The organism is Oleomonas cavernae, from assembly GCF_003590945.1.
Lineage (GTDB): Bacteria > Pseudomonadota > Alphaproteobacteria > Zavarziniales > Zavarziniaceae > Zavarzinia > Zavarzinia cavernae.
Genome location: NZ_QYUK01000011.1, coordinates 3013201 through 3067731, shown reverse-complemented (window position 1 = coordinate 3067731; position 54531 = coordinate 3013201). Strand labels below are relative to the sequence as shown.

The 54531-nt window shown below is 67.5% G+C and carries 58 protein-coding genes (2 of these 58 cut by a window edge); 33 read left to right on the top strand and 25 right to left on the bottom strand.

What is annotated here, in order from left to right; translation table 11 throughout:
• The 5 genes from D3874_RS18705 to D3874_RS18685 form a co-directional block, all read right to left on the bottom strand.
• Positions 1 to 2318, bottom strand: partial view of a cation-translocating P-type ATPase gene (locus tag D3874_RS18705; protein ID WP_233560023.1) — the 5' portion only. The gene continues 283 nt to the left of window position 1, outside the view; the window shows 2318 of its 2601 coding nt (coding positions 1–2318); its start codon is at positions 2316 to 2318; the stop codon falls past the left edge of the window.
• On the bottom strand, positions 2311 to 2745 hold the full coding sequence (locus D3874_RS18700; protein WP_199699140.1) for a cation-transporting P-type ATPase: 435 nt from the start codon (positions 2743 to 2745) through the stop codon (positions 2311 to 2313). The genes D3874_RS18705 and D3874_RS18700 overlap by 8 nt, the downstream gene beginning before the upstream one ends.
• Positions 2746 to 2867: 122 nt before the next feature.
• Positions 2868 to 3173, bottom strand: coding sequence for a hypothetical protein (locus D3874_RS18695; RefSeq protein WP_119779581.1), 306 nt, complete (start codon positions 3171 to 3173; stop codon positions 2868 to 2870).
• Positions 3174 to 3185: 12 nt separating this feature from the next.
• Positions 3186 to 3950, bottom strand: coding sequence for a DUF2189 domain-containing protein (locus tag D3874_RS18690; protein ID WP_158596104.1), 765 nt, complete (start codon positions 3948 to 3950; stop codon positions 3186 to 3188).
• Between the two features lie 36 nt (positions 3951 to 3986).
• Positions 3987 to 4220: a hypothetical protein gene (locus tag D3874_RS18685; RefSeq protein ID WP_119779577.1), complete on the bottom strand. Its 234-nt coding sequence runs from the start codon at positions 4218 to 4220 to the stop codon at positions 3987 to 3989.
• Positions 4221 to 4373: 153 nt separating this feature from the next.
• Here D3874_RS18685 and ccoN point away from each other — a divergent pair, with 153 nt between their 5' ends.
• Genes ccoN through ccoS form a run of 8 tightly spaced genes read left to right on the top strand, consistent with a single transcriptional unit; the run spans position 4374 to position 12011 of the window.
• Positions 4374 to 5852, top strand: coding sequence for a cytochrome-c oxidase, cbb3-type subunit I (ccoN, locus tag D3874_RS18680; RefSeq protein WP_119779575.1), 1479 nt, complete (start codon positions 4374 to 4376; stop codon positions 5850 to 5852).
• A gap of 17 nt (positions 5853 to 5869) precedes the next feature.
• Positions 5870 to 6607 carry a cytochrome-c oxidase, cbb3-type subunit II gene (gene ccoO, locus D3874_RS18675; RefSeq protein ID WP_119779573.1) on the top strand — a complete coding sequence of 246 codons (738 nt, stop codon included), beginning with the start codon at positions 5870 to 5872 and terminating at the stop codon, positions 6605 to 6607.
• Between the two features lie 18 nt (positions 6608 to 6625).
• Positions 6626 to 6784 carry a cbb3-type cytochrome oxidase subunit 3 gene (locus tag D3874_RS29450; RefSeq protein ID WP_199699139.1) on the top strand — a complete coding sequence of 53 codons (159 nt, stop codon included), beginning with the start codon at positions 6626 to 6628 and terminating at the stop codon, positions 6782 to 6784.
• Between the two features lie 2 nt (positions 6785 to 6786).
• A complete protein-coding gene (ccoP, locus tag D3874_RS18665; protein WP_119779571.1) occupies positions 6787 to 7665 on the top strand; it encodes a cytochrome-c oxidase, cbb3-type subunit III in 879 nt (292 codons plus the stop codon).
• Between the two features lie 29 nt (positions 7666 to 7694).
• Positions 7695 to 9137, top strand: coding sequence for a cytochrome c oxidase accessory protein CcoG (gene ccoG / locus D3874_RS18660; protein ID WP_119779569.1), 1443 nt, complete (start codon positions 7695 to 7697; stop codon positions 9135 to 9137).
• Positions 9134 to 9622 carry a FixH family protein gene (locus tag D3874_RS18655; protein WP_119779567.1) on the top strand — a complete coding sequence of 163 codons (489 nt, stop codon included), beginning with the start codon at positions 9134 to 9136 and terminating at the stop codon, positions 9620 to 9622. The genes ccoG and D3874_RS18655 overlap by 4 nt, the downstream gene beginning before the upstream one ends.
• Positions 9619 to 11850, top strand: a complete 2232-nt coding sequence (locus D3874_RS18650; protein ID WP_119779564.1) for a heavy metal translocating P-type ATPase — start codon at positions 9619 to 9621, stop codon at positions 11848 to 11850. Before D3874_RS18655 ends, D3874_RS18650 begins: the two co-directional genes overlap by 4 nt.
• Positions 11851 to 11855: 5 nt before the next feature.
• A complete protein-coding gene (ccoS, locus tag D3874_RS18645) occupies positions 11856 to 12011 on the top strand; it encodes a cbb3-type cytochrome oxidase assembly protein CcoS (protein WP_338016762.1) in 156 nt (51 codons plus the stop codon).
• Between the two features lie 221 nt (positions 12012 to 12232).
• On the opposite strand, the gene D3874_RS18640 is transcribed toward ccoS, so the two are convergent.
• Positions 12233 to 12904 (bottom strand): OmpW/AlkL family protein, encoded by a 672-nt coding sequence (locus D3874_RS18640; RefSeq protein ID WP_233560021.1) that lies wholly within the window; start codon positions 12902 to 12904, stop codon positions 12233 to 12235.
• Positions 12905 to 13093: 189 nt separating this feature from the next.
• On the opposite strand from D3874_RS18640, the gene D3874_RS18635 reads away from it, so the two are divergent.
• Complete coding sequence (locus D3874_RS18635) at positions 13094 to 15859, top strand: ATP-dependent DNA helicase (protein WP_119779557.1); 2766 nt, start codon at positions 13094 to 13096, stop codon at positions 15857 to 15859.
• 153 nt (positions 15860 to 16012) lie between these two features.
• On the opposite strand, the gene D3874_RS18630 is transcribed toward D3874_RS18635, so the two are convergent.
• From D3874_RS18630 to D3874_RS18620, 3 genes are read right to left on the bottom strand one after another with little or no spacing between them, the layout of a single operon-like run.
• Entirely contained in the window at positions 16013 to 17197 is a 1185-nt protein-coding gene (locus D3874_RS18630) for a nitroreductase family protein (RefSeq protein ID WP_147385721.1), read from the bottom strand.
• A gap of 17 nt (positions 17198 to 17214) precedes the next feature.
• Positions 17215 to 17556: a hypothetical protein gene (locus D3874_RS18625; RefSeq protein ID WP_119779551.1), complete on the bottom strand. Its 342-nt coding sequence runs from the start codon at positions 17554 to 17556 to the stop codon at positions 17215 to 17217.
• A gap of 20 nt (positions 17557 to 17576) precedes the next feature.
• A complete protein-coding gene (locus D3874_RS18620) occupies positions 17577 to 17846 on the bottom strand; it encodes a TetR/AcrR family transcriptional regulator (protein ID WP_119779548.1) in 270 nt (89 codons plus the stop codon).
• 113 nt (positions 17847 to 17959) lie between these two features.
• On the opposite strand from D3874_RS18620, the gene D3874_RS18615 reads away from it, so the two are divergent.
• A complete protein-coding gene (locus D3874_RS18615) occupies positions 17960 to 18373 on the top strand; it encodes a tellurite resistance TerB family protein (RefSeq protein ID WP_119779545.1) in 414 nt (137 codons plus the stop codon).
• Between the two features lie 181 nt (positions 18374 to 18554).
• On the opposite strand, the gene D3874_RS18610 is transcribed toward D3874_RS18615, so the two are convergent.
• Positions 18555 to 19193 carry a peroxiredoxin gene (locus D3874_RS18610; protein ID WP_119779542.1) on the bottom strand — a complete coding sequence of 213 codons (639 nt, stop codon included), beginning with the start codon at positions 19191 to 19193 and terminating at the stop codon, positions 18555 to 18557.
• A 213-nt stretch (positions 19194 to 19406) separates the two neighbouring features.
• Here D3874_RS18610 and D3874_RS18605 point away from each other — a divergent pair, with 213 nt between their 5' ends.
• Both D3874_RS18605 and D3874_RS18600 read left to right on the top strand, forming a co-directional pair.
• Entirely contained in the window at positions 19407 to 19922 is a 516-nt protein-coding gene (locus tag D3874_RS18605) for a SixA phosphatase family protein (protein ID WP_158596103.1), read from the top strand.
• Positions 19922 to 21454 (top strand): CYTH and CHAD domain-containing protein, encoded by a 1533-nt coding sequence (locus D3874_RS18600; protein ID WP_119779536.1) that lies wholly within the window; start codon positions 19922 to 19924, stop codon positions 21452 to 21454. Before D3874_RS18605 ends, D3874_RS18600 begins: the two co-directional genes overlap by 1 nt.
• 3 nt (positions 21455 to 21457) lie before the next feature.
• On the opposite strand, the gene D3874_RS18595 is transcribed toward D3874_RS18600, so the two are convergent.
• The 4 genes from D3874_RS18595 to D3874_RS18580 form a co-directional block, all read right to left on the bottom strand.
• Positions 21458 to 22399, bottom strand: coding sequence for an ABC transporter permease (locus D3874_RS18595; protein WP_119779533.1), 942 nt, complete (start codon positions 22397 to 22399; stop codon positions 21458 to 21460).
• Between the two features lie 9 nt (positions 22400 to 22408).
• Complete coding sequence (locus tag D3874_RS18590; protein ID WP_233560020.1) at positions 22409 to 23470, bottom strand: ABC transporter permease; 1062 nt, start codon at positions 23468 to 23470, stop codon at positions 22409 to 22411.
• A gap of 21 nt (positions 23471 to 23491) precedes the next feature.
• Positions 23492 to 24259 (bottom strand): ABC transporter ATP-binding protein, encoded by a 768-nt coding sequence (locus D3874_RS18585; protein ID WP_119779530.1) that lies wholly within the window; start codon positions 24257 to 24259, stop codon positions 23492 to 23494.
• A gap of 146 nt (positions 24260 to 24405) precedes the next feature.
• Positions 24406 to 24825 (bottom strand): DNA-binding transcriptional response regulator, encoded by a 420-nt coding sequence (locus tag D3874_RS18580; RefSeq protein WP_158596102.1) that lies wholly within the window; start codon positions 24823 to 24825, stop codon positions 24406 to 24408.
• 365 nt (positions 24826 to 25190) lie between these two features.
• Here D3874_RS18580 and D3874_RS18575 point away from each other — a divergent pair, with 365 nt between their 5' ends.
• From D3874_RS18575 to D3874_RS18530, 12 genes are all read left to right on the top strand, one after another.
• Positions 25191 to 26786, top strand: a complete 1596-nt coding sequence (locus tag D3874_RS18575) for a hypothetical protein (RefSeq protein ID WP_119779524.1) — start codon at positions 25191 to 25193, stop codon at positions 26784 to 26786.
• 109 nt (positions 26787 to 26895) lie between these two features.
• Positions 26896 to 27078, top strand: a complete 183-nt coding sequence (locus D3874_RS18570) for a hypothetical protein (protein WP_119779522.1) — start codon at positions 26896 to 26898, stop codon at positions 27076 to 27078.
• 469 nt (positions 27079 to 27547) lie between these two features.
• Positions 27548 to 28390 (top strand): Flp pilus assembly protein CpaB, encoded by an 843-nt coding sequence (gene cpaB / locus D3874_RS18565; protein WP_233560251.1) that lies wholly within the window; start codon positions 27548 to 27550, stop codon positions 28388 to 28390.
• Positions 28387 to 29811, top strand: coding sequence for a type II and III secretion system protein family protein (locus D3874_RS18560; protein WP_119779518.1), 1425 nt, complete (start codon positions 28387 to 28389; stop codon positions 29809 to 29811). Before cpaB ends, D3874_RS18560 begins: the two co-directional genes overlap by 4 nt.
• Positions 29808 to 31061 (top strand): AAA family ATPase, encoded by a 1254-nt coding sequence (locus D3874_RS18555; protein WP_119779515.1) that lies wholly within the window; start codon positions 29808 to 29810, stop codon positions 31059 to 31061. The genes D3874_RS18560 and D3874_RS18555 overlap by 4 nt, the downstream gene beginning before the upstream one ends.
• 17 nt (positions 31062 to 31078) lie before the next feature.
• Positions 31079 to 31543 (top strand): hypothetical protein, encoded by a 465-nt coding sequence (locus D3874_RS30590; protein WP_233560018.1) that lies wholly within the window; start codon positions 31079 to 31081, stop codon positions 31541 to 31543.
• Complete coding sequence (locus tag D3874_RS18550) at positions 31426 to 32463, top strand: CpaF family protein (protein WP_233560249.1); 1038 nt, start codon at positions 31426 to 31428, stop codon at positions 32461 to 32463. Before D3874_RS30590 ends, D3874_RS18550 begins: the two co-directional genes overlap by 118 nt.
• A gap of 25 nt (positions 32464 to 32488) precedes the next feature.
• Positions 32489 to 33292 (top strand): type II secretion system F family protein, encoded by an 804-nt coding sequence (locus D3874_RS18545; protein ID WP_119779509.1) that lies wholly within the window; start codon positions 32489 to 32491, stop codon positions 33290 to 33292.
• Entirely contained in the window at positions 33289 to 33411 is a 123-nt protein-coding gene (locus D3874_RS31290; RefSeq protein WP_274380594.1) for a hypothetical protein, read from the top strand. The genes D3874_RS18545 and D3874_RS31290 overlap by 4 nt, the downstream gene beginning before the upstream one ends.
• Positions 33412 to 33426: 15 nt before the next feature.
• On the top strand, positions 33427 to 34353 hold the full coding sequence (locus D3874_RS18540; protein ID WP_119779506.1) for a type II secretion system F family protein: 927 nt from the start codon (positions 33427 to 33429) through the stop codon (positions 34351 to 34353).
• Positions 34346 to 35050: a tetratricopeptide repeat protein gene (locus D3874_RS18535; RefSeq protein WP_119779503.1), complete on the top strand. Its 705-nt coding sequence runs from the start codon at positions 34346 to 34348 to the stop codon at positions 35048 to 35050. The genes D3874_RS18540 and D3874_RS18535 overlap by 8 nt, the downstream gene beginning before the upstream one ends.
• Before the next feature lie 14 nt (positions 35051 to 35064).
• Positions 35065 to 35394, top strand: a complete 330-nt coding sequence (locus D3874_RS18530) for a hypothetical protein (protein WP_147385720.1) — start codon at positions 35065 to 35067, stop codon at positions 35392 to 35394.
• 4 nt (positions 35395 to 35398) lie between these two features.
• Here D3874_RS18530 and D3874_RS18525 read toward each other — a convergent pair whose 3' ends face one another.
• Together D3874_RS18525 and D3874_RS18520 are read right to left on the bottom strand one after the other, a co-directional pair.
• Entirely contained in the window at positions 35399 to 35773 is a 375-nt protein-coding gene (locus tag D3874_RS18525; RefSeq protein ID WP_158596100.1) for a response regulator, read from the bottom strand.
• A gap of 29 nt (positions 35774 to 35802) precedes the next feature.
• Positions 35803 to 37494 (bottom strand): sensor histidine kinase, encoded by a 1692-nt coding sequence (locus D3874_RS18520; RefSeq protein ID WP_119779495.1) that lies wholly within the window; start codon positions 37492 to 37494, stop codon positions 35803 to 35805.
• A gap of 452 nt (positions 37495 to 37946) precedes the next feature.
• Here D3874_RS18520 and D3874_RS18515 point away from each other — a divergent pair, with 452 nt between their 5' ends.
• On the top strand, positions 37947 to 38981 hold the full coding sequence (locus tag D3874_RS18515) for a response regulator (protein WP_119779492.1): 1035 nt from the start codon (positions 37947 to 37949) through the stop codon (positions 38979 to 38981).
• 3 nt (positions 38982 to 38984) lie between these two features.
• Here the strand turns inward: D3874_RS18515 and D3874_RS18510 are convergent, their stop codons facing one another.
• The gene (locus D3874_RS18510; protein ID WP_119779490.1) at positions 38985 to 39788 is read right to left on the bottom strand and encodes an esterase/lipase family protein; all 804 of its coding nucleotides are present in this window, start codon (positions 39786 to 39788) and stop codon (positions 38985 to 38987) included.
• Between the two features lie 329 nt (positions 39789 to 40117).
• On the opposite strand from D3874_RS18510, the gene D3874_RS18505 reads away from it, so the two are divergent.
• From D3874_RS18505 to D3874_RS18490, 4 genes are all read left to right on the top strand, one after another.
• Positions 40118 to 40501 (top strand): glutathione peroxidase, encoded by a 384-nt coding sequence (locus D3874_RS18505; RefSeq protein ID WP_233560016.1) that lies wholly within the window; start codon positions 40118 to 40120, stop codon positions 40499 to 40501.
• A gap of 113 nt (positions 40502 to 40614) precedes the next feature.
• Positions 40615 to 41412, top strand: coding sequence for a lipase family alpha/beta hydrolase (locus D3874_RS18500; RefSeq protein WP_119779487.1), 798 nt, complete (start codon positions 40615 to 40617; stop codon positions 41410 to 41412).
• A 39-nt stretch (positions 41413 to 41451) separates the two neighbouring features.
• Positions 41452 to 42735, top strand: a complete 1284-nt coding sequence (locus D3874_RS18495) for a DUF445 domain-containing protein (protein ID WP_119779484.1) — start codon at positions 41452 to 41454, stop codon at positions 42733 to 42735.
• 22 nt (positions 42736 to 42757) lie between these two features.
• Positions 42758 to 43567 (top strand): SDR family NAD(P)-dependent oxidoreductase, encoded by an 810-nt coding sequence (locus D3874_RS18490; protein ID WP_119779482.1) that lies wholly within the window; start codon positions 42758 to 42760, stop codon positions 43565 to 43567.
• Here the strand turns inward: D3874_RS18490 and D3874_RS18485 are convergent.
• Entirely contained in the window at positions 43564 to 44724 is a 1161-nt protein-coding gene (locus D3874_RS18485; RefSeq protein ID WP_119779480.1) for a DUF3089 domain-containing protein, read from the bottom strand. The genes D3874_RS18490 and D3874_RS18485 overlap by 4 nt on opposite strands.
• Before the next feature lie 115 nt (positions 44725 to 44839).
• On the opposite strand from D3874_RS18485, the gene D3874_RS18480 reads away from it, so the two are divergent.
• Positions 44840 to 45418 carry a hypothetical protein gene (locus tag D3874_RS18480; RefSeq protein WP_119779478.1) on the top strand — a complete coding sequence of 193 codons (579 nt, stop codon included), beginning with the start codon at positions 44840 to 44842 and terminating at the stop codon, positions 45416 to 45418.
• 132 nt (positions 45419 to 45550) lie between these two features.
• Here the strand turns inward: D3874_RS18480 and D3874_RS28635 are convergent, their stop codons facing one another.
• Positions 45551 to 47380: a hypothetical protein gene (locus D3874_RS28635; RefSeq protein ID WP_158596099.1), complete on the bottom strand. Its 1830-nt coding sequence runs from the start codon at positions 47378 to 47380 to the stop codon at positions 45551 to 45553.
• A 223-nt stretch (positions 47381 to 47603) separates the two neighbouring features.
• Between D3874_RS28635 and D3874_RS18470 the strand changes: the two genes are divergently transcribed.
• From D3874_RS18470 to D3874_RS18460, 3 genes are all read left to right on the top strand, one after another.
• Entirely contained in the window at positions 47604 to 49244 is a 1641-nt protein-coding gene (locus tag D3874_RS18470; protein ID WP_158596098.1) for a serine protease, read from the top strand.
• Between the two features lie 94 nt (positions 49245 to 49338).
• Entirely contained in the window at positions 49339 to 49599 is a 261-nt protein-coding gene (locus tag D3874_RS18465) for an AbrB/MazE/SpoVT family DNA-binding domain-containing protein (protein ID WP_119779470.1), read from the top strand.
• Positions 49596 to 49991 carry a PIN domain-containing protein gene (locus D3874_RS18460; RefSeq protein WP_119779468.1) on the top strand — a complete coding sequence of 132 codons (396 nt, stop codon included), beginning with the start codon at positions 49596 to 49598 and terminating at the stop codon, positions 49989 to 49991. The genes D3874_RS18465 and D3874_RS18460 overlap by 4 nt, the downstream gene beginning before the upstream one ends.
• Before the next feature lie 5 nt (positions 49992 to 49996).
• Here the strand turns inward: D3874_RS18460 and msrA are convergent, their stop codons facing one another.
• From msrA to D3874_RS18435, 6 genes are all read right to left on the bottom strand, one after another.
• Entirely contained in the window at positions 49997 to 50620 is a 624-nt protein-coding gene (gene msrA / locus D3874_RS18455) for a peptide-methionine (S)-S-oxide reductase MsrA (protein ID WP_119779466.1), read from the bottom strand.
• A 156-nt stretch (positions 50621 to 50776) separates the two neighbouring features.
• Positions 50777 to 52105, bottom strand: a complete 1329-nt coding sequence (locus D3874_RS18450; RefSeq protein ID WP_119779463.1) for a TRAP transporter large permease — start codon at positions 52103 to 52105, stop codon at positions 50777 to 50779.
• Between the two features lie 3 nt (positions 52106 to 52108).
• Positions 52109 to 52690, bottom strand: a complete 582-nt coding sequence (locus D3874_RS18445) for a TRAP transporter small permease subunit (RefSeq protein WP_119779460.1) — start codon at positions 52688 to 52690, stop codon at positions 52109 to 52111.
• Between the two features lie 85 nt (positions 52691 to 52775).
• Positions 52776 to 53120, bottom strand: coding sequence for a hypothetical protein (locus tag D3874_RS31285; RefSeq protein WP_274380629.1), 345 nt, complete (start codon positions 53118 to 53120; stop codon positions 52776 to 52778).
• On the bottom strand, positions 53066 to 53905 hold the full coding sequence (locus D3874_RS18440) for a TRAP transporter substrate-binding protein (protein WP_274380593.1): 840 nt from the start codon (positions 53903 to 53905) through the stop codon (positions 53066 to 53068). The genes D3874_RS31285 and D3874_RS18440 overlap by 55 nt, the downstream gene beginning before the upstream one ends.
• 157 nt (positions 53906 to 54062) lie before the next feature.
• On the bottom strand, positions 54063 to 54531 hold the 3' portion of the coding sequence (locus D3874_RS18435) for a LysR family transcriptional regulator (RefSeq protein WP_119779457.1). 461 nt of this gene lie beyond the right edge of the window; 469 of the gene's 930 nt are visible here — the last part of the coding sequence; its start codon lies off the right edge, out of view; the stop codon is at positions 54063 to 54065.

The window sequence follows — 54531 nt, the reverse complement described above, 5'->3', positions numbered from 1 at the left end:
AGGAACGTCCGGCTGCGCATCTCGTCGAGGGACAGTCCGGCCTCGAGCGACAGCAGATAGACCGCGGCCGTGGCCAGCAGCGCCGTCGCCCCCTGGACCAGGCTCCAGATCATCAAGGTGCCGGTGAGCAGGGCATCAGTCGCCTTGCGCGGCGGGCGGCGCATCAGGTCGGGTTCCGCCGGCTCCGCCTCGAAGGCGATCGAACACACCGGGTCGATGACCATCTCGAGGAAGGCGATGTGCAGCGGCCCCAGCAGGGGCGGCAGGCCCAGCAGCAGCGGCAGGAAGGCGAGGCCCGCGATCGGCACATGGATCGACATGACGAAGCCCATGGCCTTGCGCAGGTTGTCGAAGGTCCGGCGGCCCAGGCGAATGGTGCGGACGATGGAGCCGAAATCATCGTCGAGCAGCACCATGGCCGCCGCCTCGCGGGCGACATCGGTGCCGCGCCCGCCCATGGCGATGCCGATATGGGCGGCCTTCAGGGCCGGCGCATCGTTCACGCCGTCGCCGGTCATGGCGACGATGGCGCCCTTTTCCTTGAGCACCTCGACCAGGCGCAGCTTCTGTTCCGGGCGGATGCGGGCAAACACCGCGGCATCGGCCGCGCAGGCGGCGAAGGCCGCTGGGCCGAGATCGGCCAGTTCGCCGCCGGTAACCACCGGCGTTGCCGCCAGGCCGGCCTCGCCGGCGATGGCGGCGGCGGTGGCGGGATGATCGCCCGTGACCATGACGATGCGAATCCCCGCCGCGCGGCACTCGGCGACGGCGGCGCGCACACCCGGCCGCAGCGGATCGGCGAGGCCGACCAGGCCGCGGAAGTGCAGTGGCTGATCCTCCAGGCGATCGCCGGCGCCCGCTTCGAGCAGGCCGTCGGCCAGCCCCAGCACGCGCAGGCCGCGGCCGGCCATCTCATTTGCCGCCGCGAGGACCTGCCCGGCTTCCGGCGGCGGCAGCCGGCACAGGCGAACGATGGCCTCGGGCGCGCCCTTTGCCGCCAGCCGCTGGCGCTCGGCGGTGCCATTGCCCCAGGCCCGCGCCATGGCCGGCAGGTCGTCCCGCAAGCCGAATTCCCGGGCCGGGGCCGGTGGCCAGCCGGCGTCGGTCTGGCCGGCCGCCAGCTCGTGCAGGGCCCGTTCCATCGGATCGAAGGTCTGGTCGCGGCTGGCATGGCGGGCAATCGCCGCCAGGGCCGCGGCCCGTTCGGTCAGCGGCCCGCCATCGGCCGGCAGGGGCAGGGCGAGACCTGAGGCATCATGCAGTTCCACCACCGACATGCGGTTCTGGGTCAGCGTGCCGGTCTTGTCGGTACACAGCACGGTGGCGGCGCCCAGGGCCTCGATCGCCGCGGCGCGCCGGGTCAGGACCCGGGCCTTGCCGATGCGGATGGCGCCCATCACGGTGAAGACCGTGAGGATCAAGGGAAATTCCTCGGGCAGCATCGACATGGCCAGCGCAATGCCGCCCAGGGCGGCGGCCGGCCAGTCGTGGCCCGTCAGGCCGTACAGGACCGTGGCGAGGAGGCTGACCACGCCGGCCACGATCGCGAAGACGCGGACCAGGCGGCGGGTCTGGGCGCGCAGGCGCGGCGGTTCGCGTTCGATCCTGTGCAGGCTCTGGCCGATACGGCCCAGTTCCGTGCGCCGGCCAGTGGCAAGCACCAGGGCACGGCCCTGCCCCCGCACCACCAGCGTGCCCGAGAACAAGGTACCGGTATCGTCCGTGCCGGCGCGGGCAGGCGCGATATCTGCAATCTCGGTGGTCTCCGCCGCGACTTTGCAAACGGGAACCGATTCGCCGGTCAGGAGCGATTCGTCGATCTCCAGGCCCGTCGCGGCGACCAGCACCCCGTCGGCGGGAACCCGGTCGCCCTCGCCCACCAGGATGATATCGCCCCGCACCACCTCGCGGCCGGGAATCCGCTTCGTCTTGCCCTCGCGCACGACCATGGCGCGCGGGCTGGAGAGGTCGCGCAGGGCATCCAGGGCATGCTCGGTGCGCAGTTCCTGGACGACGGCGATCAGGACCGACAAGGTCGCAAAGCCGAACAAGACCGAGGCTTCCAGCGCGTCGCCGAGAAAGAAGTAGAGCAGGCCCGCCGCCAGCAGCAAGGCGAACATCGGCTCGCAGACGGTATCGGCGATGATCCGCAATGGCGCCCGGTGCTCGCCGCTGGGCAGTTCGTTAGCGCCGTCCCGGCGCAGGCGGGCGGCGGCTTCCCGCTCGGTCAGGCCGGTGTCGAGGGCGGGCGGCATCGCCAGGGTGGGCCGGCGTTTGGGCGACGGCCCGGCCGACTTGGTGAACGGCAGGCTAGACATGACGATGCGCTCGCTCGGTACGGCGATGGCGGGGTGCCATGGCGACATGCTTCAGCATTTCGGCACAGGCGAGATAGGCAAGGCTGACACCGGCGATGGCCAGCAGGATGACCGGCGGCAGGGCGACGAAGCCGACGACGGCCCCCAGCGGGGTCAGCGCCAGCAGCAAGGCCACGGCCAGCACCCCGAGGTCCGACGCCAGCAGGATGACATCCGCCGCCGCGAGCAGCAGGATGGCGACCAACGGCTCAGCCAGTCGCTTGCCGAGCTTGGCGATCAGGCCGCGCCGCAGGCCGACCACGGCGAGGTTGGGACCGTCCTGGGCCAGGTGCGCCGCCGCTTGCGCCGTGCTCAGGCCCGGGGGCGATCGCCTGCGGGCTCGCCGCCGGCGGATCCGTATCGGGCCTGGGTGCTCTGCATGTCGCAAACCACGCGTCCTCGCTATAATCTTACAGGTGGCAACCAGGGCCCAATGCCGGTGCCTGTCGATCATCGGCTGTTTTGGACGGAATGGTCTTGACCTTGGTCAAGGGCCGGCCACCCGGCAGATCACATCTCGGTGTCGTTGCCGGGCTGGTCGTGCGGGGCCGTGTCGCGCATTTTCAGGGCGACGGCAATGGCTGCAGACAGGAGGCAGAGGCCGAGGAGCAGCCCGGCCTGCGTCGGATCGCCGAAGGCGAAGTGGAGCAGGCTGGCGGCGAACAGCAGGGCGAAGGCGGGTTCGCGCAGGGTTGCGACGATCGCCTGCCACGGCGAGCGGCGCCTGGCCTTTGGCGCGAGGGGCGGGCTTGCGGGCGGTGAGCGTGTGGGGGCGGCAGGCTCCTGCCGCTCGGCAACGGGTGGGCAGCAAAACATGGCGCGCTTCCCTCAGCCGGCCGGGTCCAGAGGACCCCGCGGCACGAGTTCACGGTAAGCCGCCCAGGTGGCGTGGCCGATGAGCGGGTAGGCGACGGCAAGGCCCACGTAGAAGGTGATGGCGCCCAGGCCGATGATGAGCACGATCAGGGCGGCCCAGCCGATCATGATCTGCCAGTTGGCACGGCAGGCCCGCACGGAGGTGGCGATCGCCGTGACGACGTCGACGTCGCGGTCGAGCAGCATCGGGATCGAGATGGCGCTGATGGCGAAGACGACGGCGGCCAGAACCAGGCCGACGGCATTCGACAGCAGGACGAAGGCCAGATTGTCGGTGGTCAGGAAAATCGCGCCGAAAAGATCGGCGACGGGCGGCGGCGCCGAGCCGAAGAACAGGGCAAACAGCAACAGGGCGATGCGTGTCCAGGCCAGGAAGAACAGGGCGAGGACCAAGCCCATCAGGGCGATCTGTCCGGCGTTGCGCCGGACCGCGCTTAAGGCATCGACGATGGTGACGGGCAGGCCGGCCTCGTGGCGGCGGCTCGCCTCATAGAGGCCGACCGCGATCAGCGGTGCCAGGAACATGAAGCCGCCGAGCAGTGGCAGCAGCAGGAACCAGCGCTCGTCGGCGATGATGGCCAGGGTTACGATCCACGACAGCAGGCTGAGCGCCAGGCCATAGGACAGGCTGACGCCGGGGCTGCGGCGCAGATCGGCATAGGCCGCCTTGAGCCAGCGCGCGGTCGGGTCGCCTTCGAGGAGGCGAATAGGGATCACGCCGTTGGGCTCCATGGTCTGCACCGGCCGCCGGCCTCAGACCCGATTGCCGAAATAGCGCATGGCCATGACGAAGGCGAACATCAGGAAGCCGAAGCCGGCGACATAGCCGTAGTCGTCGGGCGCCTTGGCGGCGAGCATGACGCCAAAACCGCCGATGGCGGAAAAGGCCGCCGCCATCAGAACCGGGGCGATCGCTCCCTCGACCCGGCTGTAGGCCTGAAGGCGCGCGGCCGGCGCTACCGCGGTCTTGTACTGGGCGTTGGACATCTGGTTTCCCTCCGGGGGCATCAAAGCGGGCTAACTTGTCGCAATGCTGCGGCCTCCCTAGGGCGCCGGCCATGATCTGGATCAAGGCAGCCCCCCTCCTGCCCCCTTAAGTTGCGGCAGTTACTGAAGCGCCGCCAGCGAGGGGCGAGGACCATGGCAACTGAAACCGCACTATCTCCCAGCCCGGGCCTCAGGGCCTTGAAGCAGGCACCAGCCTACCGCGACGACGTGACCCGATGGTTCATGATGGCGGCTGTCTTCTGGGCAATCGTCGGCATGCTGGTGGGCGTCGTGATCGCCGCACAGCTGACCTTCCCGCTCCTCAATCTGGATTTGCCGTGGACCAGCTTCGGCCGTCTGCGCCCGGTCCACACCTCGGCCGTCATCTTCGCCTTCGGCGGCTCGATGTTGATCGGCACCTCGTTCTATATCGTCCAGCGCACCTGCCGGACACGACTGTTCGGCGGCTACGCGGCCGATTTCGTGTTCTGGGGCTACCAGTTCTTCATCGTGGCGGCCGCGCTCAGCTACGTCATGGGCGGCTCGCAGTCGAAGGAATATGCCGAGCCGGAATGGTACTTGGACCTCTGGCTCGCCATTGTCTGGGTCACCTACCTGGTGGTCTTCCTGGGCACGGTCATCAAGCGGCGCGAGCCCCACATCTATATCTCGAACTGGTACTTCCTGGCCTTCATCGTCACCATCGCCGTGCTCCACATCGTCAACAACCTGGCGGTACCGGTGTCGTTCTTCGGCACCAAGAGCTATTCGCTCTTCGCCGGTGTGCAGGATGCGATGTCCCAGTGGTGGTACGGCCATAACGCGGTCGGCTTCTTCCTGACCGCGGGCTTCCTGGCGATGATGTACTACTTCGTCCCCAAGCAGGCCGAACGGCCGATCTGGTCCTACCGGCTGTCGATCATCTCGTTCTGGAGCCTGATCTTCATCTACATCTGGGCCGGTCCTCACCACCTGCATTACACCGCGCTGCCCGACTGGGTACAGATGCTGGGCATGACCTTCTCGGTTATGCTGTGGATGCCGAGCTGGGCCTCGATGGTGAACGGGATCATGACGGTCTCGGGCCGCTGGGATCGGCTGCGTACCGACCCGATCCTGCGCTTCATGATCGTCGCGGTGGCCTTCTACGGCATGTCGACCTTCGAGGGTCCGCTGATGGCGATCCGCGAGGTCAACGGTCTCAGCCACTACACCGACTGGACCGTCGGCCACGTCCACTCGGGTGCCTTGGGCTGGGTCGGCTTCATCTGCTTCGGCGCGCTCTATCACATCGTTCCCAAGCTGTGGGGCCGCGCGGCGGTCTACAGCCAGGGAGCGATCCGGGTGCACTTCTGGCTCGGCACCCTGGGCATCGTCCTCTACATCACCGCGATGTGGGCGAGCGGGATCATGCAGGGCCTGATGTGGCGTGCCCACGACAGCCTCGGCTTCCTGCAATACAGCTTCGTCGAAACCGTGGCGGCCATGCACCCGTACTACGCCATTCGCACCCTGGGCGGCCTGGTCTTCCTGTCGGGTGCCATCCTGATGGCCTGGAACCTGTGGATGACCATCCGCGTCGGAGAACCGGCCAAGGCCGACTCCCCGCCGCTCCTGCAGCCCGCAGAATAATCGGAAAGGTCCGGATCATGGCCACCGTCTACAGCATTCACGAAACCCTGCAGAAGCACTCGATCAAGCTGCTGGCCGGCATCCTGGCCGCGGTATCGGTCGGCGGCATCGTCGAGATCGCGCCCCTGTTCCTGATCGAGAATACGATCGAGAAGGTCGAGGGCATGCGTCCCTACACGCCGCTCGAACTGGCCGGGCGCAACATCTACCTGCGCGAGGGCTGCTACCTGTGTCACAGCCAGCAGATCCGGCCGTTCCGCGACGAGGTGGAACGCTATGGGCCCTACAGCCTGGCGGCCGAGAGTATGTACGACCATCCCTTCCAGTGGGGGTCCAAGCGGACCGGGCCGGACCTGGCGCGGGTCGGCGCCAAATACTCCGACGACTGGCAGGTGCGCCACCTCGCCGATCCGCGCAGCCTGGTGCCGGAGTCGGTCATGCCGGCCTATTCGTTCCTGCTGACCTCCCCGCTGGACGGATCGGATATCGCGGCGCACCTGAAGGCGCTGCGCGTCACCGGGGTGCCTTATACCGACGACCAGATCGCGGCGGCGGCGGCCGACTTCACCGCCCAGGCCAGCCCGGACGGTGCAGGCGCCGAGTTCGAGGCGCGCTGGAAGAAGGCGGTATCGCGCGACTTCGACGGCAACCCGGCGCAGGTAACCGAGATGGATGCGCTCGTCGCCTATCTGCAAATGCTCGGCACCCTGGTCGACTTCCCCAAGATCAGGCCCGACGCCGATTTCAACCGGTAATCCGACAGAGGTGATGCCGTGGAATTCCAAGAAACGCTGATCGTCAGCCGTATCGTCGGCCTGATCCTGTTCCTGTCGATGTTCGTCGTCTTCTGCACCTGGGCCTATCGCCCTGGCGCGCGCGGCAATTACGAGGATGCAGGGCGCATCCCGTTCCGCGCGCCCGAGGAGGAATAATCATGAGCACCGCCGACAAGCCCGAAATCGACGCCATCACCGGCTCGAAAATCCATCCTCACGAATGGGACGGCATCCGCGAACTGGAAACGCCGCCGCCGCGCTGGTGGGTCTTGACCTTTGCCGCCTGCGTGATCTTCTCGCTGGCGTGGTGGGTGCTGTATCCCGCCTGGCCGTCGTTCTCGGGCTATACCCCGGGCGTGCTGGGATACTCGACCCGTGCCGAGCTGGCACAGACCATGGCGGCGGTCACGGCCGCGCAGGCGCCGATGAACGACCGCCTGGCCAAGCTGGATTACGCGGCCGCGGCCGCGGATGCCGACGTGATGAACTTCGCGACCGCGGGCGGCCGCGCCTTGTTCGCCGAGAATTGCGCCCAGTGTCACGGCTCGGGCGCCCAGGGTAACGTCGGCTTTCCCAATTTGCTCGACGACGATTGGGTGTGGGGTGGCGACTATGCGACCTTGCAGGCGACCATCGAGCACGGCATTCGCGCTGCCAACGACGTCGACACCCGGCAATCGCTGATGCCCGCCTTCGGCAAGGACGGCATGCTGACGCGCGAGCAGGTTGCCGACGTCACGCAGTATGTCCTGGCCCTGTCGGGTCAGACGGCGGACGCGGCGGCCGCGGGCCGCGGCGAGGCGGTCTTTGCCGAGCAGTGCGTCTCCTGCCATGGCGAAAAGGGCGCGGGCAACCGTGAACTGGGCGGGCCCAAGCTGGCCGATGGTATCTGGCTCTATGGCGGCGATGCCAAGGCGATCGAGGCGCAGGTGTGGAATCCGCGCGCCGGGGTGATGCCTGCGTGGGCCGGACGTCTCGATGCCCTGGCGATCAAGAAGCTGGTGCTCTATGTCCACAGCCTGGGCGGCGGCGAGTAACGCAACAGTACCCGAGGAAGCGCAAGATCATGGCCTCCCTGCAGCCTGCGGCAGCCGAACCACAAGAGGACAGCCCCCTGTGGTTCGCGCGGCCGCCGGTCGTCCCCAAGAAAGTCAAGGGGCCGTTTCGCCGGATCAAATGGGCGGTCATGACCGTCCTGCTTGCGATCTACTGGGGGGTGCCCTGGTTGCGTTTCGACCGGGGCCCCTTCGCGCCCGACCAGGCGGTGCTGATCGACCTGCCCGGGCGCAAGGCCTATTTCCTGTGGTTCGAGATCTGGCCGCAGGAGATCTACATCATCACGGGCCTGCTGATCGTCGCGGCGATCGGCCTGTTCTTCGTGACCGCCATGCTGGGCCGCGTGTGGTGCGGCTTTGCCTGCCCGCAGACCGTCTGGACCGACCTGTTCATGATGGTGGAGCGCTGGGTCGAGGGTGACCGGGCGCAGCGCCTGCGCCTGGCCAAAGCGCCGTGGACGGTGTCCAAGATCGCCCAGCGCCTGGCCAAGCACAGCCTGTGGATCGCCATCGGCTTGGCGACCGGCGGTGCCTGGATTCTCTATTTCAACGACGCACCGACGGTGATGCCGCAGTTGTTTCTCGGCACCGCGGGCGCCGGCGTCTATATCACCATCGGACTGCTGACCTTCTCGACCTATCTGCTGGCTGGCTGGGCGCGCGAAAGCGTGTGTACCTTCATGTGTCCCTATGCCCGCTTCCAGTCTGCCATGTTCGACCGCGACACGCTGGTGGTGTCGTATCGCGACTGGCGCGGCGAGAAGCGCGGCAAGCACAAGGCCGGCGACGGCTGGGAGGGGCGCGGTCATTGCATCGATTGTCGCCAGTGCGTCGAGGTCTGCCCGACCGGCATCGACATCCGCGGCGGCCTGCAGATGAGCTGCATCTCGTGCGGGCTGTGCGTCGATGCCTGCGACGGCATCATGGACAAGGTCGGCCTGCCCCACGGGCTGATCGGCTACGATACCGAACGCAACATGGCGCTGGGCGCCGCCGGCAAGCCGCGGCAATGGCATTTCATCCGCTTGCGGACGCTCGGCTACTTCGTCGTCTTCGCGGCGGCCGGGGCGGCCGTGCTGTGGGCGTTGCTGGCGCGCTCGCCGCTGGAGGCCAGCGTGCTGCCGGATCGCAACCCGCTGTTCGTGCGCCTGTCGGACGGCGACCTGCGCAACGGCTATACGCTCAAGCTGCTGAACAAGACCAACCAGCCCCAGCACATCATCATCAGCCTGGACGGCCTGGCGCAGGGCCAGCTGACCGTCCTGGGGCACGAGGGCGAGGCGGCGCCGAGCCTGGAACTGGCCCCCGATACCGTGGCCGCGCTGCGTCTGTTCGTGCGCCTTGATACTGATCAATGGGCGGGCGAGCCGATCGACTACCATTTCAACATTCATGACGCGGCCCGCGATCTGACCGTCACCACCCCGGCCCGTTTCGAAGGACCAAGGCAATGAGCACCGTTTCAACCGAGCGACCGCGCACCGGGCTGACCGGCATCAGGGTGCTGGCCATCCTGCTGGGGTTCTTCGTCACCGTCCTGGCGGTCGATACCATCATGATCGTGGGCGCCCTGGAGAGCCGGCCGGGCTTGGTCACCGACCATGCCTATGAACGCGGCCTCGCCCACAACGAGATCCTGGCAGCCGAGGCGCGCCAGGCGGCGCTGGGCTGGCGTATCGCCCTCACCCTCGCCGATGGCCGGATGATCCTGGTCGTGCGCGACCGGACGGATACCGTGCTGGTACCCGACCGGGTGGAATTGCGGCTGATCCGCCCGACCGAGGCCAGCCTCGACCGCACCCTCGTCCCGCGCCCGCTGGCCGACGGCGGCTGGCAGGCAGACCTCGCCGGCATTCCCGCCGGCCAGTGGGAGGTCGCGGTCATGGTGGTCCGTGGCACCGAGCGGATGGACCTGCTGGACCGGGTGGTCATCAGATGAGCGCCGTTGCCGATCATGCCGGCAGTGCCGGGCTTGGTCCGGCGCCGGTTTCAACCACGGACTTGGCGCGCCATGTCGTAACCTCGGGCGGCGTCAACCGCCTGATGCTGGCGATCGACGGCATCCATTGCGTCGCCTGCGTCCAGCGCATCGAGCGCGCCTTGATGGCCGAAGCCGGCGTTGCCAGCGCGCGGGTGAACTTCACCACGCGGCGCCTGACCCTGGCCTGGCGCGGCGCCCCGACACGGGCGGCAAGCCTGGTCGCCCGCCTGACCGAACTGGGCTTCGTCGCGCGGCCGTTCGACATCGGCCGCCTGGAAGCCGCCGACGCCGTGCAGGACCGGCGCCTGCTGCGGGCGATCGCCGTGTCCGGCTTTGCCACCGGCAACGTCATGTGGCTGGCGATCGCGGTGTGGGCCGGCGTGTTCCAGGACATGGGGCAGGGCACGCGCACGCTGCTGCACTGGGTACAGGCCATGATCGCGCTGCCGGCGGTGGCCTACGCCGGCATGCCCTTCTTCACCTCGGCCTGGAATGCCGTGCGTGCCGGCCGCGTGAACATGGACGTGCCGATCGCCGTGGGGGTATCCCTGGCCGCCCTGATGAGCCTGGTGCAGACCATCATCGGGGCCGAGCAGGCCTATTTCGATGCCGCGATCTCGCTGGTGTTCCTGTTGCTGGTCGGGCGCTTCCTCGATCTGCGGGCCCGCGGCCGCGCCCGCACAGCGGCCGCCCATCTCCTGTCCTTTGCCGTGACCGAAGTGACGCGGCTCAAGGCCGACGGCCGGGCCGAGGTCGTCGCGGTCGAGGCGATCGGCATCGGCGATACGGTGCTGGTCGCCGCGGGCGGTCGGATGCCGGTCGACGGCAGCATCGTCGCCGGCCGGTCGGATGTCGATTCGAGCATGCTGACCGGCGAGAGCGTGCCGGTGTCGGTCGGCGTCGGCGACCAGGTGTTCGCCGGGACGATGAACCTGGGGGCGCCCCTGACGGTGGTGGCGGGGGCCATCGGGCCCGACACGGTTCTGGCCGAAGTGGTTCGCTGCATGGAAGCGGCCGAGCAGGGCCGCGCCCGCTATGTCGTGCTGGCCGACCGCCTGGCCCGAGCCTATGTGCCGGCGGTACACGGCCTGGCCCTGGTGACCTTCCTTGGCTGGTTTTTCCTGGGCGCGGCGGGCTGGGCCGAGTCGCTGCTCTACGCCGTGGCCGTGCTCATCATCACCTGCCCCTGTGCCCTGGGCATTGCTGTGCCGGCGGTGCAGGTGGCAGCGTCCGGCCGCCTGTTCAAGCGCGGCATCCTGCTGAAGAGCGCCACGGCGCTGGAGCGCCTGGCGGAAATCGACACCATCGTCTTCGACAAGACCGGCACCCTGACCCAGGGCCGGCCGGAACTGGCGGACGAGGCCGAGGTTCCCCCCGATCTGCTGGCCCTGGCCAGCGGCCTGGCCGCGTCGAGCAGCCATCCGCTGTGCCTCGCCCTGCGGCGTGCGGCGCCCGGCGCCCCGGCGCTGCCCGGCGTGACCGAACAGGCCGGCGACGGCCTGCTGGCGATCGTCGACGGCAAGCCGGTCCGCCTGGGACGCCGTGACTTCGCGGCCCCCGACGCCGCCGAAGTGCCCGACGGCCGGCCCGAGATGTGGCTGGCGGTGCAGGGCCGGCCGGCGATACGCCTGTCATTCCACGATGCCTTGCGCGCGGACGCCGTGGCGACCATCGCCCAGCTTTCCCCGCACTATCGGATTCTGCTGCTGTCGGGCGACCGTCCCACGGTAACGGCGGCGCTCGCGGCCCGGCTGAATCTCAGCGATTGGCGGGCCGGGCAGCGGCCTGCGGACAAGGTCAAGGCGATCGAAGGCCTGGCGGCGCTGGGATGCCGGGTACTGATGGTCGGCGACGGCATCAACGACGCCCCGTCGCTGGCGGCGGCCCACGCCTCGATGGCGCCCAGCGCCGCGGCCGACATCAGCCGCACGGCGGCCGATGTGATCTACCAGGGCGGCGGGTTGGCGGCCGTGCCGGCAACCCTCGCGGTGGCGCACCGCGCCCAGCGCCTGGTGCGGCAGAACCTGGGGATCTCGCTGGCCTACAATATCACGCTGGTACCGCTCGCCATGGCCGGCCTGGTGACGCCGCTGCTCGCCGCCGTGGCCATGTCGGTCTCGTCCCTGACCGTGATCCTGAATGCTCTGCGCCTGGGGCGGGCAGGGCTTGGAGGGCCGACGCCGTGACCATCATGCTTTATCTGATGCCCATTGCCCTGACCCTGGGCCTGGGCGGCTTGGCGACCTTCTTCTGGGCGATGAGGTCCGGGCAGTTCGATGACCTCGAGGGTGACAGTGCCCGTATCCTCTTCGACGACGAAGGGCGAGGGCCAGCGTTCGACAGATAGGTCGGTACTTCGGTACTCCTACCGTTACCAATCACACGCACAAAAAAACATCGACTGGCCGGATGGCCAGTCGATGCGTTTGTTCACTTCGCTCATACATTCTGCGTCCTTCGACAGGCTCAGGATGAGGAGAGTCTTTATGGCAAAAAGATTCTCCTCATGGTGAGCCTGTCGAACCACGCAACCAAGGTCGCCCAGGGCGACCTTGGAAGCTCCAGGCATCAGAAGCGATAGCCGACCCCGACGCCGATCAGCAGCGGGTTGATATCGACGTCCGCGCGGACCGCCGCCGGGCCGGTCAGGCCGCGCACGGTGACGTCGGTCGACAGGAACACTTGCTTGACATCGAGATTGAGCGACCAGTGGTCGTTGAGCGGCACGTCGACACCGGCCTGCAGGGCCCAGCCGAAATTGTTCTCGTAATCGACCGAGACGCCGTCCGGCTCGTCCTTGCCGTAGAAGATCGTGTAGTTGACGCCGGCGCCGACGTAGGGCCGGATCTTGCCTTCAGGCGCGAAGTGGTATTGCACCAGCAGGGTCGGCGGCAGCAGCCAGACATCGCCCAGGTCGGTCTTGGCGCCCAGGGGCGTGTTGATCGCCTCGGCGTTGTGCGGTGTCGTACCAAGGATCAGCTCGATGCCGATGTTGGGCGTGACGAAATAGGTGATGTCCAGTTCCGGCACCACCGAGTCGTCGATCGACACGTCGCCGGGGATGGCGCCCACGCCATCGAGGCTCAGGTCACCGCTTTCCTGCGGCAGCACGATCAGGGCGCGGCCACGGATCATCCACGGGCTCTGCTCGGCCGCCTGGGCCGGCATGGCGGCAACCAGGCCCAGACCGGCAGTCAACGCTGCGGCCAGGGGCAGGGCACCTTTCATTTTATGCAACATCTATCATCCCTCCGAAACGGCGATGCAACGGCATGACCGATGGCGTGACCATGGTCCGGCGAGGGGGGACTGGGCGTTGATTGAAATCAATCTATGCGGGCTGCGACGAAAGGGACCGGTCAAATCCGATGCAAGTGTCCATTTGGCCACAGGGCGTGCACCCGACAGCAGGATGCCTATGATGGCGCCATGTCCGAATCGCCCGCCCCCCCGCACCACGAGGCTGTCATCACGCGACTGCCGGAACTGCCCGCCCTGGTGGCGGGGGTGCGCGGCGCCGTGGTCGTGCGGCCCGAGGGCGAGATCGAGGAATTGTCCCTGCGCGAGGCCGCCCGGGTGGCGGAAGGCGGGCAGGTCATCGTCGCCCATGCCCCCTTGACCGCAAGGCGCCTGGGTCTGGCCGGGCTGCGCGCCTTCGATGTCCTGGAATTGTTCGCCTTCGTGCGGCCGGCGCGCTTTTGCCTGCCCAGCCCCGCCGGCCTGGCCGCGCTGTTCCACCTGGCACTCCCCGCCGACATGGTCGACGAGGCGGCCGTGCTGCCGGCCGTGGCGCAATATCTGCTGGACGAGCTGGCGACGGCCAAGGACAGAGCCGAGGCGGCCCGCATCGCCCACACCATGGGCAAGGGCGGCTGGCCCTGGGCGCCCTATGTCCTGGCGGCCCTGGGGCTGGCCGACGGCGGCGAAGGGCGGGGCAGCGGCCTCGACGTCTGGAACCGCCTGCCCGACTGGGAGGAACCGCCGCCGGCCCAACCGCCCCTGGGCCTGGCCGTGGAGGAGGCCGAGGCGCGGGCGGCGCTGGACCGGATCAAGGGCGCCGGCGCCGAGGAACGGACGGCCCAGGGCGATTATGCCGCCCTGGCGGCCCAGGCCTTCGGCCACCGCGATGTCGCCGGCGCGCCGAAAATGATTCTGGCGGAGGCCGGCACCGGCATCGGCAAGACCCTGGGCTATATCGCGCCGGCCTCGGTCTGGGCGCAGAAGAACCAGGCGGCGGTGTGGCTGTCGACCTATACCAAGAACCTGCAGCGCCAGCTCGACCGCGAACTGGCCAAGCTGTATCCCGACCTGGCCCTGCGCTCGCGCAAGGCGGTGATCCGCAAGGGGCGGGAGAACTACCTGTGCCTGCTGAACCTCGAGGAGGTGGCAGGGCCGGGCGGGGTGAAGCCGGGGACCAGCGCGGTGGCGATCGGCCTGGTCGTGCGCTGGGCGCGGGCCAGCCGCGACGGCGACATGGTGGGCGGCGATTTTCCCACCTGGGCGATCGAACTCCTGGCCGGGGCCAGGCTGGGCGCGCTGACCGACCGGCGCGGCGAATGCATCCATTCCGCCTGCGCGCATTTCCGCAAATGCTATGTCGAGCGGGCACGCGCGAAGGCCAAGGCGGCGGAAATCGTCGTCGCCAACCATGCCTTCGTGATGATCCAGGCCGCCCTGGCCAGCGACGGCCGCGACCTGCCCTCGCGCTATGTCTTCGACGAGGGCCATCACGTCTTCGATGCCGCCGACAATGCCTTCTCCGCCCATCTGACCGGCACCGAGACGGCCGAGCTGCGCCGCTGGATCCGCGGGGCCGAGGCGGGGCATCGCCGCGCCGGCCGCGGCCGGGGGATCGAGCGGCGCCTGGGCGACCTGGTCGCCAGCGACGAGTCCGGCGCCACGGCCCTGGCCGAGCTGCGGATCAGTGCGGGCGTCCTGCCGGCCGAAGGCTGGCAGGCGCGCATCGCCGACGGCGGCGCGGTCGGCCCGGTCGAGCGCTTCCTGGCCGAGGTGCGGCGCTTCGTCTCCGCCCGTGCGCTGGAACGGCGCGGCGGCTTCGCCCTCGAGGCGCCGGCGCTCGACCCGACGGCCGAACTCTCGGAATCCGCCCATGCCGTCGATGCCCTGCTGCGCCGCCTGCTGGAGCCCGCCGCCGCCCTGAAGGGGCGCCTGGCCGCGCGCCTGGACCAGGAGGCCGACGACCTCGACACCCCCACCCGCCTGCGCCTGGAAGCCGGCATCCGCAGCTTGGAACGCCGGGTGGTGCAGCCGGTCACCGCCTGGCGCGCCATGCTGCGTAACTTAGGGCAGCCCACGCCACCCGAATTCGTCGACTGGCTGGCGATCGAGCGCGACCAGGGCGCCGAGCGCGATGTCGGCCTGCACCGCCATTGGATGGACCCGACGCGGCCCTTGTCCGGCGCCCTGCTGGAGCGGGCGCACGGCGTCCTGATCACCTCGGCCACCTTGCGCGACAGCGGCCCGCAGACGGCCGACGACTGGCACGCGGCCGAGGTGCGCACGGGCGCCTCGCACCTGATCCTGCCGGCCCGGCGGGCGAGTTTCCCCTCGCCCTTCGACTATGCCCGGCAGGCCCGGGTGTTCATCGTCAACGACGTGCGCCGCGACGAGGCCGACGAGGTCGCGGCCGCCTACCGCACGCTGTTCCTGGCGGCGGGCGGCGGCGGGCTGGGCCTGTTCACGGCGATCGACCGGCTGCGCCGGGTCCATGCCCGGATCGAGCGCCCGCTCGACGAGGCCGGCATCAGGCTCTATGCCCAGCACATCGATCCCATGGACGTGGGCACGCTGGTCGACCTGTTCCGCTCGGAAGAGCATTCCTGCCTGCTGGGCACCGACGCCGTGCGCGACGGGGTCGACGTGCCGGGCCGCGCCTTGCGCCTGATCGTGTTCGACCGGGTGCCCTGGCCCCGGCCCAGCCTGCTGCACCGGGCCCGGCGCGAGGCCTTCGGGGGTGCTGCCTATGACGACATGCTGGTGCGCCTGAAACTGCGCCAGGCCTTCGGCCGCCTGATCCGCGGCCAGGGCGATCACGGCGTCTTCGTCATGCTCGACGCCATGACCCCCAGCCGCCTGCTGCCCGCCTTCCCTGACGGCGTGCCGGTCGAGCGGGTGGGCCTGGCCGAGGCGGTGAAGGCTGTGCGGGCGTTTCTGGCGGATGCCAATGGCTTTTGATGCCACGCCTGGATCAGTTTTCCGAAATCATTGCGTCATCCCCGCGCAGGCGGGGATCCACGGCTGTGACAGGCCGGGTCTGTTCCAGTATGCCCCGGCGGTGGATCCCCGCCTGCGCGGGGATGACGCGTTTCCCTTTAATGGAAAAGCGTTCTAGGTAACCAGTACCATCTCCAGCGGCCGGCGGGCGCTGGCCGGGGCGGTGCGGGCCGGGTGGCCCAGGCGGAACAGGAAGGTGGGGTGCCAGGCGGGATCGCCGCCGATCGCGCCGAGCTTTTCCGCCCAGCCTCGGGACTGCTTGGTGGCGCGGTCGCGGTCGACCATTTCGGCCATCTGGTTCAAGGGCTGGGCGGCCAGGCCGGCGACGGTCAGGGTCAGGTGCAGGCGCTGCCACAGGCGGCCGACCGCCAACTGGCCGCGCCGGTCGTCGAGGTCGCGCACCTGGATCAGGCCGAAGGCGGCCGAGGCGGCGACCGCCTGCTCGGTTCCCCCGACCCAATAGTCGCCGATCATCTCGGGGCTCGGCTCGGGCAGGAGCTGGGCGATGGTGGTCATCACGGGCGAGAGCCCCGCGGTGGCAACCGAAATGCCGTCGCGATGGCGGGCGACGGCACGCGGCGAATTGCGCATCCAATGGTGGCTGGCGCCGTTCATGTCCGGGTCGGCGACGATCGCCCGGGTCGCCTCGACCGAGCCGCGGGCGAACAGGCCGGCGGCCGGGGCATCGGCCGGGATCAGGGTCAGGCGCAGGGCGGGATCGTCGGCCAGGGCCGCGAGGGCCGCCAGCTGCTCGGGGGCCACGGCCTTGTCGGCGAAAGGTGCGCGCTCGGTGTGGCGGTGGCGGATGGCCCGGGACAGGTCGCTGGCGGCGGCCGGCGCCGGCATCAGCGCCAGCCGCGCCGCGCGGGGGCCGGTCCCGTCGGGCAGCAGGGTGATGCTGGCCTGTCGCCCGACCTCGGGCGCGAAGACCGCCATGGTTTCGATCAGGCAGCCCAGGCTTTGCCATTGTTCGCGCCGAAAGGGATCGAAGTCGCCGATATTGCGGCTCTCGTCGACCAGCACGTCGATCGCCTCGTCCTCGACGCGCAAGCGCCAGGGCTGGGTGTTGTGGGCATTGGCCGACAGGATGCCGGCGCGCGCGATGCGCAGGGCGGGCGGCCCCGGCAGCTCCAGCTCCGCCCAGGCCTGCCACGGGTCGGGCGAGAGCGGGCCGATGACACCGGTATCGGCCGCGCGCCAGGCGAGGCCGCCGGTCGCGGCCAGGGCGGTGCCCAGGGCCAGCCGGCGCAGTATGTGTCTCCGTGTGGTGACATTGGGGGTGTGCAAGGGGGCAGGCATCGAAATCTCCCGTCGGGTCAGGTCAGTGCGGTGCGGGCGAGGGCGGCCAGGCTGGCTTCCAGGCGCACCCAGGCGGCCTCGCCGGCGATCTCGATGCCGCCGAACAGGCGGATCTTGCGGGCGCGCACCGCCAGGTAGCTGACCCCGGCGGCCAGCAGGGCGGTCACCGCCAGCAGGTCGTCGTCGGGGCCTGCCGCCAGGTCCAGGGCGGCGACCAGGGCCATGGTGCGGCTCTCGCGCACCTCCTCCAGGATGACGGTCAACTCGTTGCGGGTCACCGTCTCGAAGGCCATGATTTCCAGGGTCAGCGGCCGCCGCCGCAGGGCGCGGGCGAAATTGACCAGGACGGCGGCCAGCACCTCGCCCGGCGGCTGGCCGATCAGACGGGCCGGATCGCCGCCCGCCAGTTCCTCGACCGTGGGCCAGAAGTCGGCGCTTTCGCCGAAGGCGCGCAGCAGCCCTTCCAGCCCCCGAAATAACGATAGATCAGCACCTTGTCGCAGCCGGCCTCGACCGCGATGCGGTTGACGCCCAGGGCGGCAAAGCCGTCGCGGGCCAGGACGTTGCCCGCCGCCGCGACCAGGCGCGCCTGGGTTGCCGCGCGGTCGCGCGGGCCGGGAAGAGCGGGGCGGGGCTGGATGGGTGCCATGGCGCCAGGGTAACGAAGTCACCATTCGGTGACAAGGACTTTTCCGGCGATGCCTTGTTTCGGGGGTGGCGATCCTCTATTTCTGCTGCGCCGCATGAAGACGGGGAGTTGGCATGACCGAACATATCGGCCACCAGGACGCGCTGATCTGGGTAATGGTTTGCACGGCCGCGGCGGATGGCGACCTGACCGACCGCGAGTTGCACAGCATCGGCGAAATCGTGAAGACCCTGCCGGTCTTCCGCGGCTACAACACCGACAAGCTGCCGGATTCGGCCCGTGCCTGCGGCGCCATGCTGCATGCGCCCAACGGCCTCGAGGAAGTGATCCGCATGATCGCGGCGAGCCTGCCGCTCGAACTCCACGACACCGGCTATGCCCTGGCCTGCGAACTGGCGGCCGTGGATTCGCATCTGGAAGTGTTCGAGGCGCGCCTGCTGCAGATCGTGCGCGGCGGCCTGAAGATCGATCGCCTGCACGCCGTCGCCATCGAACGCGCCGTCCAGGCCCGCTATCGCTCGATCTGAGGCCCTCCGGAGCGGTGTTCACCAACTGGTCGGCACCGCGCAAAGCCCTCTCCTCCGCGGGAGGAGAGGGTTGGGTGAGGAGGTTGTCGGGGCAAACACCGGCACCTCGAAGCGGCCCAACCCACCTCCCCCAGCCCCTCCCCCCGCAAGCGGGCGGAGGGGAGTCACAACGGTGTCGGCCCTACAGGTTGGGCTGCGGCGTCATCCGCAGGTAGGGTTTCAGCGCCTTGTAACCTTTGGGGAACTTCTGCTTGATCACGTCGGGGTCCTGCAGGGCGGGAACGATGACGACATCGTCGCCGTGCTGCCAGTTCACCGGCGTCGCCACCGAATAGCCGTCGGTGAGTTGCAGCGAGTCGATCACCCGCAGGATCTCGTCGAAATTGCGCCCCGTGGAGGCCGGATAGGTCAGGGTGAGGCGCAGCTTCTTGTTGGGATCGATGACGAACACCGAACGCACCGTGAAGGTGTCGTTGGCGTTGGGATGGATCATGTCGTAGAGGTCGGCGACCTTGCGGTCGCTGTCGGCCAGGATCGGATAGTTGAGCTTGGTGCCCTGGGTTTCCTCGATGTCGCCGACCCAGCGGGTGTGGCTGTCGAGCGGATCGACGCTCAGCGCCAGGACTTTCACGTTGCGCTTGTCGAATTCGGGCTTCAGCTTGGCGGTATAGCCCAGCTCGGTGGTGCAGACCGGCGTGAAATCCTTGGGATGCGAAAACAGGACACCCCAGCTCGAGCCCAGCCAGTCGTAGAAATGGATCGGCCCGGCGGTCGATTCCTGGGTGAAGTCGGGGACGATGTCGCCCAATCTGAGAGTCATCGGAATGCCTCCTTGTGCCATTAGGGTGCTGCCTTGATAGCCGACACCCTCCACCCAACGCGCATTATTCACAAGTGGAATTTCAATGGCGAAAATATAGAACACAAATAACGTGTTATAACCTGAGTCAAGGCGCCGCATGCTGGCCACTGGCCAATGGATGTCCGCCCTGTATTGTCTAGCGCTGCCGACTCCGCTCGGGACTGGATATTGATGAAAACGATCTTTCTGCTGCGCCATGCCAAGTCGAGTTGGGACGATACTTCTCGCGATGATCACGACCGGCCGCTGAATCAGCGCGGCGAGCGCGCGGCTGCGCTGGTCGGCCGCTTCCTGCAGCAGGAGGGGCTGATCCCCGACCTGATCCTGTGCTCCAGCGCCAAGCGCACGCGCGAAACCCTGACCCTGGTGCAGGCGGTGCTGGGCGACGACCATCCCGCCCTGATCGAGCCGGACCTCTATCTTGCCGCCGCCGACGTGCTGTTCGACCGCTTGCGCAAGGTGGGCGAGGACGCCGCCAGCGTCATGCTGATCGGCCACAACCCCGGGCTGGAAGACCTGGCGACGACGCTGATCGCGCCCAAGGCGACGGCGCTCGAAGACAAGCTCGCCGCCAAGTTCCCCACCGGGGGTCTGGCCGTGATCCGCCTGCCCGGCACGCGCTGGCGCGATCTCAAGCGCAGGAGCGGCAGCCTGGAATTGTTTGTCGTGCCGAGGGATCTGGTGTGATGGGCGCGGAAGTCGAATTGAAGCTGGGCATCGCCGCCGAGGATCTGCCGCGCCTGCGGCGCCTGGGCCTGCTGTTTCGCGGCGGCCTGGTGCCGGCGGCGACCAAGCACCTCAAGACCACCTATTTCGATACGCCGGACCGCATCCTGGCGGCCTCGCGCATCACCTTGCGGGTGCGGGAGGATGGCGACCGCCGCCTTCATTGCATCAAGCTGCCGGTTGAAAGCCTCGCGGGGCTGGCGACCCGGCGGGAATGGGAAGTCGAAAGTGCCGATACGACGCCCAATTTCGCGGCCTTCGTGCCGGGCACGGTCGACAGCCTGCTCGACCTCGAAAAGCTGACGGCGGCCGGGATCGAGCCGGTCTTCGTCACCGATTTCCGCCGCAGCGTGCGGCTGATGCCGCTGGGCGACGATGGGGTGGTCGAGATTGCCATCGACGAGGGCACGATCCGTGCCGCCGGCGGCGCCGAGGCGCCGATCTCGGAACTGGAGTTCGAGCTGAAGTCCGGCTCGGCGGCGGCCCTGTTCGACCTGGCGCTGGCCGTGACCGAGCAGGTTCCGGCGCGGATCATCGTCGAGGCCAAGGGCGAACGCGGTGCCCGCCTGGCCGCCGCCGAGCCGCCGCCGGCGGTGAAGGCGCCCAAGCTGGCGCTCGGCCGTGGGCAGTCGGTGTCCGATGCCTTCGCCCGCATCGTCCAGGATTGCGTCGGCCAGTGGCTGGCCAATGTCGAGGCAGTGCTGGATGGCAGCGATGCCGAGGGCGTGCACCAGATGCGGGTGGCCCTGCGCCGGCTGCGCTCGGCGTTCCGCCTGTTCCGCCGGGTGCTGGGGCCCGAGCCGGCGACGATGCTGTCGAACGAGGTCAAATGGCTGGCCGGCAGCCTGGGCCCGGCCCGCGACTGGGATGTCTTCATCGGCGATGTCGCCGGGCCGGTGTTCGAGGCCCTGGGCCCCGATGGTCGGTTCGAGCGCATCCTCGAGCTTGCCCGCAGCGAGCAGGGCCTGGGCTATGGCGTTGCCCGCGCGGCGATCGAGGAGCCGCGGCACACGAGGCTGGCCTTGACCCTGGGGCGCTTCGCCGCCGGCCGCGGCTGGCAGGCCGGGGGCAAGGGCGAGATCCTGGACGGCCCGGTCGAGACCTTCGCCGCCGGCATGCTGGACGCCCATTTCAAGCGGGTGCGCCAGAAGGGCAGGCATATCATGCGCCTGGATGCCGAGGCGCTGCACGGCCTGCGGATCGAGATCAAGCGCCTGCGCTACGCTTTGGAATTCTTCGGTTCGCTGTTCGACGGGCGGGAAGTGAAGCATTTCCACGAGGGGCTGGCGGGCCTGCAGGATTTCCTGGGCAATCTGAACGATCTGACGGTCGCCCACCGCCTGATCGGCAGCCTGGGCCGGGCCGATGCGGGCCGGGCCTATGCCGAGGGCGTGCTGGCCGGCTTCCATGGCGCGTCGCTCGATCGCAAGCGGGCAAAGCTGCGCGAGCAATGGGCCGCGGTGCTGGCCCAGGAGCCGTTCTGGCGGGAATGAGCCTCAGTTGTGGACCGGGGGCCGGCGCTGGGGATTGAGCCAGTCCTCAAGCCGCTTCCAGCCCCGGGTCAGCAGCCAGGTGATGACGAAGTACAGGATCGCGGCGTAGAGGTAGACCGAGAACGAGAAGGACTGGGCAAAGGCGCGCTTGGTCTGGCCCATCAGTTCGAAGATGGTGATGATCGAGGCGATGGCGCTGCTCTTGATCATCAGGATGATCTCGTTGCCATAGGCGGGCAGGGCGAAGCGATAGGCCCCGGGCAGGATCACCCGGCGCAGCATCAGCACCCGGCCCATGCCCAGCGAGCGGGCCGCCTCGATCTCGCCCGGCGGGATCGCCTCGATGCCGCCGCGCAGGATCTCGGCGGTATAGGCGGCGGTGTTCAGGCTGAAGGCGATCAGCGCGCACCAGTAGGCCTCGCGGAAGACCCCCCACAGGCCCATGTCCTCGAAGAACGGCCGGAACTGGCCCGAGCCGTAGTAGATCAGATAGATCTGGGCCAGCAGCGGCGTGCCCCGGAAGAAGAAGATGTAGGACGTCGCCCAGGCGCTCAGGAAACTGTTCTTCGACAGCCGGGCAAGGGCGATGGGGATGGCCAGGATGCCGCCCACCAGCAGCGAGATGAAGGTGATCTCGAAGGTCAGCCACAGGCCGTCGAGCAGGCGCGGGCCATAGCGGCCGAGCACCGGCAGATGCTCGGTGATGAAGGCGCCGGCCGGGTCCAGGGCGAACGAAAAAATGTCGCCCAGCAGCAGCCACACTTCGCGCAGGCCCATCTTGACCAGGCCGAACAGATGGACCACCCAGCCGATGACCTCGCCCAGGCCCCACAGCAGCCAGCTTAAGGCAAAGCCGACGGCGTCGCCCAGCCCCTGCCAGAAGCCGCCGCCCTCGGGCGGTACCAGGGCGTCGGGGGTCGCGGGTGCGGTGTTGGCGGGATCCATCGTCGCCCCTCAGACCCGGCGCACGCCGCGCGAGGCCCAGCGCTCGACACGGTTGAAGGCGATCATCGAGACGCCGGTGATGGCGAGATAGACTAGGCAGGCGACCCCGAAGAACAGGAAGGGTTCCTTGACCACGCCGACGGCGATGAAGGTCTTGCGCATCAATTCGTCGAAGGCGATGACCGAGATCAGGGAGGTATCCTTGATCAGCACCAGCCACAGATTGCCCAGGCCCGGCAGGGCAAAGCGCCAGACCTGCGGCAGCAGGATGCGCCGGATCACCAGGGCGCGCGACATGCCGATGGCGCGGGCGGCTTCGAGCTGGCCGCCGGGGACCGACAGGATGGCGCCGCGGAAAACCTCGGTCGCGAAGGCGCCGAAGACCAGGCTCAGCGCAATCACGCCGGCGGCAAAGCCGCTGACCTCGACCGGCTCGTCGGTGCAGATCGAGGCATTGGCCGCTTCCAGCCCCAGGCTGTCGAGCTTGGCGCCCAGGTCGAGGGCGGCGCACAGGGCGGGCGTGTCGAGCAGGGCAAGCGCGCCCTGCAGGCCGAATTGCAGGCCGTAGTAGATCAGCAGCAGGGTCAGGAGTTCGGGGATGCCGCGGATCACCGTGGTGTAGGCATCGCCCAGCCGGTTCAGCCATTTGTTCGGCGCCAGCTTGGCCCCGGCCCCCAGCAGGCCAATGATCAGCCCGACGCCGAGCGAGACCACCGCCAGGTGCAGGGTCAGCTTGGTGCCGGTCCACAGGTCGTCACCCCAGCCGGTGGGCCCGAAGCTGAGCAGGTCGACGTAGCGCAGCGTGCCGGGCGCCACCTGCGCGATCCAGGCATAGATGGCGCTGCCGACCACGGCGAAGAGATCGCCCAGCACATCGATGACGAAGCCCAGCACCTGTCCGACGGGCCACCAGATCCAGCCGACCAGCCAGGCCAGGCCGTCGAACGCGAGGCCGATCAGCTTGAACAGGCCGATGACGCCGGCGGCGAGCCAGCCGATCACATCGCCGAAACCGGCCGTCACCGGGGCGAGGCTGGCGGGATCGGCGGCGGGCGCGGGAGGGGCTGGCACGCGGGGGTGATCCGATCCGGCCTAGAGGTGCTTGGCCAGGAATTGGCGGCAGCGTTCCGAGGCAGGGCTCTTGAACACCGCCGACGGCGGCCCCTCCTCCTCGACCTTGCCCTGGTGCAGGAACATGACGTGAGAGGATACATCGCGGGCAAAGGCCATCTCGTGGGTGACCACCAGCATGGTGCGGCCCTCGTCGGCCAGGTCGCGCATCACCTTCAGCACCTCGCCCACCAGTTCGGGGTCGAGGGCGGAGGTCGGCTCGTCGAACAGCATGACGGCGGGGTTCATGGCCAGGGCCCGGGCGATGGCGACCCGCTGCTGCTGGCCGCCGGACAGGTGTGCCGGATAATAGTTGCGCCGCTCGGCCAGGCCGACCTTGGCGAGCAGGGCCTCCGCCTCGGCGACGGCTTGCGTGCGCGATTTGCCCAGGACATGGATCGGCGCCTCGATCACGTTCTGCAGCACGGTCATGTGGGACCACAGGTTGAAGCTTTGGAACACCATGCCGAGCTTGGCGCGGATGCGGTCGACCTGGTGATGATCGACGGGATGGTTGCGGCCGTGGCGATCGCGCTTCATCGCGATTAATTCACCTTCAACGCAAATTTCCCCCGAATCTGGTGTTTCGAGGAGATTGATGCAGCGCAGGAAGGTGCTCTTGCCCGAGCCGGAAGCGCCAATCAGGGAGATTACATCGCCCTTGCGGGCGGCCAGCGATATGCCTTTGAGGACTTCAAGGTTGCCGAATCGCTTGTGGACATCGTCCACCGTCAGCGTCGCACCGTCCATGCCCTCGCAACCTCGCTGCTTTCCCCGAAATCAAGGCTAAGACGGTTGTTGCAGGGGCGTAAAGGCAATTCCGCTGCATTGCAGTGCGGGGGCCAAAAACGACAACGGCGCCCGCAGGCGCCGTTGTCGTCGCAGCCTTTCGGCGCTCAGTTCAGGTCGAAACTGTCCGCGCCCTGGCCGTCGCTCGAAACCTTCGCCAGCGCATTCATCATGACGGCGCGCAACTCGCTGACGGAATTGGGATTTTCCACCACGCCGATGACCCGGCGGCGCGACGAGCGCGAGGCCATGCCCTGGCCCGGCTCGCTGAGCATGACGACCGGCGCGCGCGAGCCGAGGCGAACCGCGCCGTCGATCACCACCGATGACGACCAGCCCTTCAGGTCGGAGTCGACCACGATCAATTCGGGCCAGGTGCTCATGATCTGGCGCAGCCCCGAATAGCCGTCATGGGCGACCGTCACCGCGAAGCCCCAGGACGACAAATGCTCGCGCAAGTGTCGGCTGCGTTCGATGTTGCTGTCGACCAGCAGGACCTGGGGTCCATGATGCGCGGTGCTCGTCAAGGCCTGCCCCATAGTCGCATTGTCGCCGTTTTGTTCACCCGTTGGCGTCAAAAGAGCGACGCGCTAACTCATGCCGCAACCTTTGGAGATGCGGGGGGATGGGTCAAGGAGCAAACGCCCCAATTCTCCTTGAATTCTGGCGCTGCACATATCCTCCCAAAATGGGAATTACCCCCGGAATACAACCATAATAGTTGTTAAACGCTTCGATTCGGCTGTTATTCGCGTGTATTACGGATGCAACGGATCGCGTCGCAGCACATCGGACCGGGTGCTGGGATCGGCCGGGCAGGTAAGGGCGGGGCGACATCTGTTGTCCGGGGCGCCTTGACTTGGTGGCTTGCGAATTAAGGGGCTGGGACAACATGTACAAGATTACCGGAAGCAAGTTTCTTCTCGGCACGACGGCGCTGGTTGCTGCCCTGTCTTTGTCGGGTTTCGTGGCCGGCCAGGATGCCGTTCCCGTCTCGAGCGATCAGTTCGGCTACGGCACCAAGGCGGTCGCGGAAACCAACCTGCATCTCGACCTCTTCGGCGGCGGCGATGAAAACGGCGGCATCTATGGCGGTGCGCCCAGCCTGACGATTCCGATGGGCGACAGCCTCGGCCTGCAGGTCGACGGCATCGCCGGCGTCGCTGCCGACGAGGTCGGCTTTGCCGGCGGCGCGGCGCAACTGTTCTACCGCGACCCGCAGACCTTCCTGGTCGGGGTCTCGGGCGGCGGCTACTTCGTCGAAGGCTATGCCCAGTACGCCGTTGCCGGCGTCGTCGAGGCCTATCTCGACAATGTCACGCTGGAGGGCCTCGCCGGCTACCAGACCGGCGACATCATGGATAGCTGGTACGGCCGCGCCGGCATCGCCTTCTATCCCAACCCCAACCTGCGCCTGGGCGCCGGCGTCAGCTATTCCGACGAGAACGAGTTGGGCGGCGACGTGCAGGCCGAAGCGCTGCTGACCGATGTCCCGGGCATGGCCCTGTTTGCCACCGGCGTATTCGACCAGCAGGGCGCCCTGGGCTATGGCGGCGTCCGCTTCTACTTCAACAGCGCCACCAACCTCATGTCGACCGACCGCACCAAGCAGGCGGGCGAGGCAACGCTGATCGGCATCCACCGCAGCCTGAGCCGGCCCAACTTCTTCATGAGCGCGGCGTCGGGCTACGGCATCCGCCAGATCAGCCTGGCGGCCGGCGCGATCACCGGGGGCGACGGCTTCGGCGACATCATCGGCGGCCCCAGCGACCCGCGGAATCCCGAAAATCCGAACAACCCGAACAATCCCAATAACCCCAACAACCCCAACCCCGGCCTGATCGACGTGGTTCAGGACGTGCTGGGCAACCTCACCGACAATACGGCGCTGCAGCCGCTGACCGATCTGGTCGATGCCCTGCTCAACCCCAATGACGGCGCGCTCAGTGCGCTGACCGGGGCCTTGAACGACCTGACTCAGATCGAGGGCGGCGCGCTAGGCCCGCTGACCGATCTGGTGAATGGCCTGGTCAACACCCAGAATCAGGCCCTCGAGCCGCTGATTTCCAGCCTCAACGATGTCCTGGCCGGGCTGACCGGCGGCGTGCCGACCGGCGACCTCGCAGGCGGCCTGCTGGGCGGCATCGGCGGCGGCGGCGACAGCGGCTTGGCTGGCCTGCTGGACGGTCTGCTCGGCGGCCTGACCGGCGCCGGCCAGAGCCAGGGGCTGATCGACGTGGTCGGCGACGTGGTCGGCAACCTGGGCGACGGGACGCCGCTCCAGGGCGTGACCGACCTGGTGGGCAGCCTCGTCGATGCCCAGACCGGCACCCTGTCGCCGCTCACCGGGCCCCTGAACGACCTGACCTCGACCGCCGGCGGCCCGCTCGCCCCGGTGACCGATCTGGTCGACGGCCTGCTCGATACCCAGGGCCAGGCACTCGAGCCCGTCATCTCCGGCTTGAATGCGGCGCTGGGCGGTCAGTAGGTTGCGTTGCTTCGCGTCTGCCGGCGCATCACCTCAGTGTGGTGCGCCGGCGTTCATTTGAGCGGCGGGCCATTTTGCCATTCGCCGCGACTTTCGCTAAGATGACGTCATGAACACCACCAAAGCCTCCCCCTCGGTCACAGCCCGGCTGGCGAAACTCGCCGTGTTCGTGCTGGCGGCGGGCCTCCTGGTAAACATCGCGGCCTGCGGTGCCCGCCTGGGTGGCAGCGCCAACGGCGGCTCGGGCCGTTCGAGCTCGGCCAGCGGTGGGATCTCGATTCCGTTCCCCTGATGATTGCCGGGTAGGCCGGGCCAGGGTGCATCCGCTCTGGACCCGCTTGTTCCCACCGCTGACGGTTTCTCTTGAGATCGGCGCCGCGACAGGTTTCGCGGCCGATCGCTATTGGGCGTTCAAAGGCAATGTAACCGCGCTTTTTGCAGTGCAAGAGAGAATGCGCGAACCCCCCATTTTAAAGGGATTTTCCTCCCTGCTTGGGTGATATTCGGTTCTGTCTCGCGCCAGTTCGATTATAGTCAACTTCGGCGGAGGGGATCGAGTTGCAGCCGGAAAAAAATAACCGCCCTGCTTGGGGACACCGGCGCATATGCAAACGAAACCTTTACCAAATTGCGCCAGCGTGGCGCACATCGCGGTGGAGTCTTTGCCGGCGTGAAGCGGCAACGGCGTCATCGAACGGGGACTTTGGCGTAAAGGGCGCGTTCCGATGGGGCGATCTAAGTTTCGATTGATCTTGGGGTTGGTGCTGGTGGCGGTGGCGGTCGCGTTCATCGTCCTCGGTCTCAGTTCGTTGCGCCAGCGCCCCGCGCCGGGCCAGGCGCCAACAACGGCGGCGCCCCGGCAGGATCTGGTGACCATTGTGGTCGCTGCGCGGGAAATCACCCGGGGCGAGAAAATCGACCCGACCAAGATTGGCACCATGAAGGTGCTAGGCCCGGCCCCGGCCGGGTCGCTCGGCGATCCGCGCTCGGCGGTCGATGCGATCGCCCTGGTGACCATCCCGCAGGGCCAGTTCGTGCTGCAAAGCACCATCCTGGCGCCGGGCGAGGATGCCAAGCCGGGCCTCTCGGTCCTGATCCCGGAAGGGCAGCGGGCGGTCGCCCTGCGCGTCAACGACGAAGTGGCCGTCGGCAACTTCCTGCGCGCCGACGACCTTGTCGACATCCAGCTCGTCCTGGCCAACACCGCGCTGGGCCCGGCGGAAGAAGGGGCCGGTCCCGAGCGCCGGGAGTCGAGCGTGATCCTCCAGGCGATCCGCGTGCTCTCGGTCGGCGAGGCGCTGACGGCGGAAGAGGGCGACAAGGCCATCCGCATGCAGAACATCACGGTCGCCGTGACCTCGGAGCAGGCGCTGCTGCTGGCGGTGGCCAAGCAATCGGGCGCCTTCTATCTCGCCTTGCGTAATCCCACGGATACCAAGGAGGAACCGATACAGCCGGTTCGCCTGGAAGATCTCGTCGGTGCCGCCCGCCATCGCGAGCCCGCCTCGACCAGCGGCAGCAGCCTGCCCGCGCCGACCGTCATGGCGCCGCGGCAGGTCGAGGTCATTCTTGGAGCCACCGCCGGCAAGCAGGCCGTGCCATGAACGAGATCGACATGTTTCGCGCTTCACAATCCTCAGTACCCATGCAGCGTGACGGCCTCGCCCGGCGGCTGCGGCGTGCCGCGGTACAGGCTGCCACCGCGCTTGCCGTAATCCTTCTGATCCCCGGCCCGGCCGGTTGGGCGCCGCGGCCGGCCCTGGCGGCGGAATACGTCAACCGGCCCTCGATCACCATCGCGCCGGGCGTGCAGTTGCCCCTGACGCTCAGCGCGCCGATCGAACGGGTGGCCATCGGCGACCCGGAAACGGTGACCGGCCGCGTCGTAGGCCCCAACGACATTCTGCTGCTGGGGCTCAAGCCCGGCCGGACCAACCTCATCGTCTGGGAAGTCGGCGGCGAACGGGCCTATGTCTACCCGGTGGTGGTTCCCTTGAGCACCGCCGACCTCGAACGCAACCTGCACGACGATCCCGAACTGACCGGGGTCCGGGCCGATGCCAGCGGCGGCAAGGTCGCGCTCAAGGGCACCGTGGCCTCCAACGAGGCCCACACCCGTGCCCTCCTGATCGCGGCGCGCTACTTTCCCGACGGGGTCAACGACCAGATCAAGGTGACCCAGCAGCAGATGGTCAGCGTCGAGGTGAAGTTCGCTGCGATCTCGACCACCACCCTCAAGCGCCTGGGCTTCAATTTCCTCTCGGGCCCCAGCAACAGCCTTGAATATGCCCTGGTCGATCCGGGCGGCGGCCTGACCGGCTCGATCGAGGGGGTGAGCCCCCTGAGCGATGCCCTCAGCGTCCTGCTGCGCCTGCCCGGCTCCGATCTCAGCGCCGTGCTCAGTGTCCTCTCGGGCGCCAAGCTGGCGCAGGTGCTGGCCGAGCCGACCCTCTTGGTGCGCTCGGGCGAGTCGGCCGAGTTCATTGCCGGCGGCGAGATCCCGATCCCGGTGCCGCAGAACAACTCGGACACGATCACCATCGAGTTCAAGGAATTCGGTATCCGGCTCAAGGTCGCGGCGACGGTGCTCAGCCCCAACCGCATCCTGCTGCAACTGGCGCCGGAGGTCAGCGCGCTCGATTTCGGCCAGGCGATCACCATTCAGGGAACGCAGATCCCGGCGATCACCAGGCGGGGCGCCAGCACCACCATCGAACTGGGCAACGGGCAGAGCTTCGTCCTCGCCGGCCTGCTGTCCTCGAGCATCGACGATGCCGACGACGCCGTGCCGTGGCTGGGCGACCTGCCGATCATCGGCGCCTTCTTCAAGCGCCAGCAGGTCAACCGCGAGCGCCAGGAACTGATCATCGTGGCGACGCCGCGGCTGGTCTCTCCGCTCAGCCCGAATGCGATCCCGCCGCTGCCGGGCAGCGACCTGCAGAATTACGATCCGTCTCAAGGGGACATGCTGCTCGGGCGTAACCGCCTGCGTGATGTCCTGCCGCAATACGGGCTGATGCCATGACCGCCGACCGTCGTACCATCCTGGTTGTCTCGAGCGACGAGGATTTCGCCGAGCGCCTCACCTCCGCCTTGTTCTCGCGTTGCTCGGTGGTCCGGGGCATGCCCCAGCTCGAGACCCTGCGCGGCCTGATCGAGGCCACGGGGGTCGAGGCGGTGGTCGTCGATCTCGACGACGTCGCCTGGGACGGCCGCAACATCACCGAGCTGATCGTCAGCCTGAAGGCCGAACGGCAGACGATGCCGGTGGTGGTCGCCAGCTACAACATCAGTGCAACCTCGCTGATCCCGGCCATGCGCGCCGGCGCCAGCGACGTCATCGACAAGGACTTCGCCGCCGACGACCTGGTGGCGCAGGTCGACTGGCTGCTCCAGTCGCGGCCGTCCAAGCGCGGCGGCAATTCCGCGCAGATCATCGCCACCATGGGGCCGCGCGCCGGCGTCGGCTCGACCTCGGTCGCGGTTGCGACGGCGGTGGAACTGGCCAGGCGCGCCGGCGCCGCCGAGCGCGTGCTGCTGCTCGATTTCGGCTTCCCGCCGTCCGAATCGCTCGACCTGCTCGGCGTGAAGGCGTCCTACTACATGACCGACGCCTTGGGTGACCTGGGCCGTCTCGATGCCACGCTGATCGACGGCGCCTTCGCGCAGACCCGGACGCCGCGGCTGTTCGTGCTGCCGCTGGCGACCGACGACGAGAATGCCCTGATCGCCGGCAACGGCGATCTGGCGCAACTCGTCGATGTCCTGCGCAGCTACTTCACGGCGATCGTGATCGACGTGAACCGGCCGCTGAACCCGCGGATCGCCGATCGCCTGTTCGTCGACGCCAATGCCTCGATCCTGGTGGTCGACCAGTCGATGACCACGATCCATGCTGCCGCGGCGGCGCTGGACCGGATCCGCCGGGCAATCAACAAGGACCCCGACTTCACCCTGGTGGTCTCGCGCTATGTCGCCCGGCTGCGCCCGGCGCCCGAGGAAATCGCGACGGCGCTGCGCGCCAAGGGCCGGCCGCTGCTGATCCCCGAGGACCGCCTGTTCGTCGATGGCCAGCGCAACCTCGGCACCATGCTGGCAGCCGATCCGGCGAGCACCTTCGGCAAGGCGGTGCGGACGATCGTCGATTCGACCATGGGCACGGCCGGTACCGCCGCGCCGCCGCCGCTGTCCAGCACCGCGGCCACGGCCGCGCGGATCGCCGGCGGTGGCGGCCTGTTGTCCCGTCTCGGCATCGGCCGAGCCGGCGCCCGTTGACCTCTGGGAGTCGAGCAATGGTAGTGCGTGACACGGCTGGTCCCACAAATACCCCTGGGCTGGGCTCCACCCTCGGCGCCGCGGCCTTCCCGACCAACATGCCGGGCGCCAGGGCCGAGGGCGAGATCTATACCTCGCCGCTGTACCAGGAACTGAAGTTCCGGGCGCTGACGATCGTCCACGACTATCTCGAAAAGCGCGGCTTCACGCCCGACAAGGCCAACGGCGAAGTGGTCCGCAACGAGATCAGCCGGGCGATTTCGGTCGTGGTGGCGGGGCGGGCGTCGCCCTCAATGCCGCCGAGCGCGAGCGCCTGCTCGACGACGTCTTCTTCGAGATCGTGGGGCTCGGCCCGCTGGAGCCGCTGCTGGCCGATGCCACCATCGACGACATCATCGTCAACGGCCCCAACCGGGTCTATGTCGAGCGCGGCGGCGTGCTGGAGCGCGTCAGCACGCGGTTCCGCGACGAAGCCCACCTGATGAACATCATCCAGCGCATCGTCAGCCCGATCGGCCGGCGGGTGGACGAGGCCTCGCCCTTCGTCGACGCCCGCCTGAAGGACGGCAGCCGCGTCAACATCGTCATCCCGCCGATCGCCCTCGACGGGGCCACGGTCTCGATCCGCAAGTTCAAGCGCATCCCGCTGAAGATCCACGACCTGATCCGCATCGGCACGATGAACCAGGAGATGATCGACTATCTGGCGGCCTGCGTGCGGGCGCGCCTCAACGTCCTCATCTCGGGCGGTACCGGCTCGGGCAAGACCACCATGCTGAACATCCTCTCGGGCTTCATCGCCCCGCAGGAGCGCCTGGTGACGATCGAGGACGCGGCCGAGCTGCAATTGCGCCAGCCCCACGTGGTGCGCCTGGAAACCCGCCCGCCGTCGGCCGACGGCACGCCTGAGATTACGGCGCGGCACCTGGTCAAGAATGCCCTGCGCATGCGTCCCGATCGCATCATCCTGGGCGAAATCCGCGGCGGCGAGGCGGTCGAGATGATCCAGGCCATGACCACCGGCCACGACGGCTCGATGGCGACCCTGCACGCCAACTCGCCCCAGGACGCCATGAGCCGCCTGGAACTGCTGCTGGGCTTCGGCGGCATGCAGGCCAATGTGGCGACCGTGCGCCGGCAGATCATTTCGGCCGTGCAGGTCATCGTCCAGGTCCAGCGTTTGGGGATGGGCGCCCGCAAGGTGACGTCGATCGCCGAGGTCGTGGGCATCGAAGGCGAGACCATCGTGCAGAACGAGCGTTTCCGCTACCGCGACAACCCGGCCTCCCAGGGCCAGGGCAGCTTTGCCATGGTCACGCGCCATTCGGGCTTTGCCGAGCGGCTGGCGTCGGTCGGTGGTGTCACGCTCGGCACCGCGGCCCGTTTCGACAGCCGTTCGTAGTGGCAGCGCTGAGGCGGAGGGCATCATGATCTGGATCGGCCTGGCCCTGCTCGTCGCCGTCGCGGCCGGCTTCTTCATCGACGAATATGTGCTGGACCGCCGGGCCGACGTCAAATTCCGCCGCCGCATGGCCGAATTGGGACGCGCCACCGGCGTCACCTCGGGCGAGGAGGAAGACCTGCCCGAGACGGAACGGCTGATGGGGCGATTCATGATGTCGTCGTCGGGCATCACGCGGCGCCTGATGCAGGCCAACTGGACGGTAACGCCGCCGCGGCTGATCGGCTTCATCACCGTCATCTTCGTCATCGCGGTCCTGGGCATCTGGCTGCTGGGTGCGATCTTCGGCCTGGTGATCACCGCCTTTGCCCTGTTCGTGGCCTTTCAGATCCTGGACAATGCCGCCGAACGCCAGGTCGGTGCCTTCCTGGAGGAACTGCCGAATTTCCTGGAGCGGCTGCGGCAGTTGATTTCCACCGGCAACAGCCAGGCCCAGGCCTTCGACAAGGCGCTGGTCTATTCCGGCGACGCGGCCCGCTGCTACCTCGATCCTGTCGCCTTGCGCCTGAAGATCGGCGTGCCGCTGCCCGATGCCTTGCGCGTCCAGGCGCAACGGCTGGCGGTGGCGGAACTGGCCATGCTGGCGCTCGTGGTGCGGACCAATCTGCGCTATGGCGGCAATCTGGGGCAGATCCTGGAGCATCTCACCCGCGTGCTGCGTGACCGCATCCGCGCCCGCAACGAGTTCAAGGCGATGTCGTCGGAACTGCGTACCACGGCCGTGGTCATGGTCGCCATTCCCCCTTGGTCGCGGTGGCGATCCTGGTGATGAATCCGGGCTATCTCGACTATTTCGCCGAAAAAGGGCAGGGCATGCTGGCAACCGCCATCGGGCTCGAGGCGGCCGGCATTCTGATCATGCGCCGCATGATGCGCATCGAGTACTGAGCGGGGAGCGCGGTCATGTCCTACGTCATTCCTGCCGCCCTGGTCGTCGTCGGCGCCCTGCTGCTGATGTTCGTCGGCGGACAGATCCTGCTTGAAGAGACCCGGCGCCTGGGCGAGGGACGGCGCCTGAGCCATCGCCTGGGCGAGTTCGGCCGCCACGATGCCCTGCTGGACGAGGAGCAAAGCCCCGAGGGCGGGGTGCTCGAGGCCATCGGCCGGGCCACCACCCGGAGCCAGTCGACGATCGCCGAGTTCGAGCAGATGATGCGCTCGATCGGGCGTTACGATGCCAATGCACCCTATTGGCTGGCGGGCCTGCGGCTCGTTGCCGGCGTCGTCCTGATGCTCGCCGGGCTCGCCGTGGGATATGCCTTCTATACCCCGCGCATCGCGCTGCTGTCGGCGCTGGCCGGCTTTGCCATCGGCTATCTGGTACCACGCTACTATCTGTCCACCCTGGCGAACGCCCGGCGGCTGCGGGTCGAGAAGGAATTGCCGTTCCTGATCGACATGCTGTTGCTGCTGGTCCGGTCGGGTGCCTCGATCGAGCAGGCCTTTCGTCACCTGGGCCACGAGGAAGCCGACGGCCTCGACACGCTGAAGGAATCGATCGAGCGCCTCGTCATCGACATCGACCAGGGCAAGGGCTACGAGATTTCGCTGCAGCGGTGGGGTGCGCGCCTGGCGGTCGACGAGGGGCGCGAACTGGCCGCCCTGCTGATCCAGTCCATGACCCACGGTACCGAACTGACGGCCGCACTGAAGGTCTTCTCCGAGACCATGATCGAGCGGCGCATGAACGCTGCGCGTACCACCATCGGCAAGCGCATGACCCAGCTCACGGTCATCATGATGTTGTTCATGATGCCGCCGCTGATCATCATCATCGCCGGTCCGGCGGTGTCGCGCCTGATCGAAGGCTTTAGCAGCCTGCATGGTTGATACAGCGATCATGCCGCGCAATGCCGGCCATCCCAGCCGTCGGCGACGGGCCCTCGCCGGCCTGTGCGCCGCCCTGGCACTGGCCGCCTGCCAGACGCCGCCGGCGGTCCCGCGCACCGCCTCGGGCGAGCAGACGATGCCGCCCACCCGGCAGGAGGATCAGGTCTTCCTCGCCCTGATCCGCGGCATGAACGACAAGGGCCAGTCCCAGGCGGCGCTGGCCTTCCTCGACGACTATCTCGGGCGTAATCCTAACGATATCGAAGGATTGACGCTGCGCGGTGACGCCTTGTTGCGCACCGGGCAGATCGATGCCGCCGAAGCGGTCTACGTCGATCTCGACAAGCGGCGGGTTCAGCCGGCGGCGGCCTTCGGCCTGGGCCAGGTGCGGGCCAAGGTGAACGACTGGGCTGGCGCTTCGGCGCAGTTCGCCCGCGCGGCGCAGGCCGCCCCCACCGATACGCGCATCCTCAACAACTACGGCTTTGCCCTGCTGAAGCTGCAGCAATACCCCAAAGCCTATGACGTGCTGGCGCGGGCAACGCAGTTGAGCCCGGACAGCCAGCAGATCAAGACCAATTTCGTGATCGCCGCCCTGAACAGCGGCCACGAGCGCGAGGCCCAGGCGGTGATCGCCGCCATGCCCGCGGCGGAACGCGACAAGACCCTTTCCTTTGCTCGGAGCTGGAAACCATGAACGGCGAGATGCGGATGCGTGATCGATCCCTGCGGCAGGCCGCGGGTGCCCTGGCCCTGGGCCTTGCCGTGCTGGCGTCGGCCCTGCCGGCGCAGGCCCAGCAGGGGCCGACCCCCCTGATGGACGACCACGGCGTGCCGGTCCCGCGCCTTGCGCCGGGCGAACGGACCCGTGCCATCTTGCAAATGCAGAATGCCACCTCGGCCGGGCGCCGGCCCACCGTCGGCGGTGCCGAATCCCAGAAGCAGGTCGACAACTACCTCGCGTCGATCGGCAAGGGCGGCGCCGGCCCGGTGATCGAAGGCATCGGCGAAGGTGCTGCCTTCACCGGCGGCGGGAACTGAAGGCCTAGCCGGTCTTGCCGCGCGGCAGGGCCAGGCTGTCGATGACCCGCCGGCAGGTCTCGAAGGTCAGGGGCTTGGTCAGGACGATCGAGGTCAGGCCCTGGCGGGCGGCTGCGTCGGTCACCAGTTCGGGGTTGCCGCTCATCAGCACCACCTGTTCGGTGTGGCGCAGCAAGGTCATGATCTCGGCGGCGGCGATGCCGTCTAATTGCGGCATGCCGACGTCCATCAGGACCACGGTCGGTGCCTGTTCACGGGCGATCTCGACGGCCTCGATGCCGTCGGCCGCGCTCAACACGTGGTAGCCGACTCGCTCGAACAACTCGGCCAGTTCCATGCGCAGGGCGTCGTCGTCGTCGACCACCAGCAGCGTGGGCATCGGTGGCGCAGGCTTGTCCCTGGCAGGGGTCATCGGGTGGCCGTCGAATCCTCGAGGTAGACCGGAATTTCAAGTCGAAACACGGCGCCGGCCGGTTCGTTCCGCGCATTGATGGTGCCGCCCATATCGGTCATCAGGGTGCGGCAAATGGCAAGGCCCAGACCGCTGCCATGGCCGATTTCCTTCAAGGTGAAGAAGGCGTCGAAGATCCGGTTCATGACATCCTGGGGAATGCCGCCGCCGGTGTCAGCGACCTCGACCGCCATGCGGTCGGAGATGCCGTCGTCCAGCACGGTCAGGCGAATCTCGCCGCGGGTCGCCTCGCCGCGGACGCGGCAGGCCTCGGTGATGGCGTCGCGGGCATTGACCACCAGGTTGAGGAAGACCTGCTGCAGGCTGACCGGGTTGGCCTTCAGGGCACGGCCGTAGGTGGGCGCCACGCAGGTCAACTTGATGCCGCGGTTGCGCAGGCTGCCTTCGGTCAGGTTGCGGATGTTGTCCATGATCTCGACGGCCGAGACCGGCTTCAGGCCGACCGTGCGCCGGTCCGGGTGCGCCAGGGTGCGGATGGCGCTGACGATCTCGCCCGCGCGCAGGGCTTGGTCGTGGATGCGGTCCAGCTTGCTGATCACGATCGTGTGTTCGGCCGGCCCCACGGTTTCGTTGCGGCCGTTCAGGGCCTCCAGCGCCAGCTTGGCGTTCTTCACCGCCATGGCGATGACCGACAGGGGCTGGCTGATCTCGTGGGCGATCACCGTCATCAACTCGCCCAGGGTGGCGAGCTTGGCGGTGTTGATCAGGATGTTCTTCTGCTCGTCGACCTCGAAGGCCTGGGTGGCGATCAGGCTGAGGCGCTGCATCAGGGCCAGTTGCCCCGGCTCGAAGTGACCGGGCGTGCCGTGCAGCGCCACCAGCATCGCCGCCTCGTTGCCGATGGTCAGCGGGGCGACCAGGGCGGTGCGGAAGCGGGCGCGCACGACCTCGGGGAAGTCGTTCCATTCGCGCGTCGCCGACAGGTCCTGCACGACCAGGGCCTCGCCCATCAGGGCCGCGTTGATCACGTCGCCGACCGGCCACTGCATGCCCATCAGTTGGGGATCGGTGGCGACCACCGCGCTGAGTTCGTCGCGGGTGCGGCGGCGCACCACCAGCGCCTCGTCGAAGCGCAGCAGGCGGGCGAACAGGCCGAACAGCTCGGCGCATTTATCGGCCAGCGGCGCCGGCTGGATCAGGGCGCGCAACGAGGCCAGGAGCACGTCGGCTTCTTCGCGCAGGCGCATCTCGCGGCCGCGATTGGCTTCCGCTCGTTCCAGCAGTTCGACCAGTTCACCCCGGTGCTGCTCGTCGAACGGCCGCCCGGTCCACACCTTGCCGACGCCGAAATAGCCGTCGAATCCGCCGTCGCCGCGGTGGTCGACATCGCCCGTGAGGGTGAAGTTGATGACCCCGCCGTCTTTGTTGGCGAAGCTCAAGGCGATGTCGCGAATGGGTGCCTGGCGATCGAGCAGGGAGCCGAAGGCCTCGCCCTGGGCGGGATAGAGGGTGCGCTGGGCCAGGCGATCGAGCCTTGCGCCGCGTAGCAGGCGAATCACGGCCTCGTCACAGGCGACATCCAGCGGGGCCGCGTCTTCGATGCGCAGATCCGGCCCGCAACGCCAAATGAAATCCGCGGCGAGGGAAAGCAATTCAGGACGCAGACTAGCCTCGGCCAAACTGGCCATGTTCAGCCCTCCGTCGCGGCGGACGGCACCATAGCCATACCAACTCGCCCCATATAGACGCTACCATACACCGAGAAGCGGCCAAATCCGGCTGCCGTCATCGTGCCAAAGACGATTCCGCTCACCCGTCCCCTCCTTGCCCTAACCGGCTGGCGCCGGGTCTCCCTGCCGAGCCCTGCGGCGCAGCCAGTTTACGGAAACTTAGTGAACACGGCGTAAATTTCCTCCGCAACAGCGCGGTGTAACAGCACATAATTCAGTTGTTGCAACCGTTCCGAGGGATAATCTTGGGACCAAATCGGGAGGCGATTGAGTCGGGTGGGCCAAGTCCGATCCATTGCGCCACACACAGAAGCTTTCTTGCCAATTCTGGATGAATTCGCTTCCATTCATCTAATGAACAGGCATAAAGGGGGCATGTCCGCCCAAATGTGGGAGAGGTGGGTTCGCCCATGATGACTAGTATGAATCGCTCGACGCTTACGACGCCTGTCTATGTCATTGACGACGACGCGGCCATCGTCGAAGAGGTTGGCGATTTCCTCAAGCTTAAGGGCTTCACGGTCCAGGCCTTTTCGGTACCGAGCGAAGCGCTCGACCGGATGCTGGCCGAGACCGAACCGTTCCTGGTGGTTACCGACATGCAGATGCCGGGGCTCAGCGGCCTCGACCTGGTCCGCGAACTCCGCCATTTCGGCGGCGCGCCGCGCATTTTTGAAACCATCCTGTTCTCGGCCTTTGCCGATCTCGACCGGGCGATCAATGCCCTGAAGCTGGGCGTCCTCGACTTCCTGGTGAAACCGGTCGACCTCGACCAGCTCGTCGCAGCGATCTATCGTGCCGCCGAGGCGCTGGACCAGCGCCGCGATGCCAAGGGCAACGACCGTGACCTGTCGGCCCAGCTCGCCGAAACCCTGGCCAAGGCCAAGGAGCTGACCTCGACCATCGAGATCGCCGCCGGGCGGCTGTCGCGCGAATCGGTCACCTTGCCCGGCATGACAGCGCCGCCGCTGCGGCCGATGGGTGGGGGCCAGCCGGCCCCGATGGCGACGCCGATGCCGCGGCTAGTGGTCAATCCGCCCCGCACCATGCCCGGCCAGATCCCCGAAGAAGGGGAGATGCTGCACCGGATCAAGGCGCTGCAGGCGGCCCGCCGCTTCCGCGACAAGCTCCTGCCCAGTTGCGTCGATGGCGACGCCAACTGGGAAATCCTGCTGTACCTGATCGAGCAGACCCTGCTGCACCGGGTGGTCTCGGTCACCAGCGCCTGCCACGCGACGACGCTGCCCTCGACCACGGCCATGCGCAAGATCGACGAACTGGTGTCGACCGGCTGGCTGCAGAAGCGCCCCGATCCCTCCGATCGCCGCCGTACCCTGATCGCCCCGACCGACCTGTGCCGCGATCGGATGCGCAGCTATCTGCTGGGCCTGCCGGCCAATATCGGCACGCCGGGCTTTGAATCCTCGGTGCCGGCGCTCGCCTGAGCGTCAGCCCTGGCTGATGCTGGAGGCCGCGGGCGGCGGTGCGCTGCCGGGGCCCAGCAGGGCCTCGAAGCCACGGGGGCGATAAGGCCGCCACAGGCCTTCGGCCTGTGCCAGCCGGTCGGCGATGACCATCAGGGCCAGCGGATTGTGCGCCATCCCCAGATGGCTCGAGAAGATCTCGACGCTTTCGTGCATCGGGCCTTCCGCCTCCAGGCAGGCGCGCCAGGAAACCAGGCCGTCGGTGCGGCTGTAGAGGGCGGTGGTCGGTACCGGCGGGGCCTTGGAAATCCGCTCGCGCATGGTGCCGACGGCCAGGCGCAAGGCCTCGACCAGGGTGCTGGGGGCCGACTCGCTCAGGGCGTCTTCGGCGACCGGCCGCGTCGGCGACCCTAAGGTGACCACGGTGCGCACGGACGCGGCCCGCGACTTGGCGGCCTCGCGGGCATAGATCCCGCCGATGCTGACGCCCACCAGGCTGACCCGGGTGCCGTGAAGATCGGCCAGCAGCCCGATTCGCGCCTGCAAGGCCGACATCACGTCGGGCCGGGGGCCCAGGTTGAAACCCTGTTCCCAGCCATAGACGGCATAGCCCCGGTCGGCGAGAAAGCGCCGCAGCGGCCAGGTTGCGCCGTCGCCGGTCAGGAATTCGGGGACCACCAGCACCGGATGGCCGTCGCCCCGGGGCGTGTTCGCGAGCAGCGCCCAGCCGGCGGCAAGTCCCGCCAGTTCCAGGGTTGCGCGGCTTTCCGCAGCCAGTAGAAGCGACCGGCGCAGCCAGCCAAAAGCGTTGGAGATGCGATCTGCCATGGCGTGTCCGTAATGCCGCATTGGCCGCGATACTTGACGGAATGTCAATGCGACGGCTTTTCCGCGCCGACAACTTCAGGCATTGCTAAAGCCGATTGCTGCGCTTGGCGGCGATGGTCAAGGAGAGAAGGCGCCATGTTCGAGAAGATCGCCAAGGCGTTCACCGACAACCCGCTGACCGGCCTGGTCGCCGCGGCCGCCGACGCCACCTTGGGCAAGACGCCGCAGGGCTCGGCCCACGCGTTCAGCTTCGAGGGACTGCGGGGCGGCGATCTGCCGCTGTCGCAATTCGCCGGCCGGCCGCTGCTGGTGGTCAATACCGCGTCGAAATGCGGCTTCACCCCCAGTACAAGGGCCTGGAAGCCCTGTTCGAGACCTATGGCGGGCGGGGCCTGGCGATCGTCGGCGTGCCGTCGAACGATTTCGCCGGGCAGGAGCCGGGGACATCGGACGAGATCGCGGAATTCTGCGAGATCAACTTCGGCGTGACCTTCCCGCTGGCCGCCAAGGTGCCGGTAACGGGCGAGCAGGCCCATCCGTTCTTCAAGTGGATCGCCGATGTCCGCCCCTTCGCCCGGCCGCGCTGGAACTTCCACAAGTACCTGTTCGACGGCCAGGGGCATCTGGTCGAAGCCGCGGCCTCGTTCACCTCGCCGCAGTCGCCCAGCCTGGTCAAGGCGATCGAGAAGCTGTTGCCCGAGGCGGGAAAATAAGGCATCGCGCTTAAATCTCGTTGACGAATTGTCAATCGGCCATGCCTTATCCTTGGTGGCGCTGTGATCGGTTACGTGATGATCGCCGCTGAAGGTGAAGGAATTTGCCCGGAATGAGTGTCGTCGAACACGAGCCGCCGCCGCCGTCGCTGCTCCTCGCCGTGGCTGAACTGCGTGCGCTGCCGGAATTGTTCGGGGCCATCAATGCCCTGCCGTTGCTGCGGATGGCGCCCCGGGGCGACGGCCATCCGGTCCTGGTCATCCCGGGGTTCATGGCGTCCGACCTGTCGACCGTGCTGCTGCGCCGTTTCCTGACCCATCGGGGCTACCCGACCTATGCCTGGGACCTGGGGCGCAATCTGGGGCCCAACCCGCGGGTCGAGGATGGCTTGCGCGAGCGGCTGGTGGAGATGGTGCGCGAGCACGGGCGCAAGGTATCGATCATCGGCTGGAGCCTGGGGGGCGTCTATGCCCGGGAAATCGCCCGCGAGGCGCCGCAACTGGTTCGTCAGGTGATCTCCCTGGGGAGCCCGATCGCGGCCAGCCCCCGTTCGACCAATGCCTGGCAATTGTTCGAACGAATTTCCGGCAAATCGGTCGACGAAGTGGCCGAAGCCTACAGCGAAACCATCTTCGCCCCGGTCGACGGGGTGCCCAGCACGGCGATCTTCTCCAAGTCGGACGGGATCGTCGCCTGGCAGGGCTGCCTGGAACGGCCCGGCCCGAACCGGGAGAATATTCGGGTTCGCGGCAGCCATTGCGGCCTGGGTCACAATGTCTCGGCCCTCTTTGCCATTGCCGACCGGCTGGCCCAGAAGGAGGGCGACTGGGCACCGTTCAGGCCGTGCGGGCCGCTGGCCCTGCTTTACCCGCGCGCAGGCAGCAGCCGGAATCGTCTGTCTGCGGCTTGACATCGTGGTCGCCTCGGCCAGTGTGTGGCGTGACCTTGGATGAACAGACACTGGCGAGGCCATGACGGCATTACAGGTTGCCACCCCCTGACCGACGAGGAAAAGGCGGCGGCGCTTCGGCGCATGAAGCTCTTCGCGGGATCGATGATCCTGCTCATGGCAATGCTCTTCCTGGCCAGCCGCCTGCTGCACGATATCATTCCCTGGGTCGCGATCCCCGGTGCCTTCGCCGAGGCGGCCCTGGTGGGCGGGCTGGCCGACTGGTTCGCCGTGACCGCCCTGTTCCGCCACCCCCTGGGGATTCCGATCCCGCACACGGCGATCGTTCCGCGTAACCAGGCCCGTATCGGCACGACGCTGGGCCGGTTCGTCGCCACCAACTTCCTCAAGCCCGAGGAGGTTACGGCCAAGCTGCGCCAGATCGACGTTCCCCGCATCATCTCGCAGTGGCTGGAGGAGCCGGACAACCGGGCGAAGCTGTCCGAGCGGATGGCGCAGGCGGTGCCCGGCATCCTGGACGCGCTGGACGACGAGGATGTCGGGCGTTTCATGCAGACCAACCTCTCGGCCCGGGTAAAGGACATCGGCATCGCGCCGATCCTGGGCCAGATCGTGCAATTGCTGACCAACGAGGGGCATCACCAGCGCCTGCTCGACGAGTTGCTGGAGCGGGCCCACCAACTGGTCCATGACAACAAGGAACTGATCGAGAAGCGGGTGGACGAGCAACTGCCGCGCTGGCTGCCCAAGGCGGTCGACCGGGCGATCTATACCCGCGTGCTCTCGGCCCTGGAAAATACCCTGACGGAAATCCGCTCGCCCGACGGGCCATGGCGCCAGCAGTTCGACGAGGCGACCCGCGCCTTCGTGCATGAACTGCGGACCAGCGACGAAATGCGCGTCAAGGGTGAAGAGATCCTGCACCGCCTGCTGGCCAACGAGACCCTGAAGCAATATTTCCGCAACATCGCCCGCTCGCTGAAGGAAAAGATCATCAGCGATGCCAAGGCCGAGGATTCGGGCCTGCGCCGCCAGATCGACTCCGCCCTGCGGGTCTATGGCGAGACCCTGGCCCGCGACAAGGGCATCCGCGACACGCTGCAAAGCTGGATCGAACAGGCGGTGATCACCACCATCGTCAGCCGGCGCGAGCAGATCGGTGATTGGATCGGCTCGATCGTGCAGAAGTGGGACAGCCAGACCATCGTCACCAAGCTGGAAACCCAGGTCGGTCGCGACCTGCAGTTCATCCGCATCAACGGCACGGTGGTGGGCGGGCTGATCGGCCTTTGCCTCTATGTCGTCGAACGGCTGACGGCCTGACCAAAAAAGACGGGGGAAAGCCATGGCAGAAACGGTTCTCATCACCGGGGCATCGTCGGGGATCGGCGAGGCCATGGTCCGCCTGCTGGCCGAGCGCGGCTTCGACCTGGTGCTGGTCGCGCGCAGCAAGGGCAAGCTCGAGGCCCTCGCCGCGGAACTGGGCGCGGCGCACAAGATCAACGCCGTCGCCATGCCCCAGGACCTGAGCGATCCCAATGCCGCCGACGACCTGCTGGAACGCTGCGACCAGGCCGGTCTCACCATCGACTTCCTGATCAACAACGCGGGCTTTGCCCATCTCGACAGTTTCATGGCCTCGCCGGTCGAGGTGCTGCTGGACCTGGTGCAGGTGAACATCGCCGCGGTGGTCCATCTCGCCCGCCTGTTCGGCGGGCGCATGGCCGAGCGCGGCCGCGGCCGCATCCTCAACGTCGCCTCGATCGCCGCCTTCCAGCCGATCCCCTCGCTGGGCGCCTATGCCGCCTCGAAGGCGTTCGTGCTGTCGCTGTCCGAGGCGCTGGCGGTCGAACTTAAGGACAAGGGCGTGACCGTGACCGCCCTGTGCCCCGGCTTCACCGACACGCCGCTGGCGCAGCGGGCGACCGACCGCGGTTTCGATGCCCTGCCGATCCCCGGTTTCCTGCTGTCCGACCCGCAAGACGTGGCGCGCGAAGGGATCGACGGGGCGCTGGCCGGCAAGGTGATCGTCATCCCCGGCGTGGCCAACCAACTGGCCATCGGCGTCACCAAGTTCCAGCCGCGCTTCCTGGTGCGCACGATCAGCGGCCTGGCGGTCAAGCTGTTCAACCGCTCCCTGGAACGTACCTCCTAGGGAATCGAGGACGTGTCCGGTTCCACGGTCTGCGAGGCCCGCGCGAACCAGCCGTTGGTGCGGGCGATCGTGTCCTGCCGCACGTCCTGCCAGAACAGCGCATAGTCATAGGCGTGATAGTCGCGCCCCGGCAGCAGGACGGTGCGGTAGACGAAGGGTTCGGGTTCGGAGATGCGCAGGATGCCATCCAGGCACTGCGCGGCCACCAGGCCCGCGGTGATCGGTTCGGGCAGGCCGGTGGTGATCGAATGGACCGTGCCGCCGCGATTGGCCTCGCGCGGGGTCAAGACGCCGTCCAGGCGGAAGCTGACCGGATTGACGCACAGGATGGGGCGCCCGGCGATCGCCCTGAAGCCCTCGGGGCCGGCGGTATCGAAGACCTCGGCGGTCTCGCGGTAGAACGCGGGGGCGCCGTCGCGGGCAAAGCTCGACCAGGCCAGGACGCAGCCGAGATCGCCCTGGCCGGCGCAGGGCTTGAGCGTCGCCAGCGGCCCGTCGAAGCGGTCGAGCGGCAGGGGATAGCCGATGGCATAGGCCGCGATCAATTGCGCCCGCAAGGCGGGATCGGGGGCGACCACCTCGGCCAGCAGGCGCTGCAGGTGTACGGTGCCCTGGCTGTGGCTGGCCAGGATGAAGGGCCGGCCCTGGTTCCAATGGGCGAGGTAGTAGCGAAAGGCCCGCTCGACGTCGCCATAGGCGAGGGTCAGGGCCTGGCGCCCCTGCGACCGATGATCGAGGGCAAAGGCGGCCAGGGTCGCCTGGCGGTATTCCGGGGCATAGACCCGGCAGCAGCCGTTGAACACGGCCGCCTGGGTCAGGGTCGCGCCCAGCTCGGCCGCGCTCCTGTCGTCCCAGGGCGCGTTCCAGCCGGCGGCATCGATATAGGTCGTGGGGTGGACGAAGAAGACATCGGCCAGGGCGCGCGCCTGGTTGTCGCCGGGCACGGCCCCCGCGGGCACCTGGTCGGCTGAATCCTGTTTGTCGGGCAGGGCCATCCAGGCGGCGGGGTCGGCGTAGTTGGGCGCCGGCGGCGCATGCGACGCATCGAAGTCGCCGGAAGGGGTGGCCATGAACGCCAGCAATTCGAAGCGATAGGTGTAAGCACCGATCCCCAGGGCGACGATGACGAGCAGACTGACGAGAAGGATGCGGCGCATGAATTAGCTTGCCAAATGTGTGACCGCGCACGGCGCGTTCGTTGATGTTACCCACGGAACAGCGGAATTCAGTCTGACAGGGTCTACTTGTCGTGCCAATCGACAGGAGGCTCACATGTCCGAAGTTCTGCGCCAGAAGGTATTGGACCTTCTCAGTGAGGCGCTCACGTTCCAGCTGAATTTTGTCGCCCCGCCAATTCATGTTCGGGGAGATGGATTGTTCCGCGTGTGGGCCGCCGTCACCGCCAGGAAGATCGGCGTCAGGGTGGGGCCTCTCCCCCCTGATACAGCCGCCTTGTATGACAAGGTCCGCAACGAATTCGTCTTTCTGTCGTCATCCTTCGGAAACACCTACGGTGAAAAAGCAGCGATATTCCATGAATGCGTGCATGCGATGGCCGACATCGAGCATACGGTCGCGCGCGCCGTCGCGGAAGAGGCGGCGGCCTACGTCGCCGAACTGATGTACTTCAGAAAGCTCATCAGTGGCGGCAGGTCGGCGCGTGATGCTTACGGGCCCGGCCTCGAGCCTCCGCAAGCGAAGGCGGACGAAATCGCAGAAAGGATGCTTTATGTCGACGGCGTCTGGGCGGTACCTGTCCCTGACTTCCTCGAACTGCAAGACATCATCCTCAGACATAGAACCTACGCTCACCTCACCCGCGCCGACTTCTATCCCAACCGCGGTGTCTAGTTCAGCCCCTGTTGGCCCCGGTCATGGCAAAGCCTCGCTGCGCGCCGCGCAGGTCGAAATCGCGCAAGGCCAATCGCGCACAAAAAAGGGCGCCCGGTGGGGCGCCCTTCGTTGCGTGGGTGGTGCGGGCGATCAGTTCGCGGTGACCGTCAGGCCCAGGCTCTTGGCCAGGCCTTCGAGGTCTTCGAACTTGGCGCCGATCTCGGCGAAGGTCACCGGGGTCGGCGGCGCCAGGGCGATGGTAAGGCTCTTGGGGTTGTCCAGGAACTTGGCCACCGCTTCGACCGCGGCCTTGGTCACCGGGCCGGGCGCCGACTGCGCCTGCATGGCGACCATCTGCTTGGCCTGGGCCATCAGGGCTTCCGGGGTCTGTCCCTGTTCCTTGGCGGCGACCTTGAGGATGCGGCTGATCAGCGAATCGTCGACATAGCCGAGCGAGAGCTTCACCACCTTGGCCCCCATCAGCGCCAGCGGCGGCTGCATGGCGGCCGAGGCCTCCTGCAGCGCCTTGACGTCGAAGTCGCCGAAGTTGAACGACAGGGAAAGCGCGGCGCCGTCCAGCAGCTTGAGCGTGAAATCCTTCATGTCCATCGTCTTCGCCTTGGGATCATAGGCGTAGTCGACGTTCATTTCGAGCTTCAGCGCCTCGTAACCAAGGTCGATCAGCGGTTGGCGATCAGCCTCGGATTCGATCACCGTGGCCGGGAAGACGAAGCCGGCCAGCTTGGCCGTGCCCCGGGTGGCGATGCCGTCGACATAGTCGCTGGAACTCGCGACCAGCGAGGCCAGCGTGACCTTGTCGCCGGTCTTGGGCCCGATCGCGAGATCGGCCAGGTCGTAGCCGTCGACCCGCAGCTTGGCGAAGTCGGGCTCGGTCGCGGTGCCGGCGACCATGCCCTGCATCGCGGTGCCGACGTCGATCCCGGTCAGGATCAGGTGGCCCAGCTTGAACGAAACCTCGCCTTCGCTGGAATAGCCTTCCAGGCCTTCGAGCGCGACGCGCGCGGTGGCCAGGGCCTTCAGCTTGTCGATGGTCAGGCTGGCGATCTTGACTGCGTCATCCGGCGATTCGAAGCCGCTGGCATCGAAGCCCTTCACGGCGGCGCTGTCGAACGAGACCGCCATCAGGGCCTTCAGGCCCTCGGTGTCGGCATCGGCCATGCCCGGCGCCGCCTTGGCCAGGGCGGCGAGATCGCCGATGCCCAGGCCCTTGAGCGAGATGCTGCCGATCCCGACCTTGCCCGGCTTGCCCGGCTCCTGGGCGGCGAGCGTGGTGATGTCGAGCCCGCCCAGGGTGACGCCGTCGAAGGCCGTGATGTTGATCGCGGCGACGGTCAGCGAGGGCGCGGCACCCGGCTCGCCACCGCTGAGGTTCTTGAAGCCCAGCGAGTCGAAGGCGAAGGCCTGCAGCGCGTCGATCGCGTCGGCCGGGCCCATGCTGCCCAGGGCGCCCAGCGGCGGGGCCTTGGCGAACTGCCGGGCCCCCAGCGCCACGATGGCGAGGTCGTCGAAGGCGGCGCCACCCTGTTCCGGGCCGATTGTGACCTTGGCCGCGGTCAGCTTGTTGATCAGCGGCAGGCGGTCGGTCACCGGCTGGCCGCCATAGGCGGCCGGGTTGAAGATCTTCTTGATGTTGTCGAAGAAGACGCCGTCGACGACCACGCCGGTCAGCTTGAAGGCGCCGGTTTCGGTGCCGCCGGCATTCTGGCCGGCGAAGCGCACTTCGGCAAAGGTCAGCTTGGCGGCATCGCACTGCAACCCGGCATAGGTTGCCTTGGTTTCCGGCGCGAGGCTGGCGAAGGCGGCATCGATGTCGGCCTTGGCCGTGTTGCAATCGATGGCGGGGGCACTGGTGGTCCCGACCAGGGCCGGACCGCTGTCCTTGCCCAGGAAGTACCACCCGGCGGCGGCACCAACACCGATCACCACAGCGGTGACGGCACCGATCACGATCTTATTCATTTTCTCCCCTCTCGGTGAGTTCGAACTGAAGCTGAATGCAAGCGACGGCAGCCATCCGCCCGGCTCTACTGGCCGGTTTTCGGTGCGCAACCTAACCCAACACCGTGTCCAAGGCGAGACAATGGTGTGGATCACACTTTGGCCGATATGCGGGGATTGGCCCCGGCGAGCGGATCGCTTAGGCTGGCCGTCCCGGGGGAACTTACACTTAGGCGTCAAGTCCATGGCAGAGCGTTTGCTGCGTCGCGCGGCGGTCATCGCCGCAATCCTGTTGGGCCTGGTCGCAGGCCCCGGCTTTGCCGAAGAAGGCAAGGGTTCGATCCGGCCCGGCAAGCCGCGGCCGGAAGCGCCGTCGGCGCCGGGCGACGGCGACGGCGGCAGCGGCAGTGTCGAGGGCGATCCCGACAACGGCTGGGCCGCGATCGCCCAGGGCCGTGATCCGCGCCTCCTGCAGCTCAGCCTGATCTGGACCGGGCACTTCACCGGTACCGCCAACGGCAAGCTGGACGAGGCCACCAAGCAGGCCATCATCGCCTTCCAGAAATCGCTGGGCGACCGGGCCAACGGGCAATTGACCGATGCGCAGTTCGTCGAACTGCTGAAGCAATCCTCGTCCGCCCGGGCGCGGGTGGGCTGGACGACCTATGCCAACCAGGAACTGGGCTACCGGGTCGGCTATCCGGCGGTGGTCCTGACCAAGGCCCGGGCGACGGAAAACGGCGGCCGCATGCTGTCCAGCGCCGACGACAGCCGCCGGCTGGAGGTCGAGGTGCTCGACCCCATGTCGAATCCCGACTTCAAGAAATTCTTCGAAACCATTCGCGCCGGCGGCGGCAGCCGGCAGATCACCCGGGCCGAATTCGGCGGCACCTACTTCGTCTTCGAAGGCAGCGAAGGCAGCGAGCATTTCGTCGGCCGGGTCGAACAGCGGGCCAAGGCCCTGGTCGGCTTCAGCTTTTTCTATCCCGCCAGCGAGGCGGACGCCGCCGCCCGGGTGGTGAACGCCGTCGCCAACGAATTCTTCGTGCCCGAGGTCCTGGGGCCGCCCGAGCCGGCGCCGCCCGATACCGTGGCCGGCCTCTACGGCAAGAGCGAAGCGCGGCCGGGCGTCACCCCGTCCAATCCCGATACTGCCGGGCCGGACGAGCCCACCACGCCGCCCCGTCCCGATACCCCGACCCGTCCCGACCGGCCGCAAGTACCCCCCGTCGCCGACCAGAACGACCAGGTGCCGCTGCCGACCCTGCCGATGGCGGTTGCGACCCAGACGCTCGATCCCGCCGGGGTGTTCCAGAAGGTGAAGGATGCGGTCTGGGTGGTGGTCGCAGCACCCATGCGCGGCGGCCAGCCCTATCTCGACGACGGCTACAGCCAGGGCTCGGCCGTGGCGGTCTCGGCCCAGCACCTGTTCACCAATTGCCATGTGCTGGAGAACCAGCAGTTCTTCGGCATCTTCCGCAACGAGGACATGTCCGACCTGCGGCCGGTGACCTTGAAGCTGCAGGATGTCGAGGGCGACCGCTGCATCATCCGCGTCGACAAGCCCGACCTGCCCAGCTTCGTCACCATCCGCAGCCATGCCGACGTGGTGGTGGGCGAGCGGGCCTACACGATCGGGGCGCCGTCGGGCCTGGACCTGACCCTGGGCGAGGGGCTGGTCTCGGCCAAGCGCCGGCACGAAGGCCAGCAATATGTCCAGACCAGCGCGCCGATCTCGCCCGGCTCGTCGGGCGGCGGCCTGTTCGACTCCAAAGGCAACCTGCTGGGCATCACCACCTTCATGCTGCGCGACACCCAGAACCTGAACTTCGCCATCGCGGCGGAGGAATTCCTGCGCCCCGGCCCCACCGCCGGCGCGCGCTGAACGGGCAGGGAGGAAGGCTCGCGCCCCTTGAGGCGGCGCGGGCTTACCTGCACTATATCTCCTTACAGCGCGCTTGTAGGTAAGGAATTAGCGAATGCGGGCGACATTGACATCCAAGGGGCAGGTAACCCTGCCGAAGACGCTGCGGGACCAATTGCACCTGAAATCAGGGGACCAGTTGGATTTTCAGCTCGGCGCCGATGGCACGACGCTGGTGGTTCGTCCGGCGAACCGGCGCGCCACCGATCTCATCGGCATGGCGGCGCGGCCCGGTCGAGCGCCGCTCGACCTGGAGGCCATCGACGCGGCGATCGGCCAGGAGGTGGCCGCCAAGCAGGTGCGCTCGCGGCCGTGATCGGGCTCGATACCAATGTCGTCCTGCGCCTGCTGACCGGCGACGACACCGGGCAGTTGGCGGCCGCGCGTGCCCTTGTCGAGGCGGCAGGCGACCGGCCGTCGTCGTTCTATCTCAACCATGTCGTGCTGGCCGAATGCGCCTGGGCGCTGAAGGCCGGCTACCGTCTCGATCGCGGTGAAATTTCGCGTTGCCTGCGGGCGCTGGCCGAAACCCCGGCCTTCGAGATCGAAGGCCGCGACGTCGTCGTCGCCGCGATCGATCTCTACGAGACGGCGCCCGCCGACTTTGCCGACTGCCTGATCGTCGCGAAGAATGTCCTGGCCGGGTGCAGCCACACCGTTACCTTCGATCGCGACGCTCAGCACCTGCCCGGCGCCGGGCCGGTCTAGGTTGCCTACTGCTTCAGCCGGTCGGGGAAGTAGGTCCGCAGCTTGTCGACCTTGGGCAGGGCGACATGGGCGATGTAGGGCTGTCCCGGGTTCCGCGCGGCGTAATCATGGTGATAGGCCTCGGCCTCGAAGAAGGCGTCCAGCTTTTCCAGCGTGGTGACGATCGGGCTCGTGAAAGCGCCGGCCGCCTCCAACTGCGCGATATAGGCCACCGCGACTTCCTGCTGTTCCGCGTCGGCATAAAACACCGCCGAGCGGTATTGCCGGCCGACGTCGTTGCCCTGGCGGTTCAACTGGGTGGGATCGTGGGCGATCGAGAAGAACAGCTTCAGCAACTGGCCATAGGAGGTGCGCCTGGGGTCGAAGCGGATGCGGATCACCTCGGCATGGTCGGTCGCCCCCGTGCAGACGGTGCGGTAGTCGGCGGTCTGCGCTGTGCCGCCGGCATAGCCCGACATGACGTCGATGACGCCGTCGACCTGGGTATAGACCGCCTCGGTGCACCAGAAGCAGCCGCCGGCGAAGACGGCAGTCTGCACGGCGCCGTCGCCGGCGGCGATGTCGCGCGCCGGATCGGGGAACTCGGCGGGCTTCAGGCCGCGGCCGGTCGGGATCGGGCAAGAGGTCATGGCTTCAATCCTCGGGAATCGTGCGGCGGATCGTGCCGCATAGTCCGGTTCGACAGGCTTGTCTTTAAGTTACGGCGGGCATGGCCGCCATGACAATGGATCAGGGCCTCTTCACGGTCACGGGCGCCATGCGACGGGCTCAGGCCCGCGGATATCCTAGCTGCCGTACAGGACACCGGGCAGCCACATACCGATTTCCGGGAAGATGTAGAACAGCACCATCGAGAGGACGACGATCCACAGGAACGGCATCACGCCGGAGAAGATCTGGTCGATGGTGATGTGCTTGGGTGCCACGCCCTTCAAATAGAATGGCGCCATGGCGACCGGCGGCGACAGGAACGAGGTTTGCAGGTTCAAGGCGACCAGGATGCCGAAGAACAGCGGGTCGACCCCGAAATGGTCGAGCAGGGGCAGGAAGATCGGCAGGAAGATGATGATGATCTCGGTCCATTCCAGCGGCCAGCCCAGGACGAAGATGATCACCTGGGTCAGGATCAGGAACATGGTGGGCGAGAGATCCATGCCCTTGATGGCATTCTCGATCACCGCCTGGCCGCCCAGATAGGCGAAGACCGCCGAGAACACGGCAGAGCCGACGAACAGCCAGCACACCATGGCCGAGGCGCGGGCACTGAGGAAAACCGATTCCTTCAGCTTCTCGAAGCTGAAGCTGCGGTAGGCCACGCCCAGGATCAGGGCGCCCAGGGCGCCGATCGCGGCGGCCTCGGACGGGGTCGCCAGGCCGAAGATGATGGCCCCTAGCACGGCGCTGATCAGGATGCCCAGCGGCATGAACGAGGTCAGCAAGGACCAGATCACCGTGGTCAGCGGGACGTTACGCTCGGCCGGCGGCAGCTTCGGCGCCAGGCTGGGGTTGAGCACCACGCGGATGATGACATAGAGGATGTAGAGCCCGGTCAGCATCAGGCCGGGCAGGAAAGCCGCGGCATAGAGTTTCACCACCGAGACGCCGGCGGTGGCGGCATAGAGAATCAGCATGACGCTGGGCGGGATCAGAATCCCCAGGCAGCCGCCGGCGCAGACGACACCCGCAGCGATGCGCGGGTCGTAGCCCGCCCGCAGCATGGCGGGAAAGGCCAGCAGGCCCATCAGGGTCACCACCGCGCCGACGATGCCGGTTGCGGTCGCAAACAGGGCGCAGGTCACCAGCGTCGCCACAGCGAGCGCCCCGGGCAGCCAGCCGGCGGCGAGCTGGATCGACTTGAACAGCCGGTCGAGGATGTTGGCGCGCTCGATCACATAGCCCATGAACAGGAACAAGGGGATCGAGATCAGCACGTCGTTGGCCATGACGCTGAAGGTGCGCTGGACCAGCAACTGGAAAATGTGATCGCCCATGGCGTAGTAGCCAAAGCCGACGCCCAACGCCATCAGGGTGAAGGCGATGGGAAAGCCCAGCATCAAGGCGAAAATGAACAGGACCAGCATCGCCACGCCGATGGCGGGATCGGACAGGAACATGGGTCAGGCCCCCGCGTTCTGTTTGGCCGCGGCTTCTTCGAGGATCAGCTTCTCCATCTCCTCGACATCGTGCAGGCGCTGGGGCCAGTCGCCGGTGCGGATACAGATGATGCAGCGCATCGTCTCGACCAGGCCCTGGAACAGCATCAGCACGCCGGTGATCGGGATCAGCATCTTGAACGGCCAGATGATCGGGCCGTCGGGGCTGAACGAGGAATGCTCGTTCATCAGGTAGGACATATAGAAGAAGCTCCAGCCGGCATAGATCAGCGCCAGGATGCCGGGGAAATAGAACAGGAGGTACAGCGCCAGGTCCATTCTGGCCTGCCGCCGGGGGTGCCACTTCCGATAGATGAAATCGCCGCGGACATGGCCGTTGCGCGACAGCGTGTAGGGCCCGGCCATCATGAACAGCGTGCCATAGAGGATGTAGCTGGCATCGTAACCCCAGCTCGTCGGGCTGCGCAGGGCATAGCGGCAGAACACCTCGTAGGAAGTCGCCAGGGTGAGCAGCAGTACGGACCAGCCGAACAGCTTGCCGACGAAGGTGTTCAATCGATCGACACCGATCAGGATGCTTTGCATGGCGCGGACACTTCCCCAAGACCCGGACGGACGCGGCAGAAACCAGCCGGCGCGGCCCCTGGACCGCGCCGGGACATGGTGGGTTCTAGGCCTTGAAGAAATGGTCGTAGGCGGTCTTCTGGTCGACCTCGTATTCCAGTTGGAACGCCACCACCCGCTTGGCCCAGGCCTTCTGGCTGTCGATCACTTTCTTGAAGAAAGGATCGACCGACAGGGTCTCGATGACCTTGTCCCAGGCCGCGAGCTGGGCTTCGAGAACAGGCTTGGGCGTCTGCACCACCTTGACGCCGCGGCCCTTGATCACCTCGAGATCCTTGGAGTAACGGTCCTGCGCCTTCCAGGACATGTCGGCCGAGGCCGCCTGGGCGGCGTATTTCAGCACCGCCTGCAGGTCGGGCGCCAGGGCGTCGACCTTGGTCTTGTTGAACAGGACCTCGAAGCATTCCAGGGCCTGGTGATAGGACTGGACGTAGTAGAGCTTCGAGACGTCGGGAAGCCCAGGATCAGGTCCGAGGACGGGTTGTTGAACTCGGCGCCGTCGATCAGGCCGCGATCGATGGCGGGGACGATCTCGCCGCCGGGCAGGATCGTCACCGCGACGCCCAGCTCCCGGTTCAGGTCAGCGCCCAGCCCGACGGTGCGATACTTGAGGTCCTTGAGGTCGGCGGGGCCGTTGATGTCCTTCTTGAACCAGCCCAGCGGCTGGGTCGGCATGGGGCCGGTCAGGAAACCCACGACATTGAGTTTCAGCACGTCGCGGACAAGCTCGTCATAGAGCGCCTGGCCGCCGCCGTAGTTGATCCAGCCCAGCATCTGGTTGGCATTCCAGCCGAAGGCCGGCGCGGTGCCGAACAAGGAGAAGGCCTTGTTCTTGCCGTACCAATAGGCCGACACCCCGTGGCCACCGTCGAGGATGCCGGTGTTGACCGCGTCCAGCAACTGGAACGCCGGCACGACCGAGCCGGCCGGCAGGAGTTCCAGTTCGAGCCGGCCGGCGGACATCTCGTTCACCCGCTGGACATAGCCCTGGGCGAATTCGTGGAAGATGTCCTTGTTGGGCCAGGTCGACTGGAATTTGAGCTTCACGACCTCCTGGGCGCGGACGACCGCGGGGGCCGCAATGGTTGCGGCACCGGCCGCAGCCACCGCCGCACCGGCCAGAAACCGCCGTCGACCGGCAGCCACGGGCCGCTCGCTCTTAGAACGCTTTGACATTATCGCCTCCCTCGAACCCGCGTGATTGCTCGCTTTGGCGAGTCTTTCGGGCCCCCCGCAGGTGCGGGTTCATTCGACCTGCAGCGGTAACGCAAAAATAGTAAACGGCTTTGGACGAAAGTCTTCTTCGACGTTTGTAGCCCCCTGCGTTTCTGCCCTATGCCAGGCTGCCGGCAAAGCGTTCGGCCAGCCGTTCACGGCGGAACGCCTCGGCCACGAAATCGATGAAGGCCCGGGTCTTCGCCGGCAGCAGCGTCTTGCTGGCGTAGTAGAGCGAGATCGAGCCGGCATCGGCATACCACTTGGGCGCCAGGCGCACGAGGGTGCCGCCTTCCAACTGCGCCAGCACATCGGGGACGGCGACCATGGTCGCCCCCAGGCCGAGGGTCGCCGCCCGGCACATCGCGGCCGGGTCGTTGGTGATGATCGTCTCGGGCAAGGCCGAGGGCACCTCGATACCGGCGGCGTTGCGCATGGTCCAGTGGCGTACCCGCCCGGTGCGCGACGAGCGCATGACGATACCGTCGAGTGCTGCCAGGCCCGCCGGGTCGGCCGGCGGAATCCGCCCCTTCATATAGGCGGGCGAGGCGACCGCGATGATGTGCGCCGGCGCCAGCGGACGTGCG

Excerpts from the sequence above, each read along its gene's own strand:
- D3874_RS18695 (WP_119779581.1), bottom strand. The coding sequence starts at position 3,173 with ATGTTTTGCTGCCCACCCGTTGCCGAGCGGCAGGAGCCTGCCGCCCCC.
- D3874_RS18685 (WP_119779577.1), bottom strand. The coding sequence starts at position 4,220 with ATGTCCAACGCCCAGTACAAGACCGCGGTAGCGCCGGCCGCGCGCCTT.
- ccoN (WP_119779575.1), top strand. The coding sequence starts at position 4,374 with ATGGCAACTGAAACCGCACTATCTCCCAGCCCGGGCCTCAGGGCCTTG.
- ccoO (WP_119779573.1), top strand. The coding sequence starts at position 5,870 with ATGGCCACCGTCTACAGCATTCACGAAACCCTGCAGAAGCACTCGATC.
- ccoP (WP_119779571.1), top strand. The coding sequence starts at position 6,787 with ATGAGCACCGCCGACAAGCCCGAAATCGACGCCATCACCGGCTCGAAA.
- ccoG (WP_119779569.1), top strand. The coding sequence starts at position 7,695 with ATGGCCTCCCTGCAGCCTGCGGCAGCCGAACCACAAGAGGACAGCCCC.
- D3874_RS18655 (WP_119779567.1), top strand. The coding sequence starts at position 9,134 with ATGAGCACCGTTTCAACCGAGCGACCGCGCACCGGGCTGACCGGCATC.
- D3874_RS18650 (WP_119779564.1), top strand. The coding sequence starts at position 9,619 with ATGAGCGCCGTTGCCGATCATGCCGGCAGTGCCGGGCTTGGTCCGGCG.
- ccoS (WP_338016762.1), top strand. The coding sequence starts at position 11,856 with ATGCTTTATCTGATGCCCATTGCCCTGACCCTGGGCCTGGGCGGCTTG.
- D3874_RS18640 (WP_233560021.1), bottom strand. The coding sequence starts at position 12,904 with ATGTTGCATAAAATGAAAGGTGCCCTGCCCCTGGCCGCAGCGTTGACT.
- D3874_RS18635 (WP_119779557.1), top strand. The coding sequence starts at position 13,094 with ATGTCCGAATCGCCCGCCCCCCCGCACCACGAGGCTGTCATCACGCGA.
- D3874_RS18630 (WP_147385721.1), bottom strand. The coding sequence starts at position 17,197 with ATGCCTGCCCCCTTGCACACCCCCAATGTCACCACACGGAGACACATA.
- D3874_RS18620 (WP_119779548.1), bottom strand. The coding sequence starts at position 17,846 with ATGGCACCCATCCAGCCCCGCCCCGCTCTTCCCGGCCCGCGCGACCGC.
- D3874_RS18615 (WP_119779545.1), top strand. The coding sequence starts at position 17,960 with ATGACCGAACATATCGGCCACCAGGACGCGCTGATCTGGGTAATGGTT.
- D3874_RS18610 (WP_119779542.1), bottom strand. The coding sequence starts at position 19,193 with ATGACTCTCAGATTGGGCGACATCGTCCCCGACTTCACCCAGGAATCG.
- D3874_RS18605 (WP_158596103.1), top strand. The coding sequence starts at position 19,407 with ATGAAAACGATCTTTCTGCTGCGCCATGCCAAGTCGAGTTGGGACGAT.
- D3874_RS18600 (WP_119779536.1), top strand. The coding sequence starts at position 19,922 with ATGGGCGCGGAAGTCGAATTGAAGCTGGGCATCGCCGCCGAGGATCTG.
- D3874_RS18595 (WP_119779533.1), bottom strand. The coding sequence starts at position 22,399 with ATGGATCCCGCCAACACCGCACCCGCGACCCCCGACGCCCTGGTACCG.
- D3874_RS18585 (WP_119779530.1), bottom strand. The coding sequence starts at position 24,259 with ATGGACGGTGCGACGCTGACGGTGGACGATGTCCACAAGCGATTCGGC.
- D3874_RS18575 (WP_119779524.1), top strand. The coding sequence starts at position 25,191 with ATGTACAAGATTACCGGAAGCAAGTTTCTTCTCGGCACGACGGCGCTG.
- D3874_RS18570 (WP_119779522.1), top strand. The coding sequence starts at position 26,896 with ATGAACACCACCAAAGCCTCCCCCTCGGTCACAGCCCGGCTGGCGAAA.
- D3874_RS18560 (WP_119779518.1), top strand. The coding sequence starts at position 28,387 with ATGAACGAGATCGACATGTTTCGCGCTTCACAATCCTCAGTACCCATG.
- D3874_RS18555 (WP_119779515.1), top strand. The coding sequence starts at position 29,808 with ATGACCGCCGACCGTCGTACCATCCTGGTTGTCTCGAGCGACGAGGAT.
- D3874_RS30590 (WP_233560018.1), top strand. The coding sequence starts at position 31,079 with ATGGTAGTGCGTGACACGGCTGGTCCCACAAATACCCCTGGGCTGGGC.
- D3874_RS18545 (WP_119779509.1), top strand. The coding sequence starts at position 32,489 with ATGATCTGGATCGGCCTGGCCCTGCTCGTCGCCGTCGCGGCCGGCTTC.
- D3874_RS18540 (WP_119779506.1), top strand. The coding sequence starts at position 33,427 with ATGTCCTACGTCATTCCTGCCGCCCTGGTCGTCGTCGGCGCCCTGCTG.
- D3874_RS18535 (WP_119779503.1), top strand. The coding sequence starts at position 34,346 with ATGGTTGATACAGCGATCATGCCGCGCAATGCCGGCCATCCCAGCCGT.
- D3874_RS18530 (WP_147385720.1), top strand. The coding sequence starts at position 35,065 with ATGCGTGATCGATCCCTGCGGCAGGCCGCGGGTGCCCTGGCCCTGGGC.
- D3874_RS18525 (WP_158596100.1), bottom strand. The coding sequence starts at position 35,773 with ATGCCCACGCTGCTGGTGGTCGACGACGACGACGCCCTGCGCATGGAA.
- D3874_RS18520 (WP_119779495.1), bottom strand. The coding sequence starts at position 37,494 with ATGGCCAGTTTGGCCGAGGCTAGTCTGCGTCCTGAATTGCTTTCCCTC.
- D3874_RS18515 (WP_119779492.1), top strand. The coding sequence starts at position 37,947 with ATGATGACTAGTATGAATCGCTCGACGCTTACGACGCCTGTCTATGTC.
- D3874_RS18510 (WP_119779490.1), bottom strand. The coding sequence starts at position 39,788 with ATGGCAGATCGCATCTCCAACGCTTTTGGCTGGCTGCGCCGGTCGCTT.
- D3874_RS18505 (WP_233560016.1), top strand. The coding sequence starts at position 40,118 with ATGCGGCTTCACCCCCAGTACAAGGGCCTGGAAGCCCTGTTCGAGACC.
- D3874_RS18500 (WP_119779487.1), top strand. The coding sequence starts at position 40,615 with ATGAGTGTCGTCGAACACGAGCCGCCGCCGCCGTCGCTGCTCCTCGCC.
- D3874_RS18495 (WP_119779484.1), top strand. The coding sequence starts at position 41,452 with ATGAACAGACACTGGCGAGGCCATGACGGCATTACAGGTTGCCACCCC.
- D3874_RS18490 (WP_119779482.1), top strand. The coding sequence starts at position 42,758 with ATGGCAGAAACGGTTCTCATCACCGGGGCATCGTCGGGGATCGGCGAG.
- D3874_RS18485 (WP_119779480.1), bottom strand. The coding sequence starts at position 44,724 with ATGCGCCGCATCCTTCTCGTCAGTCTGCTCGTCATCGTCGCCCTGGGG.
- D3874_RS18480 (WP_119779478.1), top strand. The coding sequence starts at position 44,840 with ATGTCCGAAGTTCTGCGCCAGAAGGTATTGGACCTTCTCAGTGAGGCG.
- D3874_RS28635 (WP_158596099.1), bottom strand. The coding sequence starts at position 47,380 with ATGAATAAGATCGTGATCGGTGCCGTCACCGCTGTGGTGATCGGTGTT.
- D3874_RS18470 (WP_158596098.1), top strand. The coding sequence starts at position 47,604 with ATGGCAGAGCGTTTGCTGCGTCGCGCGGCGGTCATCGCCGCAATCCTG.
- D3874_RS18465 (WP_119779470.1), top strand. The coding sequence starts at position 49,339 with ATGCGGGCGACATTGACATCCAAGGGGCAGGTAACCCTGCCGAAGACG.
- msrA (WP_119779466.1), bottom strand. The coding sequence starts at position 50,620 with ATGACCTCTTGCCCGATCCCGACCGGCCGCGGCCTGAAGCCCGCCGAG.
- D3874_RS18450 (WP_119779463.1), bottom strand. The coding sequence starts at position 52,105 with ATGTTCCTGTCCGATCCCGCCATCGGCGTGGCGATGCTGGTCCTGTTC.
- D3874_RS18445 (WP_119779460.1), bottom strand. The coding sequence starts at position 52,690 with ATGCAAAGCATCCTGATCGGTGTCGATCGATTGAACACCTTCGTCGGC.
- D3874_RS18440 (WP_274380593.1), bottom strand. The coding sequence starts at position 53,905 with ATGTCAAAGCGTTCTAAGAGCGAGCGGCCCGTGGCTGCCGGTCGACGG.